Source organism: Verrucomicrobiota bacterium, assembly GCA_037139415.1.
Lineage (GTDB): Bacteria > Verrucomicrobiota > Verrucomicrobiia > Limisphaerales > Fontisphaeraceae > JBAXGN01.
On the sequence record JBAXGN010000009.1, the window covers coordinates 1 to 57,671 of the forward strand.

A 57,671-nucleotide genomic window follows, 5' to 3' on the forward strand; every position below is an offset into this window, starting at 1 on the left:
TTGGGGTTCGAACTCGTTCCAACACCAACGGCTTCATCCGGAGTTTCTTAAGAGGCTAAAGGATAAATGCCTGGAAAAACCGGTTGCATAAAAGACTTCAAATATTCTGCGCATCCGCCACACTCGCTGCCGATGAAAATACTGGTGATTTCCATCGCGGGCATTGGGGACACGCTAATCGCCACGCCGCTCATTCATGAGCTGCGGGCGAATTATCCGGACGCGGTGTTGGATGCCTTCGTGTTGTGGCCGGGGTCGAAAGACATCCTGCGGGGCAATCCCCATGTGAACACGGTCCATCAGGAACACCTGTTCAAGCTCGGCAAACTGGGTGCCTTCAAGTATTTCCTCAAGCTGCGGCGTGAGCGCTACGACATCACCATCAACGCCCATCCCCAGAGCCGCATGGAATATCGCGCCGGGGCCTGGCTGATTGGCGCACCGCTACGGCTCAGCCATCAGTACGACACCTGGTACTGGCTGGATGGCCTGCTCGTCAACCGCACCCTACCCCATACTTACGACGCCCACAGCATCGCGAATAACATCTCGCTGTTGTCGTTGCTGAACAAATCCCCCAAACTGGATCGGCACGAATTTGAACTCTTCCTCTCCGCCGCTGAGGAACAATTTGCCACGGACTTCCTAACGCAGCATCGCCTGGCCAGCAAACGATGTGTGGGATTTCATGTCGGCTCCGGTGCCACGAAGAACCTGAGCCTCAAACGCTGGCCGCTGGGACATTACATCCTGTTGATCCGGCGAATGCTGGAGCAGCAGCCGGATGTGGTGGCACTGCTGTTCGGCGGCCCGGATGAGCGCGAGGATCATCGGCGCATCCTGGCCGAAGTGAAATCTGACCGCGTGCTGAATGTGGAGAGCAAGGATATCCGGCAGGCGGCGGCCCTGATTGCCCGCTGCTACAGCTTCATCAGCGTGGACACCTCGTTGATGCACATGGCGGCGGCCGTGAAGGTGCCGCGCCAGATCGTCATCGAAGCCCCCACCATCAATAAAACCAACGAGCCGCTACGCGAGTACTTCCTGGTGAAGAATCCGGGGGTCAATGGACGGAACCTGGATTATTACCGCTACGACGGACATCCGATCAAGGGCACCGCCGAGGAATTGCGACGTTGCATGGAGTCCGTGACAGTCGAGGCCGTCTATGATACGTTTCTCCGCGCAGCAAAAACTTGAGCATTAAACACGATAAAACCTATGACCTCACGTGAACGTTTCCGCAAAGCGTTAAATCATCAAGCCACCGACCGGGTGCCCGTGGATATGGGCGCCACGTGGGTGACCGGCATCGCCGCCAGCGCCTATGCCCGGTTGCGCCCCGCCCTGGGGCTTGAACCGCAGCCGACCAAGGTCAACGAGCCGCTGCAACTGCTCGGGATGGTCGAGGATGATGTGCGCCTCAAGCTCGGGATTGATGTCGCCGGGATTTGGCCGACCACCACGATTTTCGGTTATCGCAACACCGGTTGGAAACCGTGGCGTTTGCAGGACGGCACGGATGTGCTGGTGTCCGAGGAATTCCAGACCTCGGAGGAGGCCAATGGCGACATTTTGATCTACCCGAAGGGGGATCGCACCGCGTCGCCCTCGGGACGGCTGCCCAAGGGCGGCTTCTACTTTGACGCCATCGTGCGCCAGGGACCGCTGGATGAAGATCATTTGGACCCCAACGATTGGGCGGATCAGTTCGGCGTGTTCAGCGATGCCGACTTGAAGCATTACGAGCAGCAGACCAATCACCTGTATCACAACACGGAGTTCGGCATCATCAGCAACTTTGGCCAGGGCGGTCTGGGCGACGTGGCGGTGGTGCCCGGCGAAATGCTGCTCAATCCCAAGGGCATTCGCGATCCCAACCGCTGGTATGAATTCCTGGCGCTGCACCCGGATTACATTGATGGCATCTTCCAACTGCAGACCGAAGCGGCGTTGAAGAACCTGAAGCTGCTACACCAGGCGGTGGGCAACAAACTCGATGCGGTTATCATCAGCGGCACGGATTTCGGCACGCAGCGCGGCCTGATCATCTCGCCCGCCATGTTCCGCAAGTTGTGGAAACCGTATTTCACGCGCATGAACAAATGGGTGCATGAAAATACGACGTGGAAAGTGTTCTATCACAGTTGCGGCTCGGTAATCACGCTGCTGGATGACTTTGTCGAGATGGGCGTGGATATTCTCAACCCGGTACAATGTTCCGCCGTAGGCATGGAGCCCGCCACGCTTAAGGCCAAGTACGGGGATAAACTGGTCTTTTGGGGTGGCGGCGTGGATACCCAGCGCACCCTGCCCTTTGGCACGCCCGATGAGGTGTACCGGGAAGTCCGCCAACGCATTGACATCTTTGGCCAGAATGGCGGCTTTGTGTTCAACACGATTCACAACATCCAGGCGCCCACCCCGGTGGAAAACCTGCTGGCGATGTTCCGGGCGATCAAAGAGAGCGGGAAATGAAGGCAGGAGTCAGAAGTCAGGAGCTGGAAGTTAGAAGTTAGAATCCTATGCCATGGCGTGCTTTCGTGACCACTATTGCAAATTGAAAATTGAAAATTTCAAATTGGCAGTCGCCACGGGAGTTCATCCTCGGTTTTTGGGTTCAACATTGTTCCTGTGCGCAGTCCTGCTGCTCGCGGCGCTGACCGGATGCGGGCCGGGAGAAACACCCAGGCAAAAGGCGGAAAAGTATAAGGCCAGAGCCGAGGCGGCCTTGGCGGAGGCTCGGGCGGCGGAAGCGGTAGTGGAAGTGGCGCAGGCCAGCCGGGCGGCAGACCGTGCCCAAGAGGCAGTCGGGGATTTGGAGAAACTGGCAGCCAAACATGCCGAATTGGCGGCGGAACTGACACCACTACTGCAAGCCACCCGACTTACGGTCGCAGAAGCGCGTCGGGTAGTGGAGCGCACTCGAGAACGGGTGCAGTTGGCGGATAAACTCAAGACCCTCAAGGCCCGGGCTTACCGCGCGGCAACCGTAAAAATTCTGCCACCCTCGTTTGAAAGCCTCGCGGCAGCGGCGGACACAGTGGGTGCTTCGGACCAGGAAGATTCCCTGCCGCCCGGCGTGCGCGAAACGGCGGCGCTGGCTACGAACCTGACCCGCTTTCTGCCAGGCCGCCATGCGATCACGGCCACGAACGGCACTTCGATCTGGTTTCAGGTGGCCGCCGATCTGCGCGGGGCGTCCAAGGATTTGCGCACGGTGCATCTCCTGCTGGCCACGGGATGGGTGCTGGCATCGTACAACGACTTTGCCTTGTTTGAGATCGAACAGATCGGGTCGCAGTACGGTCGTTCGCCTGTCCAGGAAAAGGAGTCCAAAATCCTGTACCAAGCGCTACGCACGATCCTGCTGGCGCAGGCCGGATTGCCGCGCCTCTCCCTGCTGGAAGCCGATTACCTCAGTGCCACATTGAAAACCAACCAGCTTGCCTCCGCCGAGGTGGAAATGGGTGCCCGCCTCGTGGTGTTTTTCTACACCCTGCGTGCTGGCGAGTTGGATCTGGCGGATACCCAGCTCAAAGAAATCATTCGCACCCAGCCCAACCATCCGCTGGTCGTCTATCTCACCGGGGAAAAACTGCTGGCGGATGGCCAGCGTGAAAAAGCCGCCGATTCCATGGAAACTTTTGCGGGCAGCGTCAGCGACCCGGCCATGGCAGAGCGTGTCATGAAACGCGTGCGCGATATTCGCGATGGCCGGCCCAGCGCCAGCCTGCTCACCGATGACCAATTCATGAAGGCGGTGTTCCTCTATTACTTCAAATCCGCCGCGATTGACTCCGCGCCCGCCCGCCGGGTGACCGAATGGCTGGACACGGTAAAGAAATTCGGGAGTAGCATCCTGGATAAACTGCTCACGCCCGCCGATCCAACGCTGGAAATGGGCCGCAGTAATCGAATGGTGATTTAGCCCGAGCCTCCTTGCTGGTATCGGATTTTGATAACGACTGCAGCGGCGAAAACTGGTATTCGTCCTCTCCCAATACGTTTCTAAGCTTGGCTATTCAGCGGATTCTGTGGTATGCTGAGCGGGCAATGAAGAACCAGTTACCAGCAGCCGCTCCGACAACGGAACAGGCGGCCCAATCTGAATTGGAAGGGCTGCGGCACGAGATAGATAGTATTGACGAGCAAATTGTCCATTTGCTCTCGCAACGCTTTGAAAAAGTACACAAGGTGATTGCGCTCAAGCAGGTCCACCGAATGCCCGTCTATCATCCGGCGCGCGAAGAAAACCTGATTTCGCAGCGCCGCGAGCAGGCCCGGCGTGCCGGCTTGGACCCGGATCATATTGAGGAGCTGTATCGTTGCATCATTCGTCAATCGCGCGTCCGCCAGACGGTGCATGTCACCCGCACCGGGGTCCGTCCGGGCGCCAAGGTGCTGATCGTGGGCGGCGCGGGCAAGATGGGTTCGTATTTCCGGCATTGGTTCACCGAGTCGGGCTATGAGGTTCGCATTCTGGAAGTCAACGACTGGCCCAAGGTTAAGGAATTGTGCGCTGGCATAGCGCTTGCGTTTGTGAGCGTGCCCATCCATCTCGCGGCTGAAATTTGCACTCAATTGGGACCACATCTGCCGCCCGACTGTATCTTGGCTGACATTACCAGCATTAAGCAGACGCCCCTAAACGCGATGCTGGCCGCACATGCCGGGCCGGTGGTGGGATTGCATCCGTTGTTTGGCCCCACCACTTCCAGCATGGATAAACAGGTGGTGGTTGCCTCACCGGGACGCAACCCTGAAGCGTGCCAATGGCTGACGGATCAATTTACCACCTGGGGCAATATCGTATTGTCCATTCAGGCTCAGGAGCACGATGAAATCATGGCGGTTGTTCAAGGCGTGCGACACTTTGCCACGTTTGCTTTCGGCCAGTTCCTTTACCGGCGTAACATTGACCTGCCGCGCACCCTGGAATTTTCCAGCCCCATCTATCGTCTGGAGCTGGGCATGGTTGGCCGCTTTTTTGCGCAAGACCCGCTGTTATACGCCAACATCCTGCTGGCCTCGCCGGAGCGCCGGGTTGTGCTAAAAGAGTTTCTCGACTCGGTGGCGGAGAATCGCGCCTTGCTGGAGAGTTGCGACACGGAACGCTTTTGCGCCGAATATCACAAGATCGCCGAGTGGTTCGGTCCCTTCTGCGAACAATCCCTGCGTGAAAGTTCGTACCTTATAGACAAGTTGGTGGAGCGGTTTTAGGATTAAAACGAGGCGTGCAATTTGAGCAACAATCCGCAATCCGCGTTCCGCAATCCGCAATTGTGCGGTGTTTGTTCTGGCTGTTGAGTGTTATCCTTGTGCCGGTGGTTGGGGCCGCCACGATTGATAAGACCAATAATGCCGATGCCTTGAACCTGGGTTCCAGTTGGGTGGGTGGGGTGGTACCAACGGCGGCTGATGTTGCGCAATGGTCAGCCATTGTCACGAACGCCAATACCGTGAATCTCGGAGCAAACACCAATTGGCTCGGCCTCAAACTTACCAGCCCCGGCGGCAATGTTGTGATAAACGGCGCGAACACGCTGACGCTGGGAACCAGTGGCATTGACCTCTCAGCGGCGACGCGCGATCTCACGTTGAATTGTCCGCTCACCCTCGCTGGCAGTCAGACATGGAATATCATCGGTGGGCGTGCTTTGACAAATTCTGCCAATGTTTCCGGTTCCGGCATGACGCTTTCCAAAGAGGGCACGGGCACAAATGTGGTGCTCAGTGGAACGTTCACATTGCAGAAGCTGGCCGTGAACACCGGACGTTTTTTGGTTAAGGGAGGAACGCTGACTGTGAGTGGCGGCACCGGCGCGTATGATTCGATTGTCGTCAGCACGGATGGCATTTTGGAACAAACTGGCGGCACCGTGAGTACGCCGAATTATTTGACGGTGGGGCAGAGCACTTCGGGTGGAACTCCCCAGGCCACGTTTTCGGGAGGCAGCTTTTCGTCAGGTTTGGATTTTCTGATTGGCTACGCGCAGAATGGCATCCTTAATGTGAGTGGCAGCGCCAATGTCACGGTCGGCAACAATCTTCGTTTCGGCCAGGCGGCCAATGCGACCGTCAATCTCAATGGTGGAACGTTGACCGCAGATTCCCTCAGCACTGGTGGCGGTTCTTCCGCCAGCGTGGTCAATTTGAACGGTGGCAAGTTGCGGGCCAGTTCCGCCCCGGTCACTCCATGGTGGCCGGTAATTTCCGGGCTCACCGCTTATGTTAAATCAGGCGGTGCCGTGTTTGATGATAATGGCCAGAGCATCACCATTAATCAGCCGTTGCTCGATGGGACCGGCGGCGGTGGGTTGACGAAAACGGGCAGTGGCACTTTGACGCTCACCGCCACAAACACCTTCACCGGTCCAACGGTTGTGTCCACCGGAACGTTAATCGTGAGCGGGCGGCTCAGCGGCACCACCAATGTGACGGTGAACAGCGGGGCCAAACTAACCGGCACTGGAGTGATTAGCGGCGCGGTCACTATTCGTGATGGGGCGACGCTGGATGTTGGACCGAGCGCGCTGACCACTGGTTCCCTTATCCTGTCAAACACGTCTGTCCTCGACTTGGCCATCGGGTCGGCCAATGGCGGGACGAATGCGGTCGTGAGGGTGAACGGAAATCTGGTTTTGGATGGGCAACTATTGGTGAGCGATGCTGGCGGCCTGACCGCCGGGCAGAGCTATGCTGCTTTTTATTACACCGGCAACCTGACGAACAACGGCCTCACCTTGCATCCGCTCTCCGCCTGGGAAGTGAGCGTGGACACCAACACGGCACGCGTCGTGAAACTGCTGATGGTCCGCAAGTTTCCCTTCCTGGAGTTTACGAATGCGCCAGCGACCGTCACTGCGCTGTCCACCAATCTGAACGTGATCCTTCATGGCATCACCACCAATGCGATTTGGTATGAGGTGCGCGATGCCACCAACCGGCTTTGGGATTATGGCGCTCATCCGCCATCCGCACCGTGGGATTGCACCATGCGCCATTTGCGCGAAGGCACCAATACGGTTACCGTTTTTGCCCGGCCCACGACGGGTGGCATTGCCAGCAATTCCGTCCAGCTCATACTTACGCTCAGTTCGAACACGCTTGTTCGCCCCCGCCCGGTGCCGGCGGAAATTTGGTGGGGCGGTTCGTGTCATTACAACTTGTATGACACGAATAGCAATATCATCGGCACCCATTCGAACATGGAACAGCTAACCAACACGGTCGGCTGGGATTATGTGAAACGCTGGCACGACGGATTCATGCTGCACGGCTACGTTTGGGTCAACGGAGTGGCCAAGATGACCAATCGCAGCACTGTTGGTCCGGCCATCTCCGCGCAGCTTACGCCGTTAAACACCCGGTTCATCCTTGAAGATGCCTGGCGTCCACAGACGAACAACATGAACTACGGGCACAGTTCTGCGACGGGCCAGTCGGGCAATGCCGCGCTCCTGGAGGGGCTCGGGTTCACGCTCAGCGATGTGACGCAGGATTACAACCCGCAATATCAGGACTTCTCTCAATGGCATCCTGAATGGCCCACGAATAACTTGCGAGTTGCGGGAACAGGTAATACGAATGAAATCAGCGCGGGTTATCCGTACACGTCCGGGCAATGGCGCGATTATGTTACGGATTATCAGCCATTGCGTCCTCACGTCAAAGTGGGTTGGACCTGGTCGCCGGTGTGGTTCAGTTGGTCCAACGGCGTATCGCTTGGCACGGATCCGGGCATTTTCAACTTCACGAATAACGGCACAAACTACTCGTTTAAATGGAATTTTTACGACTTTATGAAAGACGCCTGGCTGGTTGGAACCAGCTTGGGTTCTCCCTTTGCCTTCGTCAGTGATTGCCCTTACGAATATTTTGCCGAATATCCCGGAAATCCCGGTGGCTGGTCGCTCGCGCAACTGGCGGCAAACCGGAAAAAGATCCGCGATTATGAGGCCTGGCTCTGGTCGCGTGGCAGCCGGCATACGCAAATCTGCAATTCGTACGACGGTGGCTCCTCCAACAACGACACGTGGGATCTGAATTACAAGAATCAAAGTCTGACCGTAATGCGCACGCATCAGCAGGAAGGTGGACGCGCGACGCGCTATCTTTTTGAATCATGGTATGCCGGGCCATACGCGGTGTTGCCCGAAACCAAATCCGGCAGCTACGCTAATTTGGCCATGGATGCCATCAAATATATCAAGGGCATCCGGGACACGAATGGTACCCCGGAGGACTTGTCATTCACGTTACTAAATACCGGGGCAGTCGTCACCGTGCAATTGCGTAACGATGGCGATATCCAATGCCTGCCGGTCATTCAGGCGTTTGAAAGCGGCGCGGGAGGAACCGCCGTCAAATACTATGACAGTGCCGGACGGGATATCACGAGCGCGATCCTCAGCGCCGAGGGATTTGCCGTGACGAATTTCCTGGCCACCGGGGCGGTGACCACCATCTCGGTGGCGGTGCAGGGCACTCCCGCTGCACTTTCAAAGACCGTCACGCTTGAAGCGTTTTGGAATCCACAGGATCCCACCGGCTTGGTGCGGGACCGGGTATCTTTGGTGCTGCCGCCGCCGCAAGCTCCGTTTAACGGCACGCCGGAGGTGTTACCGGGAACCATACAGGCCGAAGATTACGATCTCGGCGGTGAAGGGGTCGGTTACCACGATACCACGCTGACCAATGTCTCCGGGCAATACCGTCCCTTGGATGGGGTGGATATCGAAACCTGCTCGGATACCGGAGGCGGTTACAGTCTTGGTAACGTGCTCGCCGGTGAATGGCTTGAGTACACCGTGAATGCCCTGTATCCCGGCCAGTATCAGTTGGAAGTCCGCACGGCTTCTTCCGGCAATGGTGGCACCTTTCATCTGGAAGTGGATGGCGTGAATGTTTCCGGTTTCCTGACCGTGTCCAATACCGGTGGCTGGCAAACCTGGCAGACCCTCACTCGCACCAATGCGGCCATCACCGCTGGGCAGCACGTGTTACGCCTGGCCATGGATACCAATGGTGCGACCGGCTATGTCGGTAACTTCAATTGGATGCGCTTCACTTTCATTGATGCCAACAACCCGGTACGAGCCTATGTGTGGACCAACGCCGCCGGAGGCGTGTGGAGCGGGGCAGGGAATTGGTCCAACGCAGTTGCCCCTCCGGTGGGCGGTAATAGCAACGGCACTGTCCGTTTCGCTGCGGGAGGAGCCTACAGCGCCAGCAACAACCTTGCCGGTGCCTTTGCATTAAATAGTCTGGAAGCTGCGAATCCCTCTAATGCTGCGGTTACGGTGGTGTCGGGCGGCTCGTTGCGTTTTGTGAACCAGACCACCACGCTCGCCCTACCGCAGTTGAACCAGAGCAGTGCAGGTGCCTGCGTCATCTCCAATCCAGTCACGCTGCTGTCGGATCTCACGCTCAATGCCTCGTCCACTGCGCCAGTCACCTTTGCTTCTGAAATATCCGGGGCCGGTGGGTTGGTCAAGAATGGCAACAACACCGTGATCCTTACCGCGAGCAACAGTTTCACGGGGCTTACCCGGGTGCTGAGCGGCACGCTGCAGGTGGGCAACGGCATCACCAATGGAAGCCTGGCGGGAGACATCACGAACAATGCCACGCTCGACTTCATCGTGCTTACCAATACAACCGTGACCCAACCGGGCGATATTTCCGGAACTGGCGGGCTGATCAAAGATGGTTTTGGCACGCTGATTCTGAGTGGCTCCAACACATTCGCTGGCGACCTGAACGTGAAAACCGGCGCGGTCTGGATTACCAGCAGCTACGGGCTTGGCGTGGGGACCAAGAGCATCTATCTCAACAATGGCTCTCCGGGTCATCCCGAACTTCATCTGGATGGCAGCCTTGGCAGCGTGGTGTTGCCGTCCTCAATTGCGTTCTTTACCAGTTGGGCGGGTGGATGCCTGTTCAATGAAGCGGGGGATAATGTCATTCAGGGAAACGTCACACTTACCGGGGGCGGCGGTGATACCGTGATTTACTCCAAGGCTGGCACGCTTACGTTGACCGGGACTTTTGCGCCGAGCACCACCGGGCGGAACCTGCGCTTCTATGGTCCCGGTGCGGGGCTTGTCTCCGGGACGATTGCGGATGGCGGAACGAACATGCTGGCGGTGGCGGTGGCGGGTGGCATGTGGACTTTTTCCGGGACGAACACGTACAGTCTCACGACCTCGGTGCAAGGCGGTTCGCTGTGGGTCAACGGCGCGCTTTCGGGCACGGGCGCGGTCAGTGTTGCCGCCAATGCTGTCTTGGGTGGCAACGGCTTGATTCGCGGCCCGGTCACAGTGAATGGCGGCGGGCAATTGACCCCGGGCGATACCGATTGCGGCACGCTTACCATCAGCAACGCCTTGACCTTCGCGGCGAACAGCACGAACCTGATGCGGCTCGCCAAGGCGCTCGGCACCAATGATCAGGTGGCGGGCTTGGGCAAAGTAACTTACGGCGGCACGCTGGTGATTACCAACCTGGGTGGCATCCTGGCGGCGGGCGACCGCTTCAAACTGTTCAGCGCCACCAACTACACCGGCACCTTCGCCAAAACCAATCTGCCAGCGTTGCGCCCCGGCCTCACTTGGACCAACAAACTGTTGCTGGATGGGTCGCTGGAAATTATCGGTGCCGCCGCGCCGCTGCAAATTGTGAAGCCCGCGCTCATCGGTGCCGGACAAAACCTCAGCTTGAGTGGCAGTGGTGGTCAACCCGGCACCGTATATTATCTGCTGGCCGCCACCAACATCACCACCCCGGGCAGCAATTGGGTGCCCGTGTTGACCAACACGTTTGACACCAATGGCGGTTTTTCCGCCACCAACACCATCAACCGCACCGTGCCCCGCCGCTTCCTGCGCCTCCAGATGCAATGACCTGCAGGCAGCCCGCACTTGGGCACCTTCTCCCCCTTGGCAGAAGGATGGGATGAGGGGGCCTGGTGAGGAGATATGAAACTCCGGGAAGCTCCTCACCGTCAAAATCCATTGCCTTCGCTGAAGTTCCGCTGTGCAATCTTAACCGTCGGGAGCAGCATGCAGTTCCGTACCCCCTCACCCTCGCCCTCTCCCTTGAGGAGAGGGAAAACCGCTCGCGGCGTTTTGAGATTTCCAATGTCATTCGTGCGCTCCCGCCGCAGACGGATTCTGCGCCGGACGCCAAAGACCTGCAAGCAACCCATCATCCGCTCCCTCAGCCGCAGAACGGGCCTCCTCTCCCCGAGGGAGAGGAAACAGGTGAGGGGGTACGGAACCACAGACCCTGCCCACCTCGTAGTTTTCGTAACGCACCAACGCGCTTGATGCAGCCCTGTCCATCTGTAAAACCGTTTTATTTGAGGTTGAATATACGTGCGGTTCCGCATAGAACATCCGTCGCATGACGAACCATTCGATGCCAATACGTAAAATATAAAATTTATGGACTTCATTGACCTGAAAACCCAATACGCGAAATACCAGGCTGAAATTGACGCCCGCATGCGAACCGTCTTAAACCACGGCCAATACATCATGGGGCCGGAAATTGTGGAACTGGAAGCCGCGCTGGCCGCCTATGTCGGCGTCAAACATTGCCTCACCGTGACCAGCGGCACCGACAGCCTGGAAATCGCTTTGCGCGCGCTGGGTGTTGGACCGGGGGATGAAGTCATCACGGTGCCGTTCACCTGGATCAGCACCGCCGAGGTGGTTGCGCTGGTCGGTGCCAAACCGGTCTTTGTGGATATTGATTTGGACAGCTACAACATGGATTTAAATCAAATTGAGGCAGCCATTACTCCACGCACCAAGGCGATCCTGCCCGTGAGCCTGTTCGGGCAAATGCCGGATTACGACCGCGTCAACCAGCTCGCCGCCAAATACAAAATCCCGGTGATTGAAGACGGCGCGCAAAGCTTTGGCGCCACCCGCAATGGCCGCCGCAGTTGCGGGGTCACGCTGATCGGCAGCACCAGCTTTTTCCCGGCCAAGCCACTCGGCTGCTACGGCGATGGCGGCGCGCTCTTTGCCAACGACGACGCCCTGGCTAATACCATGCGGGCCATCCGGAACCATGGTGGACTGGTGCGGCATCATCATCCGCTGGTGGGTATGAACGGCCGCTTCGATACCCTGCAAGCGGCAGTGCTCCTGGGCAAACTCCCCCACTTCCAGGAGGAAGTCGAGGCGCGCGGACGCATCGGCGCCCGCTACTCCGCCTTGCTCTCCGGCCTTTGCACCACGCCCACCGTGCAGCCCGGCAATACGCACGTTTATGCCCAGTACACCATCCGCGTCCCCAACCGCGATGACGTCGGCACCAAACTTAAGCAACAAGGCATTCCCACCGCCGTGTATTATCCCAAGTGCCTCCATGAACAACCCGTGTTCGCCTCGGCTGGCTATAAACTCGGGGACTTCCCGGTCAGCGAACGCGCCGCGCGCGAAGTCATCAGCCTGCCAATGCATCCGTTCCTGACGGAGGCCGATCAGGACCGGATTGTCGCGGCCCTGAAACAAGCTTTGTCCTAGCCCAATCAATTGGACCCAGCCCAACCCGGATTACGACTAATTCCAAAGCATGCAAAAACACTCGTATATCACGGACTTTACCGGCATCTGCAACCGGTTGGAGGCGCTCGTGCTGGCGTTTGCCATCCGGGAACGGCATGGGCACGAAATTCGCATTTCCTGGCCGGAATGCGACGCTTTGCAAGTGGCCGGAGTGCGCGTCAAAAAGCCCGGCTTGTTTAGTTTCTATAACCGCATCAAAATTCGTGATTGTGATGCCGCCACGTTCGAGCGCCTCAGCCAGTTCCATAACGTGTGGATTCGCGGATTATTCGGCGCCCCGGACGAGCTGGCGGATCGTTGCCTGCCCAAAGTCGCCGAAAGTTTGAAACTGCTTCCGGCCCTTGCCGAAACCGTACGCAAAACCCTGGCAACCGGAAATCGCCCTCTCGTGGGAGTCCATGTGCGGCGCGGGGATTTTACTGTGGCCCAAAACGGCCAATTTAATCTGGCCCAGCAAAAGTACAATGCAGTACCGGACTGGCTACTGCTGCATGGCATGAAGTTGCTCAAAGCACGCTGTCCGGAAGTCAGGTTCTTGATTTGCTGTACCGGGGATCGTCAACATTACCGCGCCTTGTTTGACCAATTCGACTGTTTTTGCGTGGAAAGCCAAAGCCCCTACGGATACAAGGGACCGGGTCACGCTTCGAGCACGCATCCGGTGGCCGACCTCTTTGCGCTGGCCTGCTGCGACGTGGTCCTTGCCACCCCGGCTTCCTCCTTTTCCCATTGGGCGGCCAACGTGCTAGGCAAACCGGCGACGGTTATCATGCCCCCAGGCGAAGTATCCGACTCGGCGCCCCGACTGGTCAAATGCAAGCTGGGACAAACCCGCCTGCCCAAATGGAACACCGCGAGCCGCAACGGCATCGGGGTGGAAGTGATTCAAAGCGCCAAGGACATGCCGATGCCGGGCGTGCCGCATACGGAATGGCTGTAAGGTAAACCCGTGTTGACTTCAGTGGCCGCGAACCAGCACCCGCAACTTCTTGGCCGCGATGTTGATGGGCGTATTCAGATTCACCCGGCGCCAGAGGGCGAGGCGTTCACCAAAGGAGGTGAGGTTAAACGTGGTACCCGCCGGCACGTACCAGTTGTTACAGCCGGTACGTTTGACCAGACGGTAACCTTTATTCGTCACATATCGGTGAACACTCAGGCTTTTGAGATGGTCTTCGATCAACATCAGCGAGGGATGGACTTTTTCCAGGGAAAAACCGCGTAAAACCTCCAATTCCATCCCTTCCACATCAATGGAAAGAAAATCTATCTTGGGCGATCCGGCTTGCGCCAGAATTTTATCGAAGGTGGTCACCTCCACGGTTTCCTGACGCACGGCGGTGGGGGCCTTCTCACGCGGGCGCAACGCGGCAAACATGTCGTTGGCGGGTATGCCAATGGTCATGGGTCCGCAATCCTCCGGTGCCCCCAGGGCAACCTGAAATACCCGGCTGCGCGGGCGCTTTTCCCGGAGCAGTTGGGCGCGTGCGGAAAGCGGTTCCACCAGTAACCCACTCCAGCCTTGCCGTTCAAAAAACCAAGTCTGGCTGAATTCAAAGGGGTCGTTGGCCCCGATCTCGACAAAGAAACCGTCCTGCTTTTTGCCAAAGAATTCCCAAATCAAAACATCCTCGCCAAATTGCGAGCTGGACTGAATCTGCGATTCAACATGCGCCGGAGCCATACGGGCACATGTACGCACTTTGAGCGGACGGTGTCAAACTCCAACCAGTCAAAAAGCGAGCCGTCGAGCCTTGGCTGCTCCAGTTGGCTAACTTTGAGCGGGCTGCGCGCTCCGCCCCCCTCGTCCTCGGCTCCCTGGCAGGCCTGCGGTAATTCCCGCGCGCACATCAACCTGCACGCTTTGGGGGCCAGTTCTTTAAGCCAGAGCTTCTTGGGTCGCCCATTGGGGACGTAAAAGTCGGTGTGGTCCTGGGAGTAGCCTTTGGTCAGCCCGGCCGGCACCCAATTGGTCGCCTTGTAAACGGTGCCCGCGTGACTCTCCGGATCGCTAAAGCTTTCGTCCAGCAGCGGCCGATACCCGTGTTGGCCTTCCCACTGGCCGACCAATTCACGCCTCCCCGCCCCCAGGCACTGGCTGGCCAGGTTTGGCCGCCGCGTCGCTTCTAACACCAAAAACCGCCGCAGTTGAACCACCAGCTTCAACCGCTTGGAACGCGTCACCGCATCCCAGCCCACCGTTTTATCCCGCGCCTTCAAATGCCAGGCTGCCGCACACCACACCAATACCGTCACCAAGCGCCCGTCCTGCCGCACCAACTGACAGAGCCGGTCGCCGGCTTCCCGGCCCACCCCCAATCCGTGCTCCCGTCCCAGCGCCGCCTTGGCCTGACGCCAATCCGACGCGGAATGTGCCACGGTGACTTCGCTGTCGCCCAAGCGCTCCGCTTTGGACGTGCGGCCGACCTCGCTAGGTTTCTTCACCAGCCTATGCCAACATTTTCGGGGCCTGCTGTTTAGCGATTTCTTTTTCCCTATGCCGGTCGGCGGTCTTTGACCGCCAGCCAAACGCCCTGGGTGTGAGGGGGCTTTGCTTTCGCTCTCCACGAAGGCTTTGTCAGGGTTGGGTTGGCTGGATTTCGTAGTGGATGCTCAGGTTCCCCTGGGTCTCGATCACCTTGATGAGCAGCGTTGCCCCTGGCATGTTAGCGTGCCATTGGATCAGGCTGGTATCGGAACCCTGTTCATTGGCAATTTGCTTCTGCTCCGGTTTGCCAAACTTATCCTCATACGCTTTGACCACCTCGTTGAGAGACGGCGGGCGGGTAAAGGTGACATCGAGGCTCTGCATCTTTCCCTGGGCAAATGCGATCGTGATGCCGGCGGGCAGATTGAAGAGCATCTTGGCATCCGTCAGGCGGATACTGGTCTGCGCCTCGGGACTCGCTTCCGCTTTGCTGATGGTGGTGAAGGAAATGGACGATTGCCGCAACAGGCGATGGACCCTGGCATAGTTATCAGCCCAGGTGATGCCGGGCACGGGATGCCAAACCTTGGCCAGTACCGCATCACCCGTAGCCGGTATTGCGGCCTCGAGGTTACTTTCTTTGGCGATGGCGACGATGGTGGTTTGGGGTGTTTCCATAGCTTTACCGCGCGCGCTCAAATCCACCGTGCTCATGAATAACGCGGGGCCGGAGTATTCCAAACGGTTGCTCCCGGACACGGTGCGGTCCATCACCTGCCGCTGCGCGAAATCGTAGCCGCGCCATTGGGCCGAAATTTCGACGGGGAAACAGACCGTGAACGGCACATCATCCTCCACCACCGGCGCATGACCGCGATTGCGAATCCGCCGGGCTTGCTCAAACGGGTCGCCAAAACTGCCATCAGCTTTGGCAACCGACAAATCAATGTCGAATCCGGTGTTGTGGGCATCGCGGCGGGCATTAAGGTAGATGCGTTTGGCTGGCGCGGCGCCAACCAGCGGGCGGTCATCGGCACTGACGATGGCCAGCGCGACAAAATCATGCTTAAGACCACCGACGGAAATGCCATCCCGGAAACGGTACCATCCACCTTGAGCCGGTGGCGCACCGACGTAAGCCTTGGTATTCGGGGTGTCTATGATGAGGCGTCCATTGGGCCAGTCCCAAAGGACCTGTTCGCCGGAGGCCACGGCGGCCTCCATCCGGCCGGTGAACGCCTCGGCATCAGCCCCCTCGATTTTGACACCGTAGTTGCCGTTGGGATCGAAGCGGACCGCCGCGCCGCGCTGGAACGTGGCTCGGCTCATGGAGACGCCGTTCCAAAGGTCATAGCCGAAAAGAGCCCTTTTGCCGAGTTGATACGTCACGGGATGGGAGGCGGAGGCGATATGGCCGTTGATGAATATGCGTCCCGCAAGAGCGATGGCGGAAAGCATGGCTGGGTCGCGCTCAGTCTCGACGGCGCTCCAGTAAAAGGTGCTGGTCATGTATTGCAAGGGCAGCGCGAGGAACTGTTCATCCGGTTGAGGCAGGCTATGGTAATAATGCCAGAAGATGGCATCCCAGTCCTGCCATGCCCCTAGCGCCGCATTGATGAAGGCCCGACCCGTGCGATAGGCGCAAGGACGTGATTCATTGGTTTCGTAAATGATGGTGGGCTTGCCGGCGACGGTATGCGAATCCATGACGTAAGCGCCCGGTGGTTTGCCCAGCGATGAGGTGAGGGGAAAAAAGTACATGCCGAAATTAGCGACATCCGCCTGACCGGCCGTGCTGTAATGCCACGGCGTGTTGGGACGGTACTGGGTGTCAAAGGAGAATGGAACGACGTTGATGCCGACACCGGCAGGAGCCTGAGTGCGACAGAAGGCTTGAAAATCGAGGTAATAACGAGCAACCAGGGTGGTGATGAACTCGACGAAGTCGTCGGCACGCGCTTTGGGAAAGGCTTCCCGCTGGCTGAATATCGGGGCCAGTTTGACCGTGCGTCCGCCCAAAGACTCGCCGATTTCGAGTTTGTCCCAGGCAGTCGTCAGCGCCGACTCGTTTTGATAGCGGGCCTTCAGCCAATCGTTCCAGCGCGCCGTCAGCTTATTGCGGAAATAGTCCGGCCAGGTGTCAAAGCCGTTCTCGAGAACCAAGCGCACAAGCTGGTATTCGTTGTGAATCTCCCAGATCGCCACCGCTTCCTCCTCCGCGTAGCGTTTCCCGGTGTACGGGTTGACGTGGTTGAGAAAATTCCGGGCGTGCTGGCGTTGCGCCTGGATGAGCCGTTCATCGAAGGCCAGCCAGAATTTCGCGGCTTTAACCTCTTTTTTTGCGCCGGTGGCCTTCGTGCGTATCGCGGCCTTCCACTCCTCCCAGTCCGCACCGGCAGACACAAACGAGCCGTCCTGTACCAGGTAATCCCAGCCAATGCCGCTCATCAATTGGGGGCATACAATAAAAAAGCCCGATTGCTTGAGGTCAGCGAAGTATCGGTCGTAATTATCCAGCACATTGCGTTCACCGGTTTTGTAAGTGGCGGGATCGCGGAGTTGGCCCTTGCTGGCCGAGGCTGCATCGTAGCTGGGCGCGCCTTTTCCTTCCTGTCCGCCCTGTCCCCACAGGCGCATGGCGTTGAATCCGAGCCGCGCCAATCGGTCGGCGGCGCGGGCGTCGCCTTCCGGCCCCCCGCAGATTCCCCACAGCCGCAGCCGTTGGCCGCCGTAGTTCAAATGGCCGTCGCGCACCTGCACATACGTTCCCGTCACGGGCTTGAGCGGATTGGCAAACACCTGATGTGCGGGATGAGATTTGATGGTCACTTCCCCTTTTATATCCTTGGGTGCCAGCATCAGGTGCGGCAGGATGTTTTTTGAATCCGGCTCCACCATCGCAAGCATCCCATGATCCGCCCACTCGCCGCTTTGCCAGCGGGCCAGGGGTTTCTCGAAATCAGCCAGTGGCACGGTTAATCGTTTTTGGCCGGGGCTGAGCTTGCCGAACGATACCGTTGCCACTGGAACCAGATCATAATCCTTGCCCGCGGCCAGCCCGGAGAGCGCGGCAACGCCTTTTGCCGCCGGGGCAGCTTCCCGCAACAGCCGATGGAGCTTGAGCGTCGCACCGGTGGAGGTCAAGCCGGGCTCAGTCGCGAGCAGCATCCAACTGACCGTTTCAGCTTGTTGCGGATTGGAGGCCTGGCCACTGATGATTCGCAACGAGCCATGCAGCCGATACTGGCCGGCTTGTTTGGCTTCAAAGATCAGGACTGGCGCGGGATCATATCCGGGTGACCAGTCTGCCATGCCGCGGGTCGCAAACGCGAGCCGGCTCGCGGTGGAATTCAGCCGCACGTCCTTGCCATCCACCACCTCCCAGTCGCCTTTCCCTTTGCCGGCGGCAACCGGAATGCGTTTGACCAGCGCGGGGAATTTGAGGCGCTTGGTGTAACCGGCCAGGGAGAATATGCCGAGTTCCGTCTCCATGACAGGTTGATCGCCAAACACCGGCAAGGTGACCTGTTTGCCATCTGCGACGCGTTCCAACCGGAACTCGCCAAGCTCCCCGCCGCCGGAGTAATGGAATTGGTGGCGCCACACCGCCAGGATCCATTGCATGTCCGGGCGCAACTCCACCGCCTGGAGTGCGGGCATGTCCGCAAAACGAAACATCTGTCCGTTGGTGGCCTTGCCTTCCGCCAGCACTGTGATAGCCGTCTTGGGTACGTCCAACCCCAGCGATACCGTCGCGCCCCGCAGGTCGCCCGCTTCGAAGAGCAACCGTTTCAGGAGCGGCAGATTGGGCCGCAGAATCGCGGTGCTGTGATTGACTCCGCCCAGGGAAATCGTGGCATCCGGTGCCACCAACACATCTGCGGTAAAGGTGACGGTATCCGAGGCCGGGTTATTGGTCATTCGCCGGGTTTGTGCAGTAGCCAGCATCCCGACCACGCAGCCCATGCCGAGCAACGTCATGATCAGGATTCGCGGTTGATTCATGCGGGTGATTAAACGCGCAATTCCTGATGCGGTAAAGTTGGAATTTTTCGCCGCCAAGAAACAGCGTTGTATTTTGCGACACAGCCGTTAAACTGCCAGCGTGCCATTTGAATCCGTAAATAGAAAGACTCAGCCATGCTAAAGCGGGAAACCATGACTTCGCGGGAACGCGTACTAAAAGCGCTCAATCACGAAATCCCGGATCGGGTGCCGATTGATCTGGGCGGCAACCAGACCGGCATTCACAAGAACGCCTATCGCAACCTGGTCAAGTACCTTGGCATTGCCGATGAGGTCCGCATCATGGATGCCGTCCAGCAATTGGCCAAGCCGTGCGAAGAGGTGCTGAAACGGTTGCGCGTGGATACGCGTTATATTTCCGCCGGGGCTGCGTCCACCTGGAAGGGCGGCATCGTGAAGGCCAATCGGGATGGGCGCAGGTGGGACGATCTGACGGACGAGTTCGGCATCCGGTGGTCCATGCCTGAAGACGCGCCGTATTACATGGATATCACCCATCATCCGCTGGCGAATGCCACCATTGCCGACTTGGCAAATTACCCCTGGCCGAAAGGCGATGACGCCGGGCGTTTTGCGGGACTGCGCGAGCGGGCACTGACGTTGAAACGGGAAACCCCGTATGCGGTGGTCAGCGGCATCTCCGGGGTGGTTTATGAAATTTGCTGGTACCTGCGCGGGCTGGAGCAGTGGCTGTGCGACCTGATGACCGAGCCGGAATTTTGCGAGGCGATACTGGATCAGACGCTCAAGTTCTGGATGGATTGGTTCCGCATGTTCCTGGATGAAGTGGGCGACGTGGTGGATGTGATCATGATTGGGGACGACCTGGCCGGTCAGAATGGCCCGCTATTTAATCCCGCCCTTTACCGGCGCATCGTCAAGCCGCGCCATAAAAAGCTGGTGCAATACATCCGGTCGCGCACGCAAGCCAAAATCTGGTATCACACCTGCGGTTCATGCGTGGATTTCATTCCGGAACTGATTGATAACGGGGTCCACATCCTGAACCCGGTGCAAATCAATGCGCGGAACATGGACCCGGCGATGCTCAAGCAGCGGTTTGGCCGTCAGCTTGCCTTCTGGGGTGGCGGTGTGGATTCCCAAGGCATCCTGCCCCGAGGCACTCCGGCGGAAGTCGCTGCCAATGTCCGCCATAATGTCGAGGCGTTCAAGCCCGGCGGCGGTTACATCTTCAACAACGTCCACAACATCCAAGGCGAAGTGCCGCCGGAAAACATCCTGGCGATGTTTGACGCGGCTTATGAAAATGGATTTTACGATTAAATCCGTATGAGACGAACCGCATGGCTGATCTTGGCCACCTTGGTGCTGGCACTGATTTCCAGCTTCCTGTTCACAGCAACTGCGATCGCTCAGGAATCCCGTCCGGACCGCTTTATCCAAGCCGCCCAATCCTTCGCGGATGCCGCGCTGAAGTACGGCCGTGATACGTACGGGCCCAAGCATACGCCGCTGTTCGTTGACGGCATCAACATGGAAACCCACGAACCCGTCATGTGGAAGTCCCGCGACGGCCATGCCTGGGCGCTCTCAGACCTCGGCAACCAGCAGAACTTCTTCCGCACGCTGGTCGGCCTCTCCGCGCTCACCGGCGATCCGCAATACAAGCAGGCTGCCATCGAGGCCACACGTTACGCGCTGACGAACCTCATGGAGGGCGGCTTGCTCGCCTGGGGCGGACACATGGCCTACAACGCCTCCGAAGACATCATTGTCTGCGCCGAAGACAAAGGCCGGGTCCACGAACTCAAGAGCCATTATCCGTTCTACGAGTTGATGTGGGAGATTGATCCCCGCGCGACCAAAACCCTGATCGAAACCATGTGGAACGGCCACATCCTCGACTGGTCGAACCTCGACTTCAACCGCCACGGCCATCCGCAAAAGATGGGCCGGCTCTGGAAGAGTGAATACAAGGCAACGCCCGTCTTTTTCTGGGGTTCCGGCCTCACCTTCATCAATGCCGGCAGCGACCTGATCTACGCCGCCGCGATGCTGAGCAAATTCACCGGCGATCCCGAACCGCTGGTCTGGGCCAAGCGCCTCGCCCACCGCTATGTCGAGACCCGCGACCCGAAAACCGGCATGGGCGGCTACCAGTTCAGCCAGGCCGCCAGTTCCTGGTGCGACGACGTGGGCAAGATCCGCGGGGACCGGGCTGTCTATTTCTTTGCCGACGATTTTCCGGGCCACCACGTCGTGGAGGGAACACTCTTCCCTCCGTATGGCAACACGCCGCCGGTGCGCCCCCGCATCTGCCAACTGCTGCTCGGCGAGGTGCTCGGCTCCACCGGCGCGGAATTCATTCAATGGTCGAGTGAGGATCTAACGGCTTGGGGCAAGACGGCTTACCGCGCAACGAACAACACATTCATTCCTATGCTTACCGACGGCACCAGCATGGAAGGCTACGTCGTCAAGAAGGACGGCTATTTCGGCCCAAAAGGCCGGGTCCTGACCACCGGCAAAGCCGGGGCGATTGATTTCTGGACCTACGCCCTCGGCTACCGGCTCACCGGCGACGCTTTCCTCGGGCAGATGGCTCAATCCATCCGGAACGCCAACGCCTTTGAGAAGAGCGCCAACCCGTCAGCCCTGTTCGGTTTCCTGGAACTCTACCGCAAAACCAAGGAGCGCGCTTATTTGACATTGGCCGAACGGGTGGGTGACAACATTGTCGCCGCCGGTCGCTATCACAAGGGCTGGGTGAAGTTTGACCTGGAAGAACCCCTTGCGTTGCTCCACCTTGCTGCTGCCCTGCAGGACCGGGCGCAGCTCGTTCCGGTTTACTACGGCGGCTCCGGCTTCTTCGCCGCCGCCTATGGCAATCTGGGACACAAGTACGACGACTTTCTTTATCGCTAACCATCTGAACTGTGTGACACTGTCCAACAACCCTTCTTGTAATTTCCCTTGGCATATTCTCTAAATGCGCGCTGTTATGTTAAACAAAATAATTCACGGAAGCCGGATGCTGGCGGCGGCACTATTCGCGCCAGCTACACAAGTGGATGCGAAACAACGGGTGTGTGCTTCCATTCGGTTGGTCTTCCTCCTTTCAAGCGGATGCTTCCTGATTCCGTTGTGTTCGCACGGTGCCGAGCAAGCGCCGGAAGGGTGGACCGCCAAGGCGCCACGCGAGGAAATCCGGCCGGAGTTCCGTTACAACGCCCAGGGCGGCCATGATGGCAAAGGGGAATTCATCATCGCGGCGGATGAACGCGAGGGGCTGCAAGGCTGGTGGGAGAAGACGTATCCCGTGACCGGCGGCCACCATTACCGTTTTGAAGCGCAGCGGAAAGTGACCCGCGTGGAGACGCCCCGCCGCAGCGCGCACGTCAAAATCACCTGGACCGATGCCCGGGGCAAAGCGGTGGAATACGGCGAACCGGTGGCGCACTCCAGCATCCTGCAGCATCCCACGGCGGAACCGGAATCGCCGGAGGACCTGGAGACCGATGCCAACGGCTGGACGCGCGTGAGCGGCTGTTACCTTGTTCCGCCGAAAGCGACCCAGGCCCGCGTGGAACTCCTGTTCATGTGGGCGCCGGGCGGCACCGTGGAATGGAGCGATATCGCGCTGCGGGAAAGCGAACCACCGCCACCCCGACGCGTGCGTCTGGCCACGGTTCATTACCGTCCCCTCAATAGCAAATCGGCGGAAGAAAGCCGGCGGCGGTTTGTGCCGCTGATCGAGACGGCGGCGCAGCAAAAGGCGGATCTGGTGGTCCTGCCCGAAACGCTCACCTACGCCTTTACCGGAATGAAGGCGGCGGACGTCGCCGAACCCGTACCTGGCCCCTCCACCGAATTTTTCGGTGAACTGGCGCGCAAGCATAACCTGTACCTGGTGGCCGGGCTCTACGAGCGCACCAATCGTTTGATCTATAACGTGGCGGTCCTGATTGGCCCGGATGGCACGGTGGCGGGCAAGTACCGCAAAGTCACCCTGCCCGGCAGCGAGATTGATGCCGGAGTGATGCCGGGGCACGACTATCCCATCTTTACAACGCGCTTTGGCAAAGTGGGGATGATGGTGTGTTACGATGGTTTTTTTCCCGAGGTCGCGCGGGAGTTGTCCAATCGCGGGGCGGAAGTGATCGCGTGGCCGGTATGGGGCTGCAACCCGGACCTGGCCAAGGCGCGGGCGGTTGAAAACCACGTCTATGTGATCAGCAGTACCTATACGGATGTGAAGACGGATTGGACGATCTCCGCCATCTATTCACACTCGGGCGACGTGCTGGCGCAGGCCCGTGAATGGGGCACCGTGGCCGTCGCCGAAGTGGATCTGGCACAGCGCACGGTCTGGCCCAGCCTGGGCGATTTCAAGGCCCGAATCACCCGGCATCGTCCTTAAGCCGTGACCAACCGATTCAACTCCGCAACCTCCCGTTGGCGGCTGCTGATACTGAGCCTCGGCATCCTCTGTGTCCTGACCATGCCGACCTTGGCGGCGCGGTTCCTGCATTTGATCATCGTGCAAAGTGGCCAGACGAATTTGCAAGCCTCTTACTCTAGCGGCGATCGCACCCCGGTTGAGAATGTCTGGCGCGACTTGAAAGAGCCCCCGTGCTTCGGATCGGAAGAGCGACTCACCCATATCACACCCGACCCACAACAAACCAACCGGGCCGTGCTCACTGGAGATATCACCCTCAAATTGCTGCATGTGGATCGTGTCCTGGCGCAGGTGAAACTGGATCGGCTGGAGTTGACCCGCCCGGAAGGACAACCTCAGGGTTGGCACCTTACAGCCGCCGAAGTGGAGCGCACCGCCAAACTTGCCGGATTTTCCGAACCGTGCCTCTATCTGGACCCGATGGTGCTTCAGCCCGTGTTATGGGGCATCTTGCTGCTGGTTCTGGCGGGATTCGGAACACGGCGGCTTTGGCGGTTTCTCAAAGACTGACCCGATATCAGCTTGTCTCTGTGCCTCTTTCAATATCCCCCCTATAATTCCGGCGGCCTCGCCGCATCAGCGCTGTCACAAAGGCAGACAACACATGCTCGCTATTCGTCATAGAAGGTGTTAGTTTGTCTCCATGCCTGACGTGTTCAGTAAAAAGAAACGCTCTCAAGTCATGGCGGCCATTCGTTCGCACGGAAATAAGGGCACGGAATTGAAGTTGATCGCCATCATGCGGACACATGGAATTACCGGCTGGCGCAGAAAACAACCATTGCCGGGAAAGCCTGATTTTATTTTCGGCAAGGCACGGCTGGCCGTGTTTGTAGACGGCTGCTTCTGGCATGGATGTCGGTGGCATTGCCGAATGCCTAAATCAAGGGTGGCATTCTGGAAAACAAAAATATCCAGGAACATATCCCGTGATCGCGAGGTTTGCATTCTGTTGCGACGACGCGGTTGGCGGCTTCTTCGGTTTTGGGAACATGCCCTTGCTCATCCAGAACAAGTCGCAAAACGGATCGAAGCGAAGCTTGCAGAGAGAATTGAAAAGCGGTAAAGGTATACCAATGGATACGATTGAACTTTTCGCCGGCGGTGGCGGCCTTGCACTTGGGCTGCATGGGGCCGGTTTTTCCCCGGTCGCAGTGGTTGAGCGCGATGCTGACTCGTGCGGCACGCTGCGCGAGAATTGGCTGCGCGGCATGGGTGTTAAATTGGATCTTTTCGATATTGATATCCGACAAGTTGATTTTTCCGGATGGCACGAGCGCGTTGAACTCGTTTCTGGTGGTCCCCCCTGCCAGCCGTTTTCTATCGGTGGTAAGCATCGTGGCTGCAAAGATTCACGGGACATGTTTCCTCATGCGGTCAATGTTGTCCGCACGGTCCAACCCAAAGCGTTCATTTTTGAGAACGTTCGCGGCTTACTCCGAAAATCTTTTGCAAAGTATTTTGGTTACATACTTCTTCAACTCCAGTATCCAGAAGTTTTTTTCCGGGAAAACGAGACTTGGCCCGAACATCTGGCTCGATTGGAGGAACATCACACCGCTGGCAAAGTGACTGGTCTGCGCTATCGCGTTGTTTTCCAAAAGATCAACGCTGCCGATTACGGCGTTCCCCAACACCGTGAGCGAGTAGTGATTGTTGGTTTTAGATGGGATATTCAAGAACCTTGGAGTTTCCCCTTCCCAACGCATTCATCGGATGCTTTGGATTCCGCAATGTGGCTGTCTGGGTCGTATTGGGATGAACACCATATTTCACGAGCCCATCGCCCGCAACCACCAACAGAAGTTATACGTCGCCTGAAACGAATTGAAACCCTATCGTTTTCGGCAAGATGGCGGACGCTCAGGGATGCTTTAGCCGGTTTACCTGATCCTCAAGCAGCCGAGGCTTCACGCGTGCCAAACCACAGGTTTCAATCAGGTGCGCGCAAATATCCAGGGCATACTGGCAGCGAATTAGACTGCCCAGCCAAGACACTTAAGGCTGGCGATCATGGTGTGCCGGGAGGTGAGAACATGATTGCTTTCCCCGATGGCACCGTCCGCTACTTTACTGTGCGCGAAAGCGCGCGCATACAAACTTTTCCAGATTGGTATGTTTTTCCGGGTTCTTGGACAGAAAGTATGCGTCAAATTGGAAACGCCGTTCCCGTCACCTTGGCCAAGGTTATAGGCACAAGCGTCGCCGCCACGCTGAGAGCGCACCAACGCCGTCAGTTGAGGAACCAGTGAAATGCTAAACGAAACAGACATCCTCCACTTGTTTGAGGAAATACACACGCTTGCCGCAAAACTTCCACATGCGCCCAGCGATTATCACAAATTGTCCGACACCAAACGACGACAATTACGCACCAGTCTTGAAAACACCATCCGCAAACTGGATGCGGCTCGGTTGCATTTGGATCCGATTTCTTTGCCGGATTTGGTTTTTGATCCCACTGCGCCCAAAGTCGTCGGCAAGCTTGTGGCGGACACGCTCCTCCTTCAACCGCGTGTGCGGCTGGACAAGACCTCGGAGAGTCGGTTTTATGGTGCGGGAGTTTACGCGTTGTACTATCGCGGTAGCTTCGATTGCTATCGCCCGATTTCAGGTAGTGAGCATCCAATTTATGTCGGCAAGGCTGATCCTATAGAGTTACACGCCGCTAATCCCCGAGAACAAGGTGAGCGGCTTTCCAGCCGTTTAAAAGACCACACCCGCAGTATTCGCGGAACCAACAATCTTGATATTACTGACTTTGATTGCCGCTACCTTGTGGTGCGAAGTGCATGGGTGGAAACAGCGGAGGATCACCTTATTGAACATTTCAAACCTGTCTGGAACAAGGAAATCAAGGTCTGCCAAGGTTTCGGTAAGCACGGCGATGATCCCAATACTCGTGCAAATAAGAGGTCGCCATGGGACACTCTCCATCCGGGCCGCAAGTGGGCAACCCGAACTGATAATACGCCTGGTTCGCTTGGAGTGGATCAAGTCAAGACTGCTATTCTGAAACACTTCTCGGCATATCCACCAGTCGTTTGATCTGGGGTGACCTCCCTTGTAGTTTGTACTGCGACCTGCCTGGTTACCGCAATATGGTGGCTACCATTATTGCCCCGTCCAAGCCAGGCTGGAAACGCATACAAATACCTCTTTTTGTTGCATTTAACTTGTCAGGCCTCATTTTTTACGGTCTAACCGCCCGTGCATGATAACTGATTGGATTGCGGTAATTATCCTGGGGATCGTGGAAGGCATCACGGAATTTCTTCCGGTGTCGTCCACGGGCCACATGTTGTTGGTGGAATGCATCAAGGGCATGCCCCGCGAGAGCGACCTGTTCCTGGTGGTTATCCAGGCGTTTGCGGTCATAGCGGTCATCCCGCTGTTTCCCGAGCGCATGAATCAGTTTCTGTTCAAATGGCGCGAGCCAGCCACACGCGATTACCTGCTGAAATTTTTCACCGCGTTTGCCATCACGGGGGCGGGCGGGCTCCTGCTGGAAAAGATGCATTTCAAACTGCCGGAGAAGGCGCTTCCAGTGGCGCTGGCGCTGGCGATCGGCGGCGTGCTCTTTCTGCTGGTGGAGCGCTGGATCAAGGGCCGGCCGGTCTCCAATGAAATCACCTGGAACATCGCCATCGCCGTGGGGTTGGGTCAACTGGTCGCGGCGATCTTCCCCGGATCATCCCGGTCCGGCACCACCATTCTGCTGGCGCTGATGTTCGGCTTGAGCCGTCCGGCGGCCACCGAGTTCACCTTCCTGGTCGGCATCCCCACGATGCTGGCCGCGAGCGGGTTGAAAATTTTCAAGGCGCTGCATCATCCCGCGCCGGGGGCGGCACCCGAGCATTGGGGTTTGCTGCTGCTGGGTGGAGTGGTGTCCGCCATCGTCTCCTTTATCGTGGTGAAATGGATGCTTCGCTACGTGCAGACACACACTTTTGAAATCTTCGGCTGGTACCGGATTCTCGCTGGCGGCCTGCTGCTGCTGGGGATGTTCTGGCGCTGAGTGTCAGGTCTTCCGGTTCAAGTTGTTGGTTGAAGTTGCTTGCCTTAAGCATCCGGTACTCTTTAGGGTGAGGGCATGTTTTTGGCCCAAACTCATGCATGGCTAAGCCGTCTGGCGGTTGGTGCAACCACCCTCCTTGCCTGCCTTGTGCAGGGGCGTGAAACACCCACTCGAATTGATGTGCTAACGCATGCCAAATCACCCGCGCAAGCGCCGCTGATGGGCATCTGCGCGGTGATTGGCGAAAGCGAAGAGCTCGCGCTGGCCCTTGGCGCTCAGACCAACCTGGTAACCCATATCTTGGCACCGACCGAAGCCGGAGCGTCCGCGTTGCGCGCCGCCTTGCTACAGCGCAACCTGTACGGGCCGGTGACGGTGGAGTGGTGGCGGGAAAAAGCGCTTCCGTATGCGGATGGCACGGTGAACGCATTGATCGTGGAACAACCGGGCCAGTTTGCCGAGGCGGAGCTTTTGCGGGTGGTGACACCGCTGGGCGTGTTCTGGAACAAGCGCGAGAACCAGTGGCAGTGCGTCCCCAAACCGTGGCCGGCGGAACTGGACGAATGGACCCATGCGCGGCATGCGGCGGATGGCAACATGGTGTCGCAGGATCACGCCGTTAAAACACCCACCTCCATTCGCTGGATTGGTGGCCCGCCACAGGATGACGGCGGGCGCAAGTGGTATTATGACCACGTCCTGCTGACCGCCCAGGGACGCAACCTTTATGTGTTCGACGATGAAATCGTGGCGCGTGACAGCTTCAACGGGCGGCTGCTCTGGACTAAACCCGTCAAGGCCGTGAGCTTCAAGGAAACGGGCACGCCGCTCTTTGCCAAGGTGGGCTTCCGCACCTCCAAGGTGCGCCCCGCTTTGCACCAAGACTACATCTATGCCGTGGTGGATGGAAAGTTGGTCATTCTGGATGTAAACAGTGGCGAGACGTTGCGCGTGATCTGCGACGCGGAGGCACCCCGGGAAATCGCGGTGGTGGATCAGACGGTGTTGTTCTCGGATAAGGACGGCATTCGCGCCTTCTCATTGGAGGGCAAATTACGCTGGAAAAACGCGGAACCGGCGCGGCGCATGGTGGCGGGGGATGGCCGTGTGTATTACGTTAACAGCCAGACGGTGGTGGGGCTGGCATTGGACTCGGGCCAGCCCCTGTGGCGCACGGAGCACCCGCAAGCCGCCGAAGCCGTCACCTGCAGTTATTATCGCGGGGTGTTGGTGCTGGAACGTTCGTCATGGAAGGACGCTGGCGAGGGTAACGGCGTGCTGGCGTTTGCCGGGGAGAACGGGCGCACCCTGTGGACCAAGGAGTATGTGCCGGGCATGACGCATTACAAGGAGGCGCGCGCCTTTTTTGCCAGCGACCTGGTCTGGCTGCAATCCGGCAAACAAAAATTCTCGGGCTACAACCCGTTGACGGGCGAGGAAGTCAAGACTTGGGGCAACCGTGGGCTGCATTGTTCGACCCCGGTGGCCACCGAGCATTACCTGATTGCGGCGGAATGCGAATTTACTGACCTGGCGGACGGCACGCAATCGCGCGCCCGCATGTTTAAGAGCGCCTGCCGGCTGCCATTTATTCCCGCCAATGGCCTGCTCTACACGTTCCCTGTGCAATGCGAATGCTTCCCCATGTTGCGCGGTTACATGGCGCTGGCAGGCAGCGGCCCCAATGCCGAAGCTGCCACGCCACGTTTGCAACCGGGTCCCGCCATGAACCGGAACGCCGTCACTCCGGCGCCTGCCGCTGATTGGCCGATGTATCGCCGCGATGTCTTTCGCAGCAACTGGCAAACGAACCAGTTACCCGGGCATATGCTGCGGAAAGCGTGGGAAACGCCGCTGGCCGCCGCACGCCATGGCCTACTGGCGGAGGATTGGCAGAATGATCCGTTCTGCCGGGGCACGTTGACCCCGCTCACCAGCGCCCACCAATTGGTGCTGGTCGCCGTTTCGGAGGAACACCGCGTGGTGGCCCTGGACGCCGCGACTGGCAAACCGCGCTGGTCCTTTGTGGCTGGTGGCCGCGTAGATACCCCGCCCTCCATCGCCCAGGGCCGCTGTTTTTTCGGCGCGCATGATGGCTATGTCTATTGCCTTGATGTGGAAACGGGTGAACTCGCCTGGCGTTTTCGCGCCGCGCCGCGCGAAACTCGCATCCCCGTCTATGGTCAGTTGGAATCCCTCTGGCCGGTGGCTGGTGGCGTGTTGACGCAGGACGGAGTGGCCTGGTTTGCGGCCGGGCGTCATCCCAATTCGGATGGCGGTGTGCGCGCCTTTGCCCTGCGCGTCCGGGATGGTGGCGTGGTGTGGGAGAAAACCATCACGGATATGGGGGTGACCAACTGGTACAGCGGATTCTTCCCCGGCACCAAAGTCAAATTCGGCATTGATTACGAACCGGTGGACCTGTTCGTGCGAGACGGCGACCGCGTGGCGATGTCGCGCTGGCAATTTCAACCGAAAACCGGCGCGGTCCGACTGGCGTTTACCAACGTGCAATACGTGGCTTTTGATACCCAGCACGTGCCCCGGGGTGTCTGGGGATATGGCATCCGCCAGAACAAAATGGTGCGCGACAAGCTGCCTGCCGCCTTTACCCCGATGGCGATGCACCACGGCACCACCAACGATGTGGCGCTGATCCTGGCCGGGGAAACCACCATCCTCGCCAATCGCATCGGCGAACTCAAAGTCGGCACGCAACCGCCAGTGAAATTGGGCGCGCCCGCTGTGCGGGATGGGGTGATTGCCGCCGGTGGACGCCTCTATGTGGCGCGGCAGGACGGCGTCGTCTGCTGTTACGAAGCCTCCGCGCCCTGAGCTGCGTCGGCTTTCGGAATTCGGTGTTTGCGATTCGGTTTTTTTGCCGGTCATTCCACCGAAAACTTAAACTGAGTCTCGGAGCGGAACTGCACGCCAGCCTTCAAAGTCGTGCTCGGGAAGTTTGGCTTGTTCACCGAGTCCGGATAGTGCTGGGTTTCAAAGCACACCCCGGCATAAGGCTGATAGACCGCACCGCGTTTGCCCTTGAAATTCTTCATCCCGTTGGCCGTGTACACCTGCATCCCGGGTTCCGTCGTCCAGACCTCCATCACGCGACCGGATTTGGGTTCCTGCACCCGCGCCGCCAGCATCAGTGACTGATCGTCGTGGTTCAACACATAGTTGTGATCATACCCCTTGGTCTTCGGGAGGTCTTGAATCCGTTCACCCAGCGTGTGCGGCGCGGTGAAATCCAGGGGCGTGCCTTTCACCGGCGCAATTTCGCCGGTGGGAATCAGCGCATCATCCACCACGGTGTAGCGATCCGCATTGATCCGCAGCATGTGGGCCAGCACGTCCCCGGCATCGTGACCGGCCAGGTTGAAGTAGCTGTGATTCGTCAGGTTAATGACGGTATCCTTGTCCGAGACACCGGTGTACTCGAGGATCAACTCATTCTTGTCGGTGAGCCGGTAGGTAACCGTCACCGTGAGTTTTCCGGGGAATCCCTCTTCGCCATCGGCGCTGACATAGGTCAGACGCACCGCCGCCTCGCCCTTCCGTTCCAGGATGGCACCCTGCCACACGCGCTTCATGAAACCATTCGGGCCGCCGTGAATGGAATGCTTGCCGCTGTTTTTGGCCAGCGGATAAACCACGCCGTTCAGCGTGAACTGCGCCCCGCCAATCCGGTTGGCGAACCGCCCCACTGTGGAGCCCATGGCGGGATGCCCCTTCATGTAACCGGCGCAATCGTCCAATCCCAGGACGACATCGGCCAGCTTGCCTTGGCGATCCGGCACCTGCAATTCAATCAGCGTCGCCCCGTACGACATCACTTTGGCCGTGGTCCCCTTGGAGTTGGTCAAAATGAATACCTCGACTACCGACCCATCCGCCGTTTTGCCGAACTCCTGGCGCTGCACGCCGGGTGCGGTGCGGGATGGATTCTCCGCCGCTGCTGCCATGCCAAAGGTGAACGGCAACACGCCCAGCGCGAGCCACAAGCTATCAATCATGCGATTCATGTATTCATTCTAACGCAAAATTGAATCATTGAAAATTTAAAAATGTAGGGCACTTTTGCGGGCACATGCCTGAGATGCCAGAAGTGGAAGTATTGCGGCGGCACCTGGAGCCGCTGATTCGCGGACGGGTGATTCGTGACGTGGAGGTGCGGCGCGCAAAGATTGTCGCACCGGATACGCCCGCCGCCTTCCGGAAGCGGTTGTTGGGCGCGAAATTTACCGGGGTTTCGCGGCGGGGAAAGTATTTGCTGTTTGCTCTCCGGCCACCGGGACGGCAAGAACCGTTCCAGTTATTGGGGCATCTGGGAATGACGGGCCGCATGTTTCTACAACCCTCGCGCGCCGCGATGCCCCGGCATACAGCGGTGGTGATGCGGTTGGGCAAATACAACTTTGTGTACGAGGATACCCGTTACTTCGGGCGTATGAGCCTGGATACGCGAGCCGTGGCCCAACTCGGCCCGGAGCCGTTGGAACCGGATTTTCCCGTCGCCGAATTTCGGCGAGTACTTCGCCGCTCGGCGCAGGCCATTAAAGTAAAACTGTTGGATCAATCATTGGTGGCGGGCATCGGCAACATCTACGCCAGCGAGATTTTGTTCCTGGCCGGCATCGCCCCGCGCCGCGCCGCTCGCAGCCTGAAAGCACCGCACATGAAAGCCCTGTTACAAGCGATGCGCCAGGTCCTGACCGAGGCCATCGAGGGCGGCAGCACCATTCCGCTGGATTTTGCGGGGACGGGCAAGCGCGATGGGTTGTTTTATTTTGGCCGGGCGGACGGCGCGCCGGACTATTACACTGAACGGTTGCGCGTGTATGACCGCGCCAAACAGCCTTGCCTCCGTTGCGGGCAGCCGATCCGAAAAATGGTCCAAGCCGCGCGTAGTACGTTCTATTGTCCGAAATGTCAGAAGTAAGCAGCAACGCTACAACAGCGAAGCTTGCTTTCCCGGCGACGGCTGCACCCCCAGCTTTTTGTAACCAAGTTCGGTAACCACACGCCCTTGCGAGGTGCGTTTGAGGAAGCCTTCCATAATTAGATACGGCTCGTACACTTCTTCGATCGTGTCCGGTTCCTCGCCCACCGCCACCGCCAGGGAACTCACGCCCACCGGGCCGCCACCGAACTTCACGATGATGGTCTCCAGAATACGTTTATCCATCAGGTCCAGGCCATTTTCGTCAATTTCCAGGATGGCCAGCGCTTTTTCGGCAATGGCGATGGTAATGCGGCCATCGCCCTTCACTTGGGCGTAGTCGCGCACGCGGCGCAGCAGGTTGTTGGCAATGCGCGGGGTGCCACGGCTGCGCCGGGCGATTTCCAAGGCGCCACTCTCCTCGATTTCAATATTCAGCAATCGGGCGGCGCGGGTGACAATCTTCTGTAACTGTTGGGCGTCGTAATAGTCCAGGCGTTCCCGAATGGGGAAGCGCGTGAGCAGCGGAGCGGTAAGCAACCCGCTGCGGGTGGTGGCTCCGACCAAGGTGAAGCGCGGCAGATTTAGCCGCACACTGCGCGCGTTGGGTCCCTGGTCAATGATGATATCCAGCTTGAAATCCTCCATCGCGGGATAGAGGTATTCCTCGATGGTCTTTTGCAGACGATGAATTTCGTCAATGAACAAGACATCGCCTTCTTCGAGGTTGGTCAGCAGTCCGGCCAGGTCCCCCGCTTTTTCGATCGTGGGGCCGCTGGTGGATTTGAGGCTGGCACCCATGGCCTTGGCAATGATGTTGGCCAGCGTGGTTTTTCCCAGGCCAGGCGGGCCGCTAAGCAGGAGATGGTCCAGCGATTCCTTGCGCTGTTGGGCGGCTTGCACCGCGATTTCCAAGCGCTCCTTGACTTTGGCCTGCCCGGTAAAATCCGAAAACAGCGACGGACGCAGCGTCATTTCCAACGCCGCATCCGGCTTCGTCAATACATCGGTCACTATGCGGTCTGCCATCGGGACAGAGCATGAAGAAACCCGGCCTCACCGACAAGGTAAAACGGTGGGAGTTCGGTTTGACCCGAAATACAGGGTAACCGGCCGGAGTTTGGCTTGTGGGCATTTTTCATATTGGCACGCATTCATTCTGGAATACTGAATACTTGGACGGGCTTATCGGTCAAATGAACTGGATGAAGCCATTTTTGCTTATGGTTGTGGTTGGGTTGGCCATGGTCGGGATTGCTGGCGGCAGCGAACCGGCGCCGGTGGTGTTCTATGTTCAGCTTGTGCGGGGCACGAGTGAAAGCCAGCCACCAGCCAAAGATAGCAAGGTAATTGGGCCCAAATTGGCGGCACAATTCCGGGTCTTTGCCGGCTGGAAACATTACTGGGAAATTGCACGCCAGGAAACCCGGATCGTCCCGGGACAAAAATGCCGGATTAAACTGAATCCGGAACGCGAGGTGGAGATTGACCTGTCTGCTCAAGGCAAACGGACTATCACCGCCTATTTCAAAGGGCAGTCGTTGGGCCGGTCCACCGACCAACTGGACGCGCCCATGACGGTCATCGGCGGGGAACGCGACCCGCGCACCACTTGGTTTATCGCCGTCCGGCGGGATAAACCGACTACCGAGTAGGCGCTTGCTCCGCGATTGGCGCGGGAAGAATTCAGGTGACTATTTCAAGGGCCAGCCACCGTGCGATTCAATGGTTTTGTCAATCTCGCCCATCAGCCGTTTGGTTTCCAGCAGCGCGTGGATGATTTTTGCGTAGCCAGCCTGGTCGTCATAAGCCAGGGCGCGGCCCACGCGGTCCTTCAGCCATTTCTCGGCTGGCCGGTAGCCGCCAATCGGGAATTCCCAAGCGGCGGGCGGTACCCCTTCGAAATATTGTTTATCATTGACCCAGACGCGGCCCGGGGCTGTACCAATGGGCGGTTGGTAGCGGACTTCTGCGATGACATCGTTGCCTTTGATTGGGAAGGTCGGCCCTTGATTGTCGCCAAGACCGCGTGCGTGCAAGTTCACCAATTCGCCTCCGCAATCAGCCAGTTTACGGAATAATTCAAAGTGGCTGGTCAAGGGCAGGCGCGGGAAATCGGCGCGGAGAAAATCCGCGTAACGCTTACGGTACGTTGGGCTATGAAACACCGCGTAGGCGTACTGAAAAATCAATTCCGGGCCGACTTCTTTTTTCCCCGGACGCCCCAAGCCTTCCGGCACAAACTTCACGCCCAACCGTTCACAAAAGTCGCGGATAAACGCGGCGCTCAGGTTTGGCCGCCGACCATTGTCATGGGCGAACAGGTCCGCTTCGGGAAGTTTGCCGTTGGGATAGAGATAGAGCGGAAATAGATAATTGACTTCTTTGAGTGATACCGAATGCAGTTGAATTGAATAAAGGGAACAAAAGACGTGATTGAAACCACCGGCAATATCCAGTTTGCGTGTCGTGCAAAAACTCAAATTCCCCTCGATAAACACATGTTGCATGACTTCCCGCCTGGGCATGCAATGGAACCCCCTTGAATTGCCGGTATAATAGGTCCAGCGCAGGTCGAACGGGCGATAGAGAATCCGCTGAAGATGTTCTTTTTGAGGACCATCATTCAATAAATCTTGTTTTGCAAGGGTGACCTTCCAATCGCGACTATCGTCGCCAAGATGGAATTGTTTGACAGCCTCTTCCGGCGGCAGGGCGATGAAACGTTTTATCCGAGCCCACATTTCAGCATTGGTAAAATGGACACACAAATCATCGCGGCCCGTAGCGATCCCCAGACTGTTCACCGGCATCATCTCGGTCACCTTCCACCCGCGTTGGTATTCGACGCGGCGCTTCTTATCCTGGGGAATAAAGAGGTAGGCGGGGGAAGCGGGTTCCAGCACCGTCCAGGTGGTGCTCTTTACGTGATTGCCGTCCAGCCATTCGTATTTGGTTTTGCGTTGCGCGCCCCACAGGCTGGCGTGGCGGACCACGGCGGGTTTCTTGGCCTGCTTTTTTGCGCCCGGCGGCAGTTTGACGAAGATGCCAATCGCCACGCCTTGCTGGATGTCAAAAACGTTTTTGTCCGGTTCGCCGGTGCCGGGGACGGTTTCCTTCTTCTTGGAGTTGCCGTGGAGGTCGAGGACGTAAATCTCATCGAACGTCTGCATGAGATGTTGGCGCATCCCGCGAAACGTTGGGTTGTCGAGGTAGCCATGATTGGTGATGAACGCCAGGATGCCTTGCCCGGTCTGTTCGATGCGCCATTGGCCCCAGCGCAGGAATTTCACGTAATCATCCTGAAGCCATTTGGGATTGCGCTCGCCCAGCGGGGCGCCATCGCAAAAGTAATAGTCGCGGACGAGTTGGCCGATCCACTCGCCTTTGTTGGCGCTATGCCCGGAATACGGCGGGTTACCGAGCACGACGAGCACGGGTTTGTGGCGTTTGACTTCGTAAGCTTGGTTGGCCTCCTCACTGAGCATCCGCAAGGGGCCGAGCTGTTGGGCGGCGTGTTCCAAATCTTCAAGCGTGTTGGTCAGAAAAATATTGAGGCGCTCGCCGGCCTGTGGTTCGTAGCTCCATTGTTGACGGAAGAGCGGCTCCTCATCCCACGCGGCCAGCGCCAGGCCGAGCTTGAAGTGGGCCACGGCGTAAGGCGCCATCAACAGTTCAAACCCAAAGAGGCGCGGCAGCAAGTGTTCATGCACGTAGCTGCTCCATTGGCCGGCGTTTTTGCCCGCCTTGAACTGGCTGCGGATAAAATCCAGCACCGTGTAAAGAAACGTGGCGGTGCCGGTGGCGGGATCGAGAATCAGGACGCGGTGGCTCTCTTCCCGGGTGGTCTTCCCGCCGTCGCGCCGTTCGGTGGTGATTTTGGAGCGGTCCGCCAGCCCTTGTTTGAGTCCAAACTGGTCCTTGAGCACGGCGTCAATGCTCTGGACGATGTAATTCACCACGGGCTCGGGGGTATAATAAACGCCGCGCAGTTCGCGCAACTTGGGGTCGTAGGCTTGGAGAAAGGTTTCGTAAAAATGAACCACCGGATCGCGGCGCGGACCGCGTTTGCCAAAGTCTTCGAGGAGGACCGCCATGTTGGCGTGGTCCAGCGTCTGGATGAGGTCTTCGACAAAGCCGGCGAACGGCTCGTCATCCAGGGCGGAACCGGTGATTTGCTCGAAGAAACCGCGCAGGAAAGGATTGGTGCGCGGGATGAGTTTGCGGGCGGTGTCCCGGGTGAATCTGGGGGCCGGACTGGAAGCCCGGGCGCTGAACAAACCATAGGCCAGCGTTTGCGCAAACATGTCGGCGAACTCGTGAATGGCAGCGGGGGTGTCGGCGGCGAGTTCTGGCAAAAGCGTGCTGGCAAAGGCGGCCCGCCAATCGGCCAGTTGTTGGGAAGCGCGGCCGGTCTGAAACGCTTCCACAATGATGTTGCGGATCAAATGGGTCAGCCGGGCGAGCCGATGGGCGAGTTCCTCAGCCGAGGCGATGTCCAGCGGGCGTTGGTTGAGAAACCCGCGCAGCAGTTCCAAGACCTTGGCTTGTTCGGCTGCGGTGGTCGGGACCAACTTGCCGATGGAAACCGGGTTGGCCAGTCGGGCGGAAATGCGCCGCTCGCCGTGGACATACCAGCGGAATTCCAAATAGTCGGTCAGGATCAGATTGGGCAACGCGTCCCGATAACGCTTGAGTTGCTCAGATTGTTCCACTTCATCCAGATCCGCGCCGAGGTCTTTGGCCTCGATGTATCCCAGGGTGAAATGATTGGGGGGCTGGCTGATAACATAATCCGGCGCGCCGCATGCGGAACGTTTTGGCTCGTTGGTTGCTGTCACCTGTGTTTGCAAACCCTCCACGAACTCCTTGAGCGCGGGGCGGTGCGTATGCTCGGTGGCATTGTGCTGCCGGCAGGCTCGCTCCAGCGCTTCCAGATATTCGGTAGCGATCATAATAGTGTCAGACGAATCGGCACGGCTCAGGAGCGTAATCCAAGACTGCGGACGGGTCAAACTATTCACGCCACACTTTTTCCACGCTTCCCGCTTGCCATGCTATTGTTTCTGATGCATTGATAGGGGGGTTGGTTGTGCCAGATTGGCGCATGGTAAAATGAATAAAGCAATGTTACTGATCGTGGACGATGAGAAAACGACGCGGGAAGGACTCCGGGCCGCGTTGGAAGATCGTTACGATGTGTATGTGGCTGAGGATGCTGCAATGGCCATGGAATTGTTGGAACGCGATCATTTCGACGTGCTTCTGACTGATTTTCGGTTGCCCAATGAGGATGGGATGAAGTTAATCACCCGGGCCAAATCCCTTTCCAAACCACCGGTCTGCATCCTGATGACGGCTTACGGTTCCGAGGAACTGGCGGTGGACGCGATGAAACGGGGTGCTGATGACTATATCGCCAAGGGGCGCCTGCAGATTGACGAGTTGGAGATGCGCATTGCCCGGTCGCTTCGGCAACAGAATTTGGAGACGGAAAACACCACGTTGCGCCAGCAGTTGGATAGCAAGTTCGGGCTGGAAAATATCATCGGTGAATCAGGCGTCATGCGGGAGGTCTTTGACTGCGTGCGCCAAGTGGCGCCCACGCGCGCCACGGTCTTGATTCATGGTGAAAGCGGTACCGGTAAGGAATTGATAGCCAAGGCGTTACACCAACTCAGTCCACGTTCTCGGCAGCCTTTGGTCACCGTGCATTGCGCCGGGTTGCCAGCGACGCTGATCGAAAGTGAATTGTTTGGCCACGAGAAAGGAGCGTTTACCGGGGCGCATGAGCGGCGGGTGGGGCGTGTCGAATTGGCGCAAGGCGGCACCTTGTTCCTGGACGAAATTGGCGAGATTGATGCCACCACCCAAGTGAAGTTGCTACGGTTCCTCGGGGAGCGCACCTTCGAACGGCTAGGGTCCAGCAAACCCTTGACAGCGGATGTGCGCCTGGTGACCGCCACCAACAAAAACCTGGCTGAGATGGTCAAAGCCGGCACGTTCCGCGAAGACCTGTATTTCCGGTTGCGCGTGGTGGAAATCAACCTGCCGCCGCTACGCGAGCGCCGGGGGGACATTCCCAAGTTGGCATTGGCATTTCTCAAGGAGTTTGCGCGGGAAAACGGGCGGCGGGTGGCCGATTTTACGCCGGAGGCGATCGACGCATTGATGCGCCATTCCTGGCCGGGCAACGTGCGCGAATTGCGCACCACCATTGAACATGCCGTGGTGTTTTGCCGGGAGGATAAAATCAGCGCGCGTGATCTGCCAGCGTCGGTGCGGGAAGGGGAGGTCACGGTTCCGGCCCCGCCCCGGAGCGAGGCGCCGCTGGATCCGCCGGATCTCACCGTGAAGAACGCCGAGAAACAGTTGATGATCCGGGCGTTGCGGGAAACCGACGGGAACCGCAGCGAAGCGGCCCGCCGGATCGGCATGAGCCGCCGGACCTTTTACCGCAAACTTCAAACTTACGATTTGGAAAAATATTAATTCATTAACTTATGTTTGGCCTGCAACACTGGATTCATCATTGGAGCGCGGGGCGCGGGGCGCACTATCTGAAGTTTCTGGTGCTGCTGTTGGGGGTCACGGCGCTGGCGGTGGTGTATGACTTTCGCGCCTACCGGGGATTTGCCACCATCGAGGCGATGGACACCGCGCAACTGGCGCGCAACCTTGCCGAAGGCAAGGGCTATACCACGCTATGCATCCGCCCCTTCAGCCTGTGTCTGCTCCAGAAGCACGCCAACCAGGATTTGGAGGACCTCTTGCGCCGGTTGCCGCCGGATCGGACCAAATGGACTCCGGACCAGCAGGCCAAAGCGGATGCGCTGGTGAAGCCCGCGCAATTGACCACGCCGCATCCCGACATCAGCAATCCGCCGGGATATCCCTTCGCGCTGGCGGGACTGATGCTGCTGGTGCCGTTTGAGTACACCATTGACCCCTCGGTACGTTTCCAGATGTATCAGCCCGAACTCGTGATCGCGATCTTTAACCAGATATTGTTTTTCCTGGCGGTGTGGATGCTGGTGGGCCTCGCCCGGCGTCTGCTGGATGATACCGCTGCATGGTTCTGCGCGCTGACGGTGCTGGGATCGGAATTATGGTGGCGGTTCACCCTCTCCGGGCATTCGACCGTGTTGTTACTGGTGATTTTTCTGGGGATTGTCTGGTGCCTGGTCTGGCTCGAACATGGAGCCGAGCAATTGATGAACATCTGGAAGATGCTGTTGCTGGCGGTGGTGCTTGGCGGTCTGGCCGGTGCCGGGATGTTGACACGTTACGCGTTTGGCTGGCTGCTGATCCCGGTGCTGTTGTTCATGGGCAGCTTTTTGGGGACGCGCCGATTACTGCTGTGCGGGGTCACGTGCGTCGTGTTTTGCGCCACCGTCAGTCCCTGGCTGGCGCGCAATTATGAGCTGACCGGAACGTTGTTTGGCACGGCGGGCTACAGTGTGCATGAGGGCACCTATAGTTTTCCAGACACCCGTCTGGTGCGTTCCGCGGACCCGGATTTCAGCCGGGTGGATGTGAGTGATATTCCGGATAAACTCTTGACAAATTTACGAACCATGGTGACCAACGATCTGCCGCGCTTCGGCGGCAGTTGGGTCACGGCGTTCTTTTTGGTGGGACTGCTGTTGCCGTTCAAAAGCACCTCGCTCTCCCGCCTGCGGTATTTCCTGGCCTTTTGCCTCCTGACGTTCATCCTGGCCCAGTGCCTCGGCCGCACGCATCTGAGCGAGGAATCCCCCGAGGTGAACAGCGAAAACCTATTGATCATCCTGGCCCCGCTGGTGTTTCTTTACGGCACCGCCTTGTTCTTCGTGCTGGTCAGCCAGTCGCGCATTGGCGGGTGGGAAGTGCGTCCGGTCTTTATGGCAGCCTACCTCGGCATGGCTTGGTTGCCGCTGGGGCTGGGGCTCTCCGCGCGCACCTCGCCGGTGGCTTACCCCCCCTATAACCCGCCGGTGATCCAGACCGTGTCGCATTGGATGCAGCCGGGGGACCTGATGATGAGCGACATGCCTTGGGCGGTGGCTTGGTATGGACACCGCACCTGCCTGTGGCTATCCCTAAACTCCGAGCAGGAATTTCAATTTCTGCACAAACAGCGACGCATCAATGCGTTGTATTTGACCGCCCGAACCTTGGATAATCGGTTTATCACCCAGTGGGTGCGCGGCGAAAACCAAGGCTGGGGCGCCTTCATTGCGGAATCCTTGTTGCGCCGCGAAGTGCCCGAGGGTTTCCCCCTGACCAAGGCGTTTGCGGACCTGTTTCCCGAACAACTATTCCTGGCGGACCGCGCCCGATGGAAGCAGCCATAAAGCCGGACTCAATGGAAGAGGCTTTCAGTTTGGTGACAAACTCTTTTCATCCAGTTCAGACTCAAAAAAAATTAAAAATATCGTTTGACAGCTTTCGGATGGGAGGCTAAAAGAGTTCCGGTTAATATAATTTGTGGGCAAGAACGAGACGAATTTTTTATGAATAAAGTAATCGTATCAGTTGGGTTGGTTGCGCTTAGCGCCGGTGGATTGCAGGCCATGAACTCATTAGCACTGAATCCCGTTCAATCATCACGATGGTGGAGCGCCTCCGTGGCGCTGCGCGGCTTCTATGATGATAATTATGTGTCCCGCTATAGCGGTAGTGAGACGGATAATGGGCGCAAAGGCAGCTTCGGTTTGGAAGTGCAGCCATCTATCTTCATCCATAAGGATTTAGAGGCCACCACCATATCGGCTGGATATACCTATGGTTTTCACCATCAGGAACGCCGTGGCACCAGTGACCACTATCACCTGTTCAACGCCAGTGTGGTGCATAAGGTCTCGGACATCTCCACGTTGACGGTAACGGAATACTTTGCCATTGCGCAAGAGCCACAAATATTGAACCAAGATCAGGGGGGTGGTCTTCAGCAGCGCACGGATGGCAGCAATATTCGCAATACCGGTTCCGTTGAGTGGCGCAGCAAGATGAGCGACCAATTGGGTTACACGCTTGGGTATGCCAATACCTTGTTTTCATATCACGACAACAACCATAACTGGGTAACCCCTCCCGGTGGAACTCCTCCCAATTCGTATGCGGCCAAGCTGAATCGCATGGAACAGTTGCCTTCTGTGTCGCTGCGGTACGATGTGAAGACGGACACCACCGCGCTGGTCGGGTATCAATTTCAGGATGTATCTTATACGGAGAGTCGGGACATATTGGCACAGTGGGTGGACGGTGCTGGCAATGTGCGGACCTATATGCCCGATGCCCGTGATAGTCGCAGTCATTTCTACTTTGTCGGATTGGAACACACGTTCAATCCCAAGCTGAGTGGCTGGCTTCGCGTTGGGGCGATGACGGTTAGTTACATCCGCCAAAACACTCCCACGCGCACCAATCCTTATGCCGACCTTGCGGCTTCCTACCGATATGCAGAAGGTTCGATGCTGCAATTGGGATTCCGCCATACTCGTTCAGCCACTGATTTGGCCGGGGCTCAACCCGGGACTGGCAGCCTTACGATGGACCAGGAGACCAGCATGGCGTATTTGAGCCTTAATCATGAAGTGACTAAGAAACTCTCAGTCAATGGCATGCTTTCCGCTCAGTATGGTGCTTTCCGTGGTGGTCCTTACGAGAATACCCACGAGCGCAGCTTAAATGCGAGTTTGGGTGGGGCGTATCAGTTTAACCGGAATTTAAGCCTTGAGGCCGGTTATAACTTCGATGTCGTGCCCTCTGATTTGCCAGCCGCTCCAGGTGAGCAGCGTGCCTATCATCGGAATTATTTCTGGCTGGGGATTAAAGCTACCTTATAAGCCACGCAATCGATTTGGCGAGATGGGAGGCTGGAGAAAAATAATCTAGCCTCCCTTTAATTTTAGTCATTATGGACAATAGTAAAGGTTATTCTGTTCAAGCTGCTCCTGAGACCAAGCTGCATTTCTTGGATTATTGGCGTATTATACGGGTGCGCAAGACAGTGATTTTTGCTGTTTTCCTGCTGGTCGTCATGACCACCACCATGGTGACATTCTTTCTCACCGAATCGTATTCGAGCACGGCGCGCATTGAGGTGGACAAAGACACCTTGGACGTGGAGGGGTTGGGCGGCGGCCGCCAAGCCGCTTCGGGATTTGACCCTTATTGGATGCAGACGCAGTTTGAAATCATGCAGTCTCAAATCATCCTTTATCGGGTGATCGAAAAATTAAATCTCAACGAAAAATATACCCGCCGTTATAGCACCCCCGACCAACCGTTACGTACGGATGAAACCTTCGGCATCCTGCGGCGGAAGGTTAGCTTGAGCCAGTCCCGCAACACCACCCTGATTGAAATCCGGGTGTTTAGCGAGGATCGCCAGGAGGCCGCTGATATTGCCAATACCGTCGCGCAAGCGTACAAGGAGTATCGGCAGGAAAGCCGTAAAGATTTGGCCACCCGCGGCATCGCGAGTTTGGAAGAACAATTGCGGGGCAAGAGTAACGAAGTGGAGCGGCTGCAGGCGCAGGTGGATTACCTCAGCAAACAGCTTGAAATTAGTGAAATTGACCCGTACAGCATGCGCATGGCTGGCACGTTGGATCAGGACACGTTGCGCCGCTTGGAGGGGTTGCGCGTCGAGGCGGACGCGGATAAGGTGCAACTCGAGAAACTCTATAATGAGTTGAAGGATAAAAGTCGTGACGAATTGAGAAAAACCATTCCGATTGCTGTGCCTGACCCCTTGTTGCAGGGGTTGCTGACCGATTACAATTCCGCCAAACAAAAGCAGGCTTTGCTGGCGCCTGATTATGGCGCGGAGCACCCGGAGGTGCTACGCATTAATAAATTGATTCAAACATGTGAAGCGCAAATCAATGAGCGGTTGGAAGGTGTCCTTTCGGGTTTGTCCACCCGGCTCGCTTCATACACGTCACGCGCCAAAACACTTACGGACCAGGTCGAGGACGCCAAACGCAAGGAGCGCATTGCCATCGAGAAAATTCGTCCGTATCAGGCGGCCAAGGAAAATTTGGAGATGGCCAAGCAGATTAAGAACGCCCTGAGTTTGCGCGTCAGCCAAGTGGAGGTGGATAATTTAAAAATGCCCACCTCTTCGATGGTGAAAGTGGTGGATAATGCTGAGCCCAGCATGACGCCGGTGCGTCCGAATAAAACCTTGAACATCAGCCTGGGGGTGGTGGTGGGCTTGATTCTTGGCGTTGGCTTGGCATTCTTCATTGAGTATCTCGACACCAGTGTGAAGACGATTGATGATGTTGAGCGGGCGCTGCAGGCACCGGTGCTCGGAGTTATTCCGCAAAATGTCTCCATTCTCTTGGAGGCCGGCCCGGAAAGCCCGCATGCCGAACCGTACCGGGTTTTGCGCACCAACCTGTTGTTTTCGCGCAAAGACGACCGCTTAAATACCATTACGCTGGTGAGCGGTGGCGCGGGTGAGGGCAAGTCCACCACGTTGTTTAACTTGGCCACTATTTTTGCGCAGAACGGTTCACGGGTGTTGATTGTGGATTCCGATCTGCGCCGTCCCAGCCTTCACAAACTGTTTAAGGTTTCCAATTCAATTGGGTTGACTAGTTGCCTGCTCAAGCAGAACTCCTTGGTGGAAGTGATCCAGACGACGCCCATCCCCACGCTGGATTTCATGCCCAGCGGCAAACTCCCCAGCAGTTCCATCGGTATTTTGAGTTCACCACAGATGAAGGAACTGGTCTATGAACTCAAGCGCCGTTATGATTTCGTCTTCTTTGATTCTCCGCCCATCATGGGTGTGAGTGATGCGTCGGTGCTCGCCAGCATGGTGGATATGACCCTTCAGGTCATTCAATACCGCCGTTATCCGCAGCCGATGACCATCCGCGCCAAACAGTTGGTCGAGAAGGTCGGCGGCAACCTGCTCGGCATCGTCTTGAACAACATCAATATGTCGCAGGACGAGAATTACTACTATTACAGCGGTTACTTTGAGGATTATTACAGCAGCAAGGAAAACTTGGATACCTCTGATAAGGAGACCAAGAAACCCAGCGCGGACAAGAACGCCGCCAAGGCGGCCGCCAGTCCTGAAATTAAACAAAAATATTGACGCGCCGCGGACAACAAGGTTGAGTTTGCCACTATGTTAAAGTCACTACACAACAATTTGGGACGCTGGGCGGGCGGGGGTTGCTTGGTTGCCGTGGCGTGTTTATTGCTTGGCTGTGCCACGGAAACCAATAAACCGGGGCCAGCCACTCCGCCACCAGACGGGGACACCGTGCTGGTGGGTGAATCCTTGCGCATCACGTTGACTGGTCCTGCCGCGCTGCCTCAGGTTGAACAACGCATCAAAGAGGATGGCACCATCACCTTGCCGCATATTGGTTCCGTGCAGGCGGCCAACAAAAAGGTCAAAGCGCTCGAGGATGAAATCCAGAAGCTTTATGTTCCCAAGTATTTCGTGTACCTGACGGTTAACATTCAATATGCGGATCGTTTTTATTATGTCGGTGGCCAAGTCAGATCTCCGAGCAAGTTTCCTTACGTCAGTGAAATCACCATCCTCAAAGCCATTGATGCTGCCGGTGGGTTTACGGACTATGCGAATAAAAAATCGGTACTCATCAAACGGGCGACTGGAAAACTCGAAAAGGTGGATTGCGAAAAAGCACTGACCACCCCCACCAAGGACGTGCCGATTTATCCCAATGATAAAATCGAAGTGAATATGCGTAAGTGGTAATCGGGTTGTTTGGTCGGTTGGTTAAATAAGCGCGGATGGTTTGATTACTGTTGTTTTAGCCAGGCATGATTCAACTGACAGTTCTAAGCGGAAAGCAGGCGGGTGCCAAAGTGGTGGCCCGCCATTTTCCTTTCCGGATCGGACGCGCGGCGGATTCGGATTTGGTGCTGCACGATGCCGGAGTCTGGGATCGGCACTTTGAGTTGGCTCCCGCAAGCAATGGAGCCATTCGGCTCAAACCATTGGGCGACGCACATGTCGCCATTAGCGGGCACACGGCGACCGAGACCGATTTGCGGCACGGTGACCTGATTGAAATTGGCGCGGTGAAACTGCAATTTTGGCTGAGTGAAACGTGTGCCCGCAGTCTGGTGGGCCGTGAATTGCTTACTTGGTTGGCCCTCGCCGGGTTATGCCTGCTGCAGGTGGCCTTGATTTATTGGCTGCTGCGTTAGGATCGAGGCGCGGTCCACAATTCCATATTGCTGTCACATGCCGGAAGAAATTCAACCGCCATTGATCAAATCCGGGGGAGCTATCCCGCATCGGCGCCGACCTCGCTATTCGGGGAAGAATCCCCGGAAGTTTCACGAGAAATACAAGGAACTCAATCCCGAAAAATATCCCGATACGGTGGCTAAAGTCATCGCGTCGGGAAAAACGCCCGCCGGTACGCACCGCCCGATCATGGTGGCGGAAGTGTTGGCCGCTCTGCAACCCGCTCCCGGTCTGCTGGCGGTGGATGTCACGCTTGGATTTGGGGGGCATGCCGCCGAAATTTTGCGGCGGATTTTGCCTGGTGGCCGGCTGATTGGCGTGGATACGGATCCGGTGGAACTGCCGAAGACCGAGAGTCGGTTGCGGACCATGGGATTTGGAGCGGAGTGTCTGAGAGTTTGCGCCTCGAATTATGCCGGGCTGCCGCGCGTGCTGGCAGAGCAGGGGGTGTCTGGAGTGGATCTCCTGCTTGCCGATCTGGGCTGCAGCTCCATGCAGTTGGACGATCCGGCGCGCGGTTTCAGTTTCAAGCTGGATGGTCCATTGGATATGCGCATGAATCCGCAGAAAGGGCAGCCCGCTTCGGCTCTGTTGGCCGCAATTTCGGAATCCAATTTGGCCGCGCTTTTGACGGCCAATGCCGATGAACCGCATGCCGCCCTGATTGCCGCCGCCATTGCACGCGCGCGAACCATTCAGCCTTTAACCACCCTCACACTGGTCACCGTGATCCGGGAGGCGCTCCGGTCGTTGCCAAAGTCGGTACAAGCACAAGCGGGAGATATGCCCGTTCGGCGCGTTTTTCAAGCGCTGCGAATTGCGGTGAACGAGGAGTTTTCGGCCTTGGAAACGTTTCTGCGATTTTTGCCTGGGTGCTTGAATCCGGGCGGACGGGCGGTGGTGTTGACGTTTCACTCTGGCGAAGATCGCCGGGTGAAACTCGCGTTCCAAGCGGGGCGTCGGCAAGGAGTGTATGGGGTTGTGTCCGAGAGTGTGATCCGGGCTTCGCCCGATGAGGTTCACTCCAATCCACGCGCCGCTAGCGCCAAATTACGCTGGGCAATTCGTGCCTGATTTGATCACCGCAGGAAAATCGCTTTCAGCTTTTCATTGGTTGCTTCAAGGTCGCGCAGGAGCGTTTCCCATGACACTTGGAGGTGGGGACGTATGCCAGCAGATGTGCCCTCCAACGCGCCTGTGGTTACGAGTTTCTCGATGATATCGGAGCGTTGCAGATATTTGAATAGGCGATCCGCCTCGGGGCCATGCGGTGCGCCGCGAACAATGGCGACAGTATTGGGAATCAGCAGGGATTCCCCGGTCATGGGCAGTGAGACAATGGGCAGGCCCTCGCGTTGTCCGGCCAAAATGTCGTCTGAGTCGGTAAGCCCAAGATACGCTTCGCCACGGCCAACCAATTTAACCACCACGGAGTTGCCATCCACCAGGAGCGGGCGATTGGCTTGTAACGCCTGGCACCAGTCCAGCCATGCACGTTCGCCCCAGTGTTGGCGCAAGGCATGAAAGTGGGCGGCGGTGGTGCCGTAGAGCGGGTAGGCCAGCGCAATTTTCCCCTGCCAGATGCGGTTCGTGAGCTGAGCCAATGTCACCGTCGTGCGCAGGTTGAGTTTGGTGATCAGGTTGGTATTGGCCACCAGACGGCGGCTGCGAAAACCAAATCCCGCCACCCCTTTCTCCCGAAAGACACCGCGCGCCGCCAACTGGCGGGTACGCATTTCTTCGTTACCCCAAAAAACATCGCACTGCGGACGATTCGTCTCCGCCAGCAGCCGGTTGGCGAGGCCGACGGTTTTTACCGCTTCACTATCAAACAACGTTTTAACCTGGATGCCTGTTTCTTTGGTGAACTGTTTTAGGATCGGTTCGGCGTATTCCTGGTCCTGGGCCGCATAGACGACCACTTCGCCGTTTTTTCCGCCGGTACAGGCGGAAAAGCCCAAGGCAATGCCGATGATGGCCAACAGGAAAAGGATCCTGTTGTTGTTCCATTCGGGGATGGTATCACCCTGATTCATGCGGTGCGTTTATGATAATACCACCACTCAAATAGCAGAATTAACAACCCGGCGACCGCGACCCAACGCCAGAGTTCCAGGCTGGCTCGCTTTCCCGTGCTGGCCGCCACCTGCTTGTAGTGCCCCAGTTTTAATTCTTCGTGCGGCATGGTGGCACTTTCCGCTGCGTCCAGGAGGTTCACGCAAAATGCGACCTCGTTCGTGTCGGTTTTCAAGCGGTAGATGCCCGCTTTAAGCGTATCCCCATACACGATTTCCCGCGTGCCAGATTCCATGGCTACCGGGACGGTGATGCCATCTGGACGCACGATGCGCGCAGTGGCGGGTGTTTGGGCCAGCGTCAGCCGGAAAGGCTCTCCGGTTTTGATGGTGAGCTGGCTGGCGCTAATGCCTGCCGGGTTAAGCCATTCGACGGCGTTGGCCATGAAGATGGGAAACGAAATGCGCAACGGCCAGGTACTCTGCAACGTGTCGAAGCCAATCCAGATGAGGCGACGCCGATTCTGGCTGCCAGCAACAATCAACGGGGTTGTGCGCGAATCCGCCACCGCCACGCCCCAGGCGGGAAATTCCACTGCCAGCGATTCCGCGATCTGCACATTGTCAAAATTCACATAGCGCATTAAGGGATGATTTTGCCGCCAGTCCAGTATGGGGGGGGCGGTCAAGCGGGACAGGTTGGTGAACCAAGTGGCAGGCTGCGTGTGAATCGCCAGCAAGTTGACATCCGGCCACACCGCCGGCGTTACGTCATCCAGCACCACTAGATCGTATCCCTCTGCCTTGCTGGTGAGCGACGCGACCACCGTCACCTCGGTGTTGGCCGCGCCACGCAGGGCTTTATCGAGGAACCGGTTACCTTTGCTGACCAGCAGGATTTTTACCGGTTGTGGAAGCCGGCTGACGATGGAAGCCTCGTTATCGGCGGCTAAATCATCGGGCGTTACGATGCGCAGCGTGAAAATACCATCGTGTGCCTGGTCCGCTGTAAAGATCAGTGGCAACGTATTGGTGGGCAGCACCGTGATGGGGCGGGTTTCCATGCGGCGTCCGTCCAGCAGTAGTTCGATTTCCGCCGTTTGCGCGTTGGTGGTCGGGTTCAAAATGCTGGCAAACACGGCGCGTTGAATCACATTTTCCGGGTTCATCCGGACATCCAGGGACACAATGCCGAGATTTCTACAGGCATTTCCCACCCGGTGAAATGTGAGTGGCAGATCGCGGTTTTCCAGTTCGCCCAAGTTGGGGATGGCGCCATCACTGAACAGGTGAACCTCCGCCTCCGCCTGGTTTTTTATCAAGGTTTCGGCCAGTTTGAGCGCTTCCCCCAAGCGGGTTGGCGAGTCGGTGACGGTGCAGGCTTCCAGTGCGCGGCGCAAGGCGGCCTTGCTGGTGGTGGCTGACTGCTTGACCTCGGTATTGGCCGCTGCCTGTACCACGATCATTTGGTCCAGATCGCGCAAGCTGTCCACCCATTTGAGGGCTTGTGCGCGTGCCACCTCGAAACGGGAGGGCTTCACATCGGTGCTTTGCATGGAAGCGGAGGCATCGAGAATCATCACCTGCAACCGGCTGCTTTTTACCTCGCCGGCAAAGAATGGCCGGGCCAAGGCAAAGATCACCAGCAACAGAATTAACAATTGCATTAACAATAACCAGTTATGGCGCAGCCGCTGGAAGGGCGCGCTGGCCTGAGTTTCCGCCAGGAAACGCTGCCAAAGAACGGTGCTGGGAATGAGTTTGACCACCCGTTTGCGCTTGAGGAGGTAAAACACCACTACAATCGGCAGTGCGGCCAGAAAGGCAAACGCGGCTGGAGCCAGAAAGTTCATGAAATCAGGTCTCCCGTCAGCACACCATTTGCAGCTATCGAGGCAAGGCACCCCAGCCTCCTGAAACAAAGTGGTAGTCTGCCAATGAACTTGGTACCGCGTATTGACAGACGGGCGCTTCCGAAAGCCGAAAGTCGAAAGCCGAGAGCGCCGGGGTCCGTCTCCTTACCTCGACGGCTACGCGGGGGGGGCAATAACCCGGGGCACCCTCTGCGGGTGTACCCAAGGCCAATACGGTGTGGTGTGTTCATCAAACCGGCTGATTCAATTGCGGCCACAACATACCGCAAGCCCCTGTTTCTTCGCTAGTAAATTTCTGGAAACCTGTGAATGCCACCCATTGCCGCCCAGGTTACGGTTTAACTTTGTCCGTGATGACCGATTGGCGCACTTTTGATTTCAAGGCGTCCTGCTCCACATAGCGTTTGTACGCGAGGTAATATTTCATGATGTTGCTGACGTATTGCACCGTCTCCCGTCCGATGTCCCTGGCCGCGACAATTTCAACATTGTAAAACCACTTATTGGCGTCCAATCCCTGCGCGGTGGCCTTGCGGCGCAACGTTGAGACTCGGCCCGGCCCCGCGTTGTAGGCTGCCAGTGCGAATAATTGCCGGTTCAGTTCGTCCATTTGGGGATCGCGAAAATATTGGTCCATCAACCAGCGTAGATATTTCGTACCGGCGTGCAGGTTGTTTTCCAACCGTTCCATGTTATCTAGGTAAATGGGATGTCCCGCCGCCGTGGCGGGTAGAACTTGCATCACGCCCACCGCTCCTGAAGCGCTGTGGGCGTTTTGATTGAAGTGCGATTCCTGATACGCCTGCGCGCCCACCAACAACCAGTCCAGCCGGTACTGCTGCGCATATTGTTGCAGCAGCGCCTTGCCCTCGTTAAACCGCTGCAAATCCTCGGTCGAAATGGGGTTGCTCAGATAATTGGTGCTGCGCAGGAAACGGTTGATCATGATGTTGCCGAACAGCGTGCCTTTTTTATGCTGCTGCGCAAATTCATCCACCACCGTCTTCAATGCCGGGCTATTCTTCCTCATCGCCCAGCCCACGGAACCGCCCGTGCTGAGCGGAAACGCTTCATGCACGATTAGCTGGGGATACACCCGGCTCCACAGGCGCGCCGTATATTCATCGGTAACGCTGATGTTCAGTGCGCCGGCCTGTACCAGTTCGAGCAAATCCTCGTCTTCCAGATTCTCATTCGCCTCGCCAATGCGCACGGCTTCCGCGCCAGCGGTAGCCAGCGTCTGATTCAGTTTTTCCAGGCTTCGCCGCGCGCTGCTGGAAGGGCGCACCACCACTTCCCGTCCCGCCAGATCGCGCAGTGACCGTAAGACAGGTGCCGCCGGTCCGGTCACCACCACCTCTTTGACCTCGGTGGCAAAGGGAGTGGAGAAGGCCGCCTGGGCCAGTCGGTCCGGGGTGGCGGCCAACATCACGGCCACCAAGTCTCCGCGCCCGGCCACCAAGTCCGGAATTAACCGATCCCGCGCGACTGGAATAAAAACGACCTGTACTTTTAACGTGCCGGTTTGCAATTTTTGATTGAGGACTTTTTCAAACTCTCTCGCAAATTCATAACTGATGCCGGATTGCTGTCCGCGTGTGATATCGTAGTACATGCGGCTGAACGGGACGAGCACGCGGATGAATCGGCGTTGAACCATGCCATCCAAATCGCCGGTCCATGGCTCGGAGATCCTCGACCACACCTCCCCGTACAAGGCAGCTTCTGGGAGGGGTAGGGGAGTTGGAGTGGCCAGGGGTTCAACGGAGCTGGCGGTGCTGGTTAAAAACAACACCAGGCCGCAGATCCAGCCGGGTCGCGTCGCGCATGTCTCATGACCTTTGGTACTCAATGCTGTAAGTAAAGCGTAAAACCTGGATCGCGTCAAACACGTTTGCTGCTAACGTCCGTCCGCCAAACTCGCGATTCCTCGCGAATCATTCTCCTTTTCCCATACGTCTTATTCGTCCTCTCGGAGCACTATGCTATAATTTTTCACCTCTCAATCCCGATGAAAAAGAAGACTTGCCGCCCAACCCACCGACGGACAAACTTTCGGGCACGAACACCGTCGGTATGACCGATGGAAAACAATCACCGAGTATGATCGCAACTATATTCAGAAAGCCGTTTGGTCTTTTATTGTTATCAGCCTTCTTGGTAGGGTTTGGTAGGGGTATCCAGGCTGCCAACTTCTTTGTCGCCCCCACCGGCAATGATGCCAACGCCGGCACGCAGGAAAAGCCGTTTGCCAGCATCCAGCGCGCCCAGGATGCCGTCGCAGCAGGCGACACCGTATTTATCCGGGGCGGCACCTATGTCATGGTGGAAAGTCAGATCGCCAAAAAATATCGCATTTGGGCTTATGTCACGCTGCTGGATAAAAGCGGCACCCAAGATAAACCCATCCGCTACTGGGCGTATGAGAAGGAAACGCCCGTGTTCGATTTCTCCCGAGTAAAACCAGAACTGCGCGTCACCGCCTTTTTTGTGACAGGCTCGTGGATACATCTGAAGGGGCTGGAGGTCATCGGCGTGCAGGTGACGCTCAAGGGGCACACCCAATCCATCTGTTTCGACAATGAAGGCAGCCATAATATCTATGAGCGGCTGAGCATGCATGACGGCCAGGCCATCGGCATTTATAGCATCAAGGGTTCGGATAACCTTTTTCTAAACTGCGACGCCTACCGGAATCACGATTATGTTTCCGAGGATGGGCGGGGTGGCAACACGGATGGTTTTGGTTGTCATCCGCCGGCGGGCGGCACCGGGAATGTATTCCGGGGATGCCGCGCCTGGTTCAACAGCGACGACGGCTTTGACTGCATCAATGCGCATGAGTCCGTCACGTTTGAAAATTGCTGGGCGTTCTACAACGGGTTCTCGCCAACCTTTAAAAGCCTTGGCGACGGGAACGGCTTCAAGGCGGGTGGGTATGGCTCAACTGCGGTGGACCGGCTGCCCAAAACCATCCCCCGGCATACTGTGCGTTTCTGCCTCGCCGTCCGCAACAAGGCCAGCGGCTTCTACTCGAATCATCATCTGGGTGGCAGCGACTGGTTTAATAACACCGGGTACCGTAATGGGGCGAACTTCAACATGCTTTGCCGGTTGGCCGATAATCATACGGATGTGCCCGGCCACGGGCACAAGCTCCGCAACAACCTGGCCTTCAAAGGGCGCTCGGACCTGACCCAACTGGACGCCGCCAAAAGTGACGCTGCGAACAACTCGTTCACCATGGACTTGAAGGTTACCGACCAGGATTTCCTCAGCCTCGATGAAGCGCAGTTGATCAAGCCGCGCCAGCCCAACGGCGACCTACCCGTAATTACCTTGCTCCATCTGGCGGACGGCAGCCCGTTGGTTGGCAAAGGCGTTGATGTGGGATTTCCGTTTCATGGTCCCCGTCCCAACCTTGGCGCATTTGAGAAGTGACACCCTTATTTGGCGCAGGCGCCCGCGATGCTCAGGGTCAGGTCTATGGTGTCCGCAACCTTGTCCTGCGGCGCGGCGGGGTTGAGGTTGAAGTCGCTGCGCTTGATGCTGAAATTGGCACGGATGACGAGCAGATCACCTTTCATCTGGCCGTTGGTGCGGGCGGCCAGCTTGTCTTTCAGGTAGGTCAGTTTCACCGGCACGGTTAATTCCTTGGTCACCCCTTTGAGCGTGAAGTTGCCGGTGACCTCCACCGTGGTGGTGCCGGCCTCGTTTTTCGCGTTCTTCACGGAAGTGGTTTCAAAGGTGATCTCCGGGAATTTCTCCACGTTCAGCCACTGTTCGCCGTGCAGGTGACCTTTCATGATCGGGTTGGGTACTTGCAGGGTGTTTGCTGTCACAACGATTTTGCCTTTGGTATTCGCCGGATTTTCCGGATCGAATTCCACCGTGCCGGTGATTCCGTTGGCGCTGCCATTGATGGCCTCCAGCGGGGCGTCGAGTTTGAAGACGGCGTTGTTCACGCTTTTTGGATCTTTGAAGTCGAACGTTTGCGGCGCTGCCAGCGCACTGCTGCCCACCGCCAGAACGAACGTTAATAGTGCGAGGTTTCTTTTCATGTGATTTCAGGTTGTGTTTGTATTGATGGTTTTACGGAACAGCAGGGAAACGCCAGCCAGGATTCCTGCGCCCAGCCAGCCGCATCCCAGAAAATCCAGACCGGGAACAAATCGCTTCTGGTAGGTGATCCCCTCAATGCCAGTCACCTCGTCCAGCGTCTTCACGGGCACGCTGGTTTTTGTCCAGCCACGATTCGCACCAGCGGCTGCCCAATAAAGGGTAACCGACAATCCCAACACCAGCGCGATAATTGGCAGAATGCGCTTCATAAGCAGGGTCAGTTCGCTCAACCCATGCCCAATAATAGCACATGTGACGGAGTTTCGTTGGATATTTCCATGAGTCTCCTCCATTATTGAGGGGAGAATCACCGATACGCATCACTTTACCGTGAGGCCGTTGGGGTAACAGTCGGTAATGCAGCTTGGGGTTTGAAGGGTGGATCAGCAGGACTGCCAACCCGCATAAAATCCGTTAGTAACTTTAGTGCTTGTACCGCCACTTGTTGACCGGCCAGATGGTGCGGCCCCATCGTTCGTAAGCGGCATGGCAATCCACATAGATGTAGTTGGCTCCGCCATCGCCAGGCGACTTGGTCGTATTCATGTGGCGCGACTGATCTACCTTGTTCATATCTTCGTAGGTGGAAATATCCAGGTATTGATCCCCAACGCTGGATTCTTTTTCAGCCAGCATACAGGTATCCGAGGGGTCGGTGATTTCATTTTCGGTGATTGAGATTTCGTTTGTGGCCGCCATCGCCCGCCAGTTGATAACCCCCGGATCCTGATATATGGCAAGGCCCTCGTAATAATCATTCCAGGAATTGTAGAAGTAGCTGCGGGGGTAATAATCAAACGGATAAAGCTGCCCATTGGTCTGGCCAGTCACGGTATCCACGACATTGCCGTCCCAGATGTTTTCCGGCACCGGAATATCATCGGGGCAATGCAACAGCTTATAATCCACGATGGTATCGGCGATTCGATGCGGCCAGCGTTTGGGATGGGAACGGGGCGGTAGATGCCCGCTGTTATCATCAATGTAAATGCGAAAGCCCATGCCCAACTGGCGCATGCTGTTCAGGCATTGGATTTTGCGGGCGGATTCCTTGGCCTTGGCCAGTGCGGGCAGCAACATGCCTGCGAGCAAGGCAATGATGGCGATCACCACCAGCAGCTCAATCAACGTAAAGGCTTTTGTCTTTACACACTTCATAACGGCCATTTCCGAAACATAAACATTGTACGCTACTTATGACGCATGGACCCTCAAAAAAGTTACAACCAAACGAACCACTGGATTCCCCCGTTGACCTTGTCCAAGGCGGAGCATACTCTATCGCGCCTCTGGCTGAAACGCCAAGCATCCTCCGAAGTGGGGTTGCCTGAGTACGCCTTGTGCGAAGACCCAGTGCCGTATAAAACAATCAAATTGAGCAAGCACACGCCGAAAAAAAAGAAAAAACGCGAGCGGTCGAAGCCTGTGGCTGCGGCTGAAAAGCATCATTAAAACGTCATGAAACATGGATTCTGGCCAAGTGCCGTGGTGATACTGCTGGGGACAGCCTGGATGTCAGTATCGGGCGGCGAAAAATTTCCTGAGACCGGATCGCCCTACCCCGCCGCGTATCGCTGGGGGGCGGCCAATAAAAAGGGTGGTGCCATGGCCAACGAGGCGTTTGCCAAATGGATGAACCTGCCCGTCGTCTGGGCGGAAGACTTTACTCCCAATGAACAATGGCGGGACAACGTCGAGGGCGGCGGGTGGCAACTGGGCGAGTGGTCCAAATGGAAGAAAGGTGCCGTAGGTCGGCGGTTGGTATTATCCATTTGTCTGCTGCCAGGCCCGTGGGATTTGAGTGGTCCCAAGCAAAGCAATGGGACCAAAACGCCCGTTTCGTTGGAAGCCGGAGCCAAAGGCGAGTACAACGAGCATTTCAAACGGCTGGCGGAAAACCTGGTCAAGTATGAGCTGACGGATAGCGTGCTGCGGCTGGGCTGGGAATTCAACGGCGGCTGGTACACTTGGCGCGCGGGTAAAAATCCCGATGCCTACGCTGGATATTGGCGGCAGATTGTCACCACCATGCGCGCGGTTCCTGGCACCAAGGAGTTGCAGTTCTGCTGGAATCCGGCGATGGGTTGGCAACAGTTTCCCTCCGAAAAAGCGTGGCCGGGGGATGAGTACGTGGACATCGTTGGGCTGGATGTGTATGACGAATCCTGGATGAAGGACACCTATCCCTGGCCGGAGGGGGCTTCCGTCTCCGAAATTGCATCCCGCCGCCGTGCGGTTTGGGAGAAGGTGCTGTTACACGGGGATCACGGGCTGATGTTCTGGAAGAATTTTGCAACAGCACATCGCAAACCGTTTTCCATCCCGGAATGGGGCGTGAACAATCGGGGCGACAAACACGGCGGCCTCGACAACGTGTTTTTTGTTGAGCAGATGCACGCCTTCATAACAAACCCGACCAACCGGGTGTACTTCCACTGCTACTTCGATGTGCAGGCGGGCGATGGCCATCATCAGCTTTCTCCCGGCATTGCCGGCAACGAGGTCACCGAGTTTCCGCAGTCCGCCGCGCGGTTCAAGGAATTGTTTGGGAAGAAGTAAGCACAAAAAAACCCGGGAACTTTCGTTCCCGGGTTTTTCGTGAATTTGAAGGGGTCAATTACTTGGCAGCGGCGGCCTTGATCTTGCCGCCGTACACGGCGTTCTTGCCAAGGAGCTGCTCGATGCGGAGCAGTTGATTGTACTTGGCCAGACGATCGCTGCGGCTCAGGGAGCCGGTCTTGATCTGTCCGCAGTTGGTCGCCACGGCGATGTCCGCGATGGTGGCGTCCTCGGTTTCGCCGGAACGATGGCTCAGCACGGCGGTGTAACCATTGTCTTGGGCGAGTTCGACGGCGTCGAGGGTTTCGGTGAGGGAACCGATCTGGTTCACCTTGACGAGGATGGAATTGGCCGTGCCGGTATCAATACCGCGGCGCAGGAACTTGACGTTGGTGACGAACAGATCGTCGCCCACGAGTTGCACCTGCTTGCCGAGCTTGTCGGTGAGCAGCTTCCAGTTCGTCCAGTCGCCTTCGGCGCAGCCGTCTTCGATGCTGATGATCGGGTACTTGCCGCACAGTTCGACATAGAAGTCCACCAGTTCCGCGCCGGAGATGGTTTTGCCGCTGCTCTTCTTGAAGGTGTAGGTGCCGTCCTTGTTGTAAAACTCGGAAGACGCCACATCCAGGGCCAGGAAGATTTCTTTGCCAGCCTTGTATCCAGCATCCTTGGTGGCCTGGAGAATGACTTCGATGGCCGCCTCGGTGCTTTCGAGCTTCGGTGCGAAACCGCCTTCATCGCCGACGGCGGTGCTCATGCCCTTTTTCTTCAGCACACTCTTGAGGGCGTGGAAGGTTTCGGCGATGGCGCGCAGGCCTTCCGAGAAGGTGTCGAAGCCCTTGGGTACGATCATGAATTCCTGGAAATCAATCGGGGCGTCAGAGTGCGCGCCGCCGTTGATGACGTTGGCCATGGGAACGGGGAGAACTTTGGCATTCGGCCCACCGAGGTACTTGAACAGGGGCTGGCCGACATCGGCGGCCGCGGCCTTGGCATTGGCCAGGGAGACCGCCAGAATGGCATTCGCGCCCAGCTTGGCCTTCGTTTCCGTGCCGTCCAGCGCCAGCATGATGCCGTCCACCGTGAGCTGGTCTTCGGCGTCCACGCCGCACAGGACTGGGAGAATCTTGGCGGTCACGTTTTTGACAGCCTTGGTGACGCCTTTGCCGCAATACCGTTTCTTGTCTCCGTCACGCAGTTCGAGGGCTTCATGCTCGCCCGTGCTTGCGCCGGAGGGCACCGCCGCGCGGCCAGCCGCACCGGAATCCAAAATCACATCCACTTCAACCGTGGGGTTACCGCGGGAGTCAATGACTTCGCGCGCCAGAATATCAACAATTTTGCTCATAATTCGTTTTTATATGTTAAGTTCAACCAATGTGGGACACATCATAGAAATACGGCGGTTTGAGTCAAGGAAGTTCAAACAAAAGGAAGTTTCCC

General features: G+C 57.4%; 41 protein-coding genes. 28 read left to right on the forward strand and 13 right to left on the reverse strand.

Annotated features, from left to right (window positions below):
• Positions 1–132: 132 nt before the first annotated feature.
• The 7 genes from WCO56_02710 (at position 133) to WCO56_02740 (ending at position 13,524) form a co-directional block, all read left to right on the forward strand.
• Positions 133–1,200 carry a glycosyltransferase family 9 protein gene (locus WCO56_02710; GenBank protein MEI7728449.1) on the forward strand — a complete coding sequence of 356 codons (1,068 nt, stop codon included), beginning with the start codon at positions 133–135 and terminating at the stop codon, positions 1,198–1,200.
• Between the two features lie 21 nt (positions 1,201–1,221).
• Entirely contained in the window at positions 1,222–2,478 is a 1,257-nt protein-coding gene (locus WCO56_02715; GenBank protein MEI7728450.1) for a uroporphyrinogen decarboxylase family protein, read from the forward strand.
• Between the two features lie 136 nt (positions 2,479–2,614).
• Entirely contained in the window at positions 2,615–3,931 is a 1,317-nt protein-coding gene (locus WCO56_02720; protein ID MEI7728451.1) for a hypothetical protein, read from the forward strand.
• A gap of 125 nt (positions 3,932–4,056) precedes the next feature.
• Positions 4,057–5,223 carry a bifunctional chorismate mutase/prephenate dehydrogenase gene (tyrA, locus tag WCO56_02725; protein ID MEI7728452.1) on the forward strand — a complete coding sequence of 389 codons (1,167 nt, stop codon included), beginning with the start codon at positions 4,057–4,059 and terminating at the stop codon, positions 5,221–5,223.
• A 14-nt stretch (positions 5,224–5,237) separates the two neighbouring features.
• A complete protein-coding gene (locus WCO56_02730) occupies positions 5,238–10,907 on the forward strand; it encodes a carbohydrate-binding protein (protein ID MEI7728453.1) in 5,670 nt (1,889 codons plus the stop codon).
• A 543-nt stretch (positions 10,908–11,450) separates the two neighbouring features.
• Positions 11,451–12,542, forward strand: a complete 1,092-nt coding sequence (locus WCO56_02735) for a DegT/DnrJ/EryC1/StrS family aminotransferase (protein MEI7728454.1) — start codon at positions 11,451–11,453, stop codon at positions 12,540–12,542.
• Positions 12,543–12,591: 49 nt separating this feature from the next.
• Positions 12,592–13,524 carry an alpha-1,2-fucosyltransferase gene (locus WCO56_02740; protein MEI7728455.1) on the forward strand — a complete coding sequence of 311 codons (933 nt, stop codon included), beginning with the start codon at positions 12,592–12,594 and terminating at the stop codon, positions 13,522–13,524.
• Positions 13,525–13,542: 18 nt separating this feature from the next.
• Here WCO56_02740 and WCO56_02745 read toward each other — a convergent pair whose 3' ends face one another.
• The 3 genes from WCO56_02745 to WCO56_02755 form a co-directional block, all read right to left on the reverse strand.
• Positions 13,543–14,208: an FkbM family methyltransferase gene (locus WCO56_02745; protein MEI7728456.1), complete on the reverse strand. Its 666-nt coding sequence runs from the start codon at positions 14,206–14,208 to the stop codon at positions 13,543–13,545.
• Complete coding sequence (locus WCO56_02750; GenBank protein MEI7728457.1) at positions 14,205–15,029, reverse strand: Druantia anti-phage system protein DruA; 825 nt, start codon at positions 15,027–15,029, stop codon at positions 14,205–14,207. Before WCO56_02750 ends, WCO56_02745 begins: the two co-directional genes overlap by 4 nt.
• Positions 15,030–15,162: 133 nt before the next feature.
• The gene (locus WCO56_02755) at positions 15,163–19,017 is read right to left on the reverse strand and encodes a beta-galactosidase (protein MEI7728458.1); all 3,855 of its coding nucleotides are present in this window, start codon (positions 19,015–19,017) and stop codon (positions 15,163–15,165) included.
• 135 nt (positions 19,018–19,152) lie between these two features.
• On the opposite strand from WCO56_02755, the gene WCO56_02760 reads away from it, so the two are divergent.
• The 9 genes from WCO56_02760 (at position 19,153) to WCO56_02800 (ending at position 30,314) form a co-directional block, all read left to right on the forward strand.
• Positions 19,153–20,322, forward strand: a complete 1,170-nt coding sequence (locus WCO56_02760; GenBank protein MEI7728459.1) for a uroporphyrinogen decarboxylase family protein — start codon at positions 19,153–19,155, stop codon at positions 20,320–20,322.
• 6 nt (positions 20,323–20,328) lie between these two features.
• The gene (locus tag WCO56_02765) at positions 20,329–21,924 is read left to right on the forward strand and encodes a pectate lyase (GenBank protein ID MEI7728460.1); all 1,596 of its coding nucleotides are present in this window, start codon (positions 20,329–20,331) and stop codon (positions 21,922–21,924) included.
• A 76-nt stretch (positions 21,925–22,000) separates the two neighbouring features.
• The gene (locus WCO56_02770; protein MEI7728461.1) at positions 22,001–23,419 is read left to right on the forward strand and encodes a carbon-nitrogen hydrolase family protein; all 1,419 of its coding nucleotides are present in this window, start codon (positions 22,001–22,003) and stop codon (positions 23,417–23,419) included.
• A 3-nt stretch (positions 23,420–23,422) separates the two neighbouring features.
• Positions 23,423–23,971 carry a hypothetical protein gene (locus WCO56_02775; GenBank protein ID MEI7728462.1) on the forward strand — a complete coding sequence of 183 codons (549 nt, stop codon included), beginning with the start codon at positions 23,423–23,425 and terminating at the stop codon, positions 23,969–23,971.
• 133 nt (positions 23,972–24,104) lie between these two features.
• On the forward strand, positions 24,105–24,527 hold the full coding sequence (locus WCO56_02780; protein MEI7728463.1) for a very short patch repair endonuclease: 423 nt from the start codon (positions 24,105–24,107) through the stop codon (positions 24,525–24,527).
• A 10-nt stretch (positions 24,528–24,537) separates the two neighbouring features.
• Positions 24,538–25,713 (forward strand): DNA cytosine methyltransferase, encoded by a 1,176-nt coding sequence (locus tag WCO56_02785; protein MEI7728464.1) that lies wholly within the window; start codon positions 24,538–24,540, stop codon positions 25,711–25,713.
• Position 25,714: 1 nt separating this feature from the next.
• Positions 25,715–26,509, forward strand: a complete 795-nt coding sequence (locus WCO56_02790; protein MEI7728465.1) for an Eco29kI family restriction endonuclease — start codon at positions 25,715–25,717, stop codon at positions 26,507–26,509.
• Positions 26,510–26,675: 166 nt separating this feature from the next.
• Positions 26,676–27,479 (forward strand): undecaprenyl-diphosphate phosphatase, encoded by an 804-nt coding sequence (locus tag WCO56_02795; protein ID MEI7728466.1) that lies wholly within the window; start codon positions 26,676–26,678, stop codon positions 27,477–27,479.
• A gap of 75 nt (positions 27,480–27,554) precedes the next feature.
• On the forward strand, positions 27,555–30,314 hold the full coding sequence (locus WCO56_02800) for a PQQ-binding-like beta-propeller repeat protein (GenBank protein ID MEI7728467.1): 2,760 nt from the start codon (positions 27,555–27,557) through the stop codon (positions 30,312–30,314).
• Between the two features lie 50 nt (positions 30,315–30,364).
• Here WCO56_02800 and WCO56_02805 read toward each other — a convergent pair whose 3' ends face one another.
• Positions 30,365–31,504, reverse strand: a complete 1,140-nt coding sequence (locus WCO56_02805; GenBank protein MEI7728468.1) for an aldose epimerase family protein — start codon at positions 31,502–31,504, stop codon at positions 30,365–30,367.
• 65 nt (positions 31,505–31,569) lie between these two features.
• Between WCO56_02805 and mutM the strand changes: the two genes are divergently transcribed.
• Complete coding sequence (mutM, locus tag WCO56_02810; protein ID MEI7728469.1) at positions 31,570–32,421, forward strand: bifunctional DNA-formamidopyrimidine glycosylase/DNA-(apurinic or apyrimidinic site) lyase; 852 nt, start codon at positions 31,570–31,572, stop codon at positions 32,419–32,421.
• A gap of 9 nt (positions 32,422–32,430) precedes the next feature.
• On the opposite strand, the gene ruvB is transcribed toward mutM, so the two are convergent.
• Entirely contained in the window at positions 32,431–33,450 is a 1,020-nt protein-coding gene (ruvB, locus tag WCO56_02815; GenBank protein MEI7728470.1) for a Holliday junction branch migration DNA helicase RuvB, read from the reverse strand.
• 176 nt (positions 33,451–33,626) lie between these two features.
• Here ruvB and WCO56_02820 point away from each other — a divergent pair, with 176 nt between their 5' ends.
• On the forward strand, positions 33,627–34,076 hold the full coding sequence (locus WCO56_02820) for a hypothetical protein (protein ID MEI7728471.1): 450 nt from the start codon (positions 33,627–33,629) through the stop codon (positions 34,074–34,076).
• A 39-nt stretch (positions 34,077–34,115) separates the two neighbouring features.
• Here WCO56_02820 and WCO56_02825 read toward each other — a convergent pair whose 3' ends face one another.
• On the reverse strand, positions 34,116–37,445 hold the full coding sequence (locus WCO56_02825) for a type ISP restriction/modification enzyme (protein ID MEI7728472.1): 3,330 nt from the start codon (positions 37,443–37,445) through the stop codon (positions 34,116–34,118).
• Positions 37,446–37,536: 91 nt separating this feature from the next.
• On the opposite strand from WCO56_02825, the gene WCO56_02830 reads away from it, so the two are divergent.
• From WCO56_02830 to rsmH, 7 genes are all read left to right on the forward strand, one after another.
• On the forward strand, positions 37,537–38,913 hold the full coding sequence (locus tag WCO56_02830; protein ID MEI7728473.1) for a sigma-54 dependent transcriptional regulator: 1,377 nt from the start codon (positions 37,537–37,539) through the stop codon (positions 38,911–38,913).
• An 11-nt stretch (positions 38,914–38,924) separates the two neighbouring features.
• On the forward strand, positions 38,925–40,757 hold the full coding sequence (locus WCO56_02835; protein MEI7728474.1) for a glycosyltransferase family 39 protein: 1,833 nt from the start codon (positions 38,925–38,927) through the stop codon (positions 40,755–40,757).
• Between the two features lie 219 nt (positions 40,758–40,976).
• Positions 40,977–42,251 (forward strand): outer membrane beta-barrel protein, encoded by a 1,275-nt coding sequence (locus WCO56_02840; protein ID MEI7728475.1) that lies wholly within the window; start codon positions 40,977–40,979, stop codon positions 42,249–42,251.
• A gap of 71 nt (positions 42,252–42,322) precedes the next feature.
• A complete protein-coding gene (locus WCO56_02845) occupies positions 42,323–44,524 on the forward strand; it encodes a polysaccharide biosynthesis tyrosine autokinase (GenBank protein ID MEI7728476.1) in 2,202 nt (733 codons plus the stop codon).
• A 33-nt stretch (positions 44,525–44,557) separates the two neighbouring features.
• Positions 44,558–45,160 carry a polysaccharide biosynthesis/export family protein gene (locus WCO56_02850; GenBank protein ID MEI7728477.1) on the forward strand — a complete coding sequence of 201 codons (603 nt, stop codon included), beginning with the start codon at positions 44,558–44,560 and terminating at the stop codon, positions 45,158–45,160.
• Between the two features lie 65 nt (positions 45,161–45,225).
• Complete coding sequence (locus WCO56_02855) at positions 45,226–45,615, forward strand: FHA domain-containing protein (GenBank protein MEI7728478.1); 390 nt, start codon at positions 45,226–45,228, stop codon at positions 45,613–45,615.
• A gap of 37 nt (positions 45,616–45,652) precedes the next feature.
• On the forward strand, positions 45,653–46,732 hold the full coding sequence (gene rsmH, locus WCO56_02860) for a 16S rRNA (cytosine(1402)-N(4))-methyltransferase RsmH (protein MEI7728479.1): 1,080 nt from the start codon (positions 45,653–45,655) through the stop codon (positions 46,730–46,732).
• A 5-nt stretch (positions 46,733–46,737) separates the two neighbouring features.
• Here the strand turns inward: rsmH and WCO56_02865 are convergent, their stop codons facing one another.
• The 3 genes from WCO56_02865 to WCO56_02875 form a co-directional block, all read right to left on the reverse strand.
• Positions 46,738–47,694: a substrate-binding domain-containing protein gene (locus WCO56_02865; GenBank protein ID MEI7728480.1), complete on the reverse strand. Its 957-nt coding sequence runs from the start codon at positions 47,692–47,694 to the stop codon at positions 46,738–46,740.
• Entirely contained in the window at positions 47,691–49,526 is a 1,836-nt protein-coding gene (locus WCO56_02870) for a VWA domain-containing protein (GenBank protein ID MEI7728481.1), read from the reverse strand. The genes WCO56_02865 and WCO56_02870 overlap by 4 nt, the downstream gene beginning before the upstream one ends.
• A gap of 352 nt (positions 49,527–49,878) precedes the next feature.
• Complete coding sequence (locus WCO56_02875) at positions 49,879–51,207, reverse strand: transporter substrate-binding domain-containing protein (protein ID MEI7728482.1); 1,329 nt, start codon at positions 51,205–51,207, stop codon at positions 49,879–49,881.
• A gap of 443 nt (positions 51,208–51,650) precedes the next feature.
• Between WCO56_02875 and WCO56_02880 the strand changes: the two genes are divergently transcribed.
• The gene (locus WCO56_02880) at positions 51,651–52,988 is read left to right on the forward strand and encodes a DUF4990 domain-containing protein (GenBank protein ID MEI7728483.1); all 1,338 of its coding nucleotides are present in this window, start codon (positions 51,651–51,653) and stop codon (positions 52,986–52,988) included.
• A gap of 5 nt (positions 52,989–52,993) precedes the next feature.
• Here WCO56_02880 and WCO56_02885 read toward each other — a convergent pair whose 3' ends face one another.
• The 3 genes from WCO56_02885 to WCO56_02895 form a co-directional block, all read right to left on the reverse strand.
• Positions 52,994–53,608, reverse strand: a complete 615-nt coding sequence (locus WCO56_02885; protein ID MEI7728484.1) for a YceI family protein — start codon at positions 53,606–53,608, stop codon at positions 52,994–52,996.
• Between the two features lie 6 nt (positions 53,609–53,614).
• Positions 53,615–53,878, reverse strand: coding sequence for a hypothetical protein (locus WCO56_02890; protein ID MEI7728485.1), 264 nt, complete (start codon positions 53,876–53,878; stop codon positions 53,615–53,617).
• 214 nt (positions 53,879–54,092) lie between these two features.
• Positions 54,093–54,827 carry a type II secretion system protein gene (locus tag WCO56_02895; protein ID MEI7728486.1) on the reverse strand — a complete coding sequence of 245 codons (735 nt, stop codon included), beginning with the start codon at positions 54,825–54,827 and terminating at the stop codon, positions 54,093–54,095.
• A 45-nt stretch (positions 54,828–54,872) separates the two neighbouring features.
• On the opposite strand from WCO56_02895, the gene WCO56_02900 reads away from it, so the two are divergent.
• Positions 54,873–55,121: a hypothetical protein gene (locus WCO56_02900; protein ID MEI7728487.1), complete on the forward strand. Its 249-nt coding sequence runs from the start codon at positions 54,873–54,875 to the stop codon at positions 55,119–55,121.
• A gap of 6 nt (positions 55,122–55,127) precedes the next feature.
• Positions 55,128–56,228, forward strand: a complete 1,101-nt coding sequence (locus WCO56_02905; protein ID MEI7728488.1) for a glycosyl hydrolase — start codon at positions 55,128–55,130, stop codon at positions 56,226–56,228.
• 58 nt (positions 56,229–56,286) lie between these two features.
• Here the strand turns inward: WCO56_02905 and eno are convergent, their stop codons facing one another.
• On the reverse strand, positions 56,287–57,576 hold the full coding sequence (eno, locus tag WCO56_02910; protein ID MEI7728489.1) for a phosphopyruvate hydratase: 1,290 nt from the start codon (positions 57,574–57,576) through the stop codon (positions 56,287–56,289).
• Between the last annotated feature and the right edge of the window lie 95 nt (positions 57,577–57,671).

Excerpts from the sequence above, each read along its gene's own strand:
- ruvB (MEI7728470.1), bottom strand. The coding sequence starts at position 33,450 with ATGGCAGACCGCATAGTGACCGATGTATTGACGAAGCCGGATGCGGCG.
- WCO56_02800 (MEI7728467.1), top strand. The coding sequence starts at position 27,555 with ATGTTTTTGGCCCAAACTCATGCATGGCTAAGCCGTCTGGCGGTTGGT.
- WCO56_02820 (MEI7728471.1), top strand. The coding sequence starts at position 33,627 with ATGAAGCCATTTTTGCTTATGGTTGTGGTTGGGTTGGCCATGGTCGGG.
- WCO56_02755 (MEI7728458.1), bottom strand. The coding sequence starts at position 19,017 with ATGAATCAACCGCGAATCCTGATCATGACGTTGCTCGGCATGGGCTGC.
- WCO56_02855 (MEI7728478.1), top strand. The coding sequence starts at position 45,226 with ATGATTCAACTGACAGTTCTAAGCGGAAAGCAGGCGGGTGCCAAAGTG.
- WCO56_02835 (MEI7728474.1), top strand. The coding sequence starts at position 38,925 with ATGTTTGGCCTGCAACACTGGATTCATCATTGGAGCGCGGGGCGCGGG.
- WCO56_02885 (MEI7728484.1), bottom strand. The coding sequence starts at position 53,608 with ATGAAAAGAAACCTCGCACTATTAACGTTCGTTCTGGCGGTGGGCAGC.
- WCO56_02890 (MEI7728485.1), bottom strand. The coding sequence starts at position 53,878 with ATGAAGCGCATTCTGCCAATTATCGCGCTGGTGTTGGGATTGTCGGTT.
- tyrA (MEI7728452.1), top strand. The coding sequence starts at position 4,057 with ATGAAGAACCAGTTACCAGCAGCCGCTCCGACAACGGAACAGGCGGCC.
- WCO56_02740 (MEI7728455.1), top strand. The coding sequence starts at position 12,592 with ATGCAAAAACACTCGTATATCACGGACTTTACCGGCATCTGCAACCGG.
- WCO56_02880 (MEI7728483.1), top strand. The coding sequence starts at position 51,651 with ATGATCGCAACTATATTCAGAAAGCCGTTTGGTCTTTTATTGTTATCA.
- WCO56_02780 (MEI7728463.1), top strand. The coding sequence starts at position 24,105 with ATGCCTGACGTGTTCAGTAAAAAGAAACGCTCTCAAGTCATGGCGGCC.
- WCO56_02830 (MEI7728473.1), top strand. The coding sequence starts at position 37,537 with ATGAATAAAGCAATGTTACTGATCGTGGACGATGAGAAAACGACGCGG.
- WCO56_02840 (MEI7728475.1), top strand. The coding sequence starts at position 40,977 with ATGAACTCATTAGCACTGAATCCCGTTCAATCATCACGATGGTGGAGC.
- WCO56_02715 (MEI7728450.1), top strand. The coding sequence starts at position 1,222 with ATGACCTCACGTGAACGTTTCCGCAAAGCGTTAAATCATCAAGCCACC.
- WCO56_02875 (MEI7728482.1), bottom strand. The coding sequence starts at position 51,207 with ATGGTTCAACGCCGATTCATCCGCGTGCTCGTCCCGTTCAGCCGCATG.
- WCO56_02765 (MEI7728460.1), top strand. The coding sequence starts at position 20,329 with ATGAGACGAACCGCATGGCTGATCTTGGCCACCTTGGTGCTGGCACTG.
- WCO56_02795 (MEI7728466.1), top strand. The coding sequence starts at position 26,676 with ATGATAACTGATTGGATTGCGGTAATTATCCTGGGGATCGTGGAAGGC.
- WCO56_02735 (MEI7728454.1), top strand. The coding sequence starts at position 11,451 with ATGGACTTCATTGACCTGAAAACCCAATACGCGAAATACCAGGCTGAA.
- WCO56_02785 (MEI7728464.1), top strand. The coding sequence starts at position 24,538 with ATGGATACGATTGAACTTTTCGCCGGCGGTGGCGGCCTTGCACTTGGG.
- WCO56_02845 (MEI7728476.1), top strand. The coding sequence starts at position 42,323 with ATGGACAATAGTAAAGGTTATTCTGTTCAAGCTGCTCCTGAGACCAAG.
- WCO56_02760 (MEI7728459.1), top strand. The coding sequence starts at position 19,153 with ATGCTAAAGCGGGAAACCATGACTTCGCGGGAACGCGTACTAAAAGCG.
- WCO56_02805 (MEI7728468.1), bottom strand. The coding sequence starts at position 31,504 with ATGAATCGCATGATTGATAGCTTGTGGCTCGCGCTGGGCGTGTTGCCG.
- WCO56_02710 (MEI7728449.1), top strand. The coding sequence starts at position 133 with ATGAAAATACTGGTGATTTCCATCGCGGGCATTGGGGACACGCTAATC.
- WCO56_02900 (MEI7728487.1), top strand. The coding sequence starts at position 54,873 with ATGGACCCTCAAAAAAGTTACAACCAAACGAACCACTGGATTCCCCCG.
- WCO56_02790 (MEI7728465.1), top strand. The coding sequence starts at position 25,715 with ATGCTAAACGAAACAGACATCCTCCACTTGTTTGAGGAAATACACACG.
- rsmH (MEI7728479.1), top strand. The coding sequence starts at position 45,653 with ATGCCGGAAGAAATTCAACCGCCATTGATCAAATCCGGGGGAGCTATC.
- WCO56_02770 (MEI7728461.1), top strand. The coding sequence starts at position 22,001 with ATGTTAAACAAAATAATTCACGGAAGCCGGATGCTGGCGGCGGCACTA.
- WCO56_02870 (MEI7728481.1), bottom strand. The coding sequence starts at position 49,526 with ATGAACTTTCTGGCTCCAGCCGCGTTTGCCTTTCTGGCCGCACTGCCG.
- WCO56_02895 (MEI7728486.1), bottom strand. The coding sequence starts at position 54,827 with ATGAAGTGTGTAAAGACAAAAGCCTTTACGTTGATTGAGCTGCTGGTG.
- mutM (MEI7728469.1), top strand. The coding sequence starts at position 31,570 with ATGCCTGAGATGCCAGAAGTGGAAGTATTGCGGCGGCACCTGGAGCCG.
- WCO56_02850 (MEI7728477.1), top strand. The coding sequence starts at position 44,558 with ATGTTAAAGTCACTACACAACAATTTGGGACGCTGGGCGGGCGGGGGT.
- WCO56_02905 (MEI7728488.1), top strand. The coding sequence starts at position 55,128 with ATGAAACATGGATTCTGGCCAAGTGCCGTGGTGATACTGCTGGGGACA.
- eno (MEI7728489.1), bottom strand. The coding sequence starts at position 57,576 with ATGAGCAAAATTGTTGATATTCTGGCGCGCGAAGTCATTGACTCCCGC.
- WCO56_02865 (MEI7728480.1), bottom strand. The coding sequence starts at position 47,694 with ATGAATCAGGGTGATACCATCCCCGAATGGAACAACAACAGGATCCTT.